Source organism: Saccharospirillum sp. (genome assembly GCF_040881935.1).
Taxonomy (GTDB): Bacteria; Pseudomonadota; Gammaproteobacteria; order Pseudomonadales; family Natronospirillaceae; genus Saccharospirillum.
This window is the reverse complement of record NZ_JBBECH010000052.1, coordinates 1-57,671: the sequence shown is the minus strand read 5'-3', so window position 1 is coordinate 57,671 and position 57,671 is coordinate 1. Positions and strand designations below refer to the sequence as shown.

At 55.3% G+C, this 57,671-nt stretch carries 56 protein-coding genes and 1 pseudogene (1 of these 57 running past the window's edge); 23 read left to right on the top strand and 34 right to left on the bottom strand.

Annotated elements, in window-relative coordinates; genetic code table 11:
* Positions 1-597, top strand: partial view of an MBL fold metallo-hydrolase RNA specificity domain-containing protein gene (locus WEB54_RS08910; protein ID WP_368055164.1) — the final stretch only. Its footprint begins 807 nt before the window's first position; 597 of the gene's 1,404 nt are visible here — the last part of the coding sequence; its start codon lies off the left edge, out of view; its stop codon occupies positions 595-597.
* Positions 598-809: 212 nt separating this feature from the next.
* Here WEB54_RS08910 and WEB54_RS08905 read toward each other — a convergent pair whose 3' ends face one another.
* From WEB54_RS08905 to WEB54_RS08880, 6 genes are all read right to left on the bottom strand, one after another.
* Positions 810-1,439, bottom strand: coding sequence for a dihydrofolate reductase family protein (locus WEB54_RS08905; protein ID WP_368055162.1), 630 nt, complete (start codon positions 1,437-1,439; stop codon positions 810-812).
* A 150-nt stretch (positions 1,440-1,589) separates the two neighbouring features.
* On the bottom strand, positions 1,590-3,434 hold the full coding sequence (locus WEB54_RS08900; protein WP_368055160.1) for a cation:proton antiporter: 1,845 nt from the start codon (positions 3,432-3,434) through the stop codon (positions 1,590-1,592).
* Between the two features lie 172 nt (positions 3,435-3,606).
* Positions 3,607-4,410, bottom strand: coding sequence for a phosphotransferase family protein (locus tag WEB54_RS08895; protein ID WP_368055159.1), 804 nt, complete (start codon positions 4,408-4,410; stop codon positions 3,607-3,609).
* Positions 4,411-4,748: 338 nt separating this feature from the next.
* A complete protein-coding gene (locus WEB54_RS08890; protein ID WP_368055157.1) occupies positions 4,749-5,150 on the bottom strand; it encodes an SRPBCC family protein in 402 nt (133 codons plus the stop codon).
* Between the two features lie 120 nt (positions 5,151-5,270).
* Positions 5,271-5,687 (bottom strand): ankyrin repeat domain-containing protein, encoded by a 417-nt coding sequence (locus tag WEB54_RS08885; RefSeq protein ID WP_368055156.1) that lies wholly within the window; start codon positions 5,685-5,687, stop codon positions 5,271-5,273.
* Between the two features lie 273 nt (positions 5,688-5,960).
* Entirely contained in the window at positions 5,961-6,365 is a 405-nt protein-coding gene (locus WEB54_RS08880; protein ID WP_368055155.1) for an SgcJ/EcaC family oxidoreductase, read from the bottom strand.
* A gap of 189 nt (positions 6,366-6,554) precedes the next feature.
* Here WEB54_RS08880 and WEB54_RS08875 point away from each other — a divergent pair.
* Positions 6,555-6,767 (top strand): annotated as a pseudogene (locus WEB54_RS08875) (transposase); the annotation flags it as partial.
* Between the two features lie 484 nt (positions 6,768-7,251).
* Here the strand turns inward: WEB54_RS08875 and WEB54_RS08870 are convergent.
* From WEB54_RS08870 to WEB54_RS08850, 5 genes are all read right to left on the bottom strand, one after another.
* Complete coding sequence (locus WEB54_RS08870) at positions 7,252-7,539, bottom strand: helix-turn-helix domain-containing protein (protein WP_368055153.1); 288 nt, start codon at positions 7,537-7,539, stop codon at positions 7,252-7,254.
* Entirely contained in the window at positions 7,532-7,843 is a 312-nt protein-coding gene (locus WEB54_RS08865) for a transcriptional regulator (RefSeq protein ID WP_368055192.1), read from the bottom strand. The genes WEB54_RS08870 and WEB54_RS08865 overlap by 8 nt, the downstream gene beginning before the upstream one ends.
* 812 nt (positions 7,844-8,655) lie before the next feature.
* Complete coding sequence (locus WEB54_RS08860; protein WP_368055151.1) at positions 8,656-9,339, bottom strand: hypothetical protein; 684 nt, start codon at positions 9,337-9,339, stop codon at positions 8,656-8,658.
* A 59-nt stretch (positions 9,340-9,398) separates the two neighbouring features.
* Entirely contained in the window at positions 9,399-9,788 is a 390-nt protein-coding gene (locus tag WEB54_RS08855) for a hypothetical protein (RefSeq protein WP_368055149.1), read from the bottom strand.
* Between the two features lie 1,007 nt (positions 9,789-10,795).
* The gene (locus WEB54_RS08850; RefSeq protein WP_368055148.1) at positions 10,796-12,118 is read right to left on the bottom strand and encodes an NAD(P)/FAD-dependent oxidoreductase; all 1,323 of its coding nucleotides are present in this window, start codon (positions 12,116-12,118) and stop codon (positions 10,796-10,798) included.
* A 395-nt stretch (positions 12,119-12,513) separates the two neighbouring features.
* Here WEB54_RS08850 and WEB54_RS08845 point away from each other — a divergent pair, with 395 nt between their 5' ends.
* The 4 genes from WEB54_RS08845 (at position 12,514) to WEB54_RS08830 (ending at position 14,350) form a co-directional block, all read left to right on the top strand.
* On the top strand, positions 12,514-13,062 hold the full coding sequence (locus WEB54_RS08845; RefSeq protein WP_368055020.1) for a cupin domain-containing protein: 549 nt from the start codon (positions 12,514-12,516) through the stop codon (positions 13,060-13,062).
* A gap of 83 nt (positions 13,063-13,145) precedes the next feature.
* A complete protein-coding gene (locus WEB54_RS08840) occupies positions 13,146-13,709 on the top strand; it encodes a tetratricopeptide repeat protein (RefSeq protein WP_368055146.1) in 564 nt (187 codons plus the stop codon).
* A 125-nt stretch (positions 13,710-13,834) separates the two neighbouring features.
* Positions 13,835-14,071: a DUF2789 family protein gene (locus tag WEB54_RS08835; protein ID WP_368055016.1), complete on the top strand. Its 237-nt coding sequence runs from the start codon at positions 13,835-13,837 to the stop codon at positions 14,069-14,071.
* A 21-nt stretch (positions 14,072-14,092) separates the two neighbouring features.
* Positions 14,093-14,350 carry a GNAT family N-acetyltransferase gene (locus tag WEB54_RS08830; RefSeq protein ID WP_368055145.1) on the top strand — a complete coding sequence of 86 codons (258 nt, stop codon included), beginning with the start codon at positions 14,093-14,095 and terminating at the stop codon, positions 14,348-14,350.
* Between the two features lie 24 nt (positions 14,351-14,374).
* Here the strand turns inward: WEB54_RS08830 and WEB54_RS08825 are convergent, their stop codons facing one another.
* The 3 genes from WEB54_RS08825 to WEB54_RS08815 form a co-directional block, all read right to left on the bottom strand.
* Positions 14,375-15,094 carry a spermidine synthase gene (locus tag WEB54_RS08825; RefSeq protein ID WP_368055143.1) on the bottom strand — a complete coding sequence of 240 codons (720 nt, stop codon included), beginning with the start codon at positions 15,092-15,094 and terminating at the stop codon, positions 14,375-14,377.
* A gap of 66 nt (positions 15,095-15,160) precedes the next feature.
* On the bottom strand, positions 15,161-16,135 hold the full coding sequence (locus tag WEB54_RS08820; RefSeq protein ID WP_368055010.1) for a 2Fe-2S iron-sulfur cluster-binding protein: 975 nt from the start codon (positions 16,133-16,135) through the stop codon (positions 15,161-15,163).
* A gap of 22 nt (positions 16,136-16,157) precedes the next feature.
* Positions 16,158-17,210 carry a Rieske 2Fe-2S domain-containing protein gene (locus WEB54_RS08815; RefSeq protein WP_368055008.1) on the bottom strand — a complete coding sequence of 351 codons (1,053 nt, stop codon included), beginning with the start codon at positions 17,208-17,210 and terminating at the stop codon, positions 16,158-16,160.
* Positions 17,211-17,451: 241 nt separating this feature from the next.
* Here WEB54_RS08815 and WEB54_RS08810 point away from each other — a divergent pair, with 241 nt between their 5' ends.
* Complete coding sequence (locus tag WEB54_RS08810; protein ID WP_368055006.1) at positions 17,452-18,141, top strand: GntR family transcriptional regulator; 690 nt, start codon at positions 17,452-17,454, stop codon at positions 18,139-18,141.
* 45 nt (positions 18,142-18,186) lie between these two features.
* Here WEB54_RS08810 and WEB54_RS08805 read toward each other — a convergent pair whose 3' ends face one another.
* Complete coding sequence (locus tag WEB54_RS08805) at positions 18,187-19,059, bottom strand: LysR family transcriptional regulator (RefSeq protein ID WP_368055140.1); 873 nt, start codon at positions 19,057-19,059, stop codon at positions 18,187-18,189.
* A 281-nt stretch (positions 19,060-19,340) separates the two neighbouring features.
* Here WEB54_RS08805 and WEB54_RS08800 point away from each other — a divergent pair, with 281 nt between their 5' ends.
* The 3 genes from WEB54_RS08800 to WEB54_RS08790 all read left to right on the top strand — a co-directional run bounded on the left by WEB54_RS08800 (position 19,341) and on the right by WEB54_RS08790 (position 22,687).
* The gene (locus WEB54_RS08800) at positions 19,341-20,516 is read left to right on the top strand and encodes an acyl-CoA dehydrogenase (RefSeq protein WP_368055138.1); all 1,176 of its coding nucleotides are present in this window, start codon (positions 19,341-19,343) and stop codon (positions 20,514-20,516) included.
* On the top strand, positions 20,516-21,736 hold the full coding sequence (locus WEB54_RS08795) for a CaiB/BaiF CoA transferase family protein (RefSeq protein WP_368055136.1): 1,221 nt from the start codon (positions 20,516-20,518) through the stop codon (positions 21,734-21,736). Before WEB54_RS08800 ends, WEB54_RS08795 begins: the two co-directional genes overlap by 1 nt.
* A gap of 93 nt (positions 21,737-21,829) precedes the next feature.
* A complete protein-coding gene (locus WEB54_RS08790; RefSeq protein ID WP_368054998.1) occupies positions 21,830-22,687 on the top strand; it encodes an amino acid ABC transporter substrate-binding protein in 858 nt (285 codons plus the stop codon).
* Here WEB54_RS08790 and nadC read toward each other — a convergent pair.
* Positions 22,684-23,538, bottom strand: a complete 855-nt coding sequence (gene nadC, locus WEB54_RS08785) for a carboxylating nicotinate-nucleotide diphosphorylase (protein WP_368055134.1) — start codon at positions 23,536-23,538, stop codon at positions 22,684-22,686. The genes WEB54_RS08790 and nadC overlap by 4 nt on opposite strands.
* Before the next feature lie 159 nt (positions 23,539-23,697).
* Positions 23,698-23,892 (bottom strand): RSP_7527 family protein, encoded by a 195-nt coding sequence (locus WEB54_RS08780; protein ID WP_368054994.1) that lies wholly within the window; start codon positions 23,890-23,892, stop codon positions 23,698-23,700.
* Between the two features lie 325 nt (positions 23,893-24,217).
* Between WEB54_RS08780 and WEB54_RS08775 the strand changes: the two genes are divergently transcribed.
* The 4 genes from WEB54_RS08775 (at position 24,218) to WEB54_RS08760 (ending at position 27,144) form a co-directional block, all read left to right on the top strand.
* Positions 24,218-24,409 carry an RSP_7527 family protein gene (locus WEB54_RS08775; RefSeq protein WP_368054992.1) on the top strand — a complete coding sequence of 64 codons (192 nt, stop codon included), beginning with the start codon at positions 24,218-24,220 and terminating at the stop codon, positions 24,407-24,409.
* Between the two features lie 294 nt (positions 24,410-24,703).
* Positions 24,704-25,372, top strand: a complete 669-nt coding sequence (locus WEB54_RS08770; protein WP_368054990.1) for a dienelactone hydrolase family protein — start codon at positions 24,704-24,706, stop codon at positions 25,370-25,372.
* 245 nt (positions 25,373-25,617) lie between these two features.
* On the top strand, positions 25,618-26,814 hold the full coding sequence (locus WEB54_RS08765; protein WP_368054988.1) for a CynX/NimT family MFS transporter: 1,197 nt from the start codon (positions 25,618-25,620) through the stop codon (positions 26,812-26,814).
* Positions 26,815-26,883: 69 nt separating this feature from the next.
* Positions 26,884-27,144 (top strand): DUF3081 family protein, encoded by a 261-nt coding sequence (locus WEB54_RS08760; RefSeq protein WP_368054986.1) that lies wholly within the window; start codon positions 26,884-26,886, stop codon positions 27,142-27,144.
* 10 nt (positions 27,145-27,154) lie between these two features.
* On the opposite strand, the gene WEB54_RS08755 is transcribed toward WEB54_RS08760, so the two are convergent.
* Entirely contained in the window at positions 27,155-28,057 is a 903-nt protein-coding gene (locus WEB54_RS08755) for a helix-turn-helix domain-containing protein (protein WP_368054984.1), read from the bottom strand.
* A 330-nt stretch (positions 28,058-28,387) separates the two neighbouring features.
* Between WEB54_RS08755 and WEB54_RS08750 the strand changes: the two genes are divergently transcribed.
* The 5 genes from WEB54_RS08750 to WEB54_RS08730 all read left to right on the top strand — a co-directional run bounded on the left by WEB54_RS08750 (position 28,388) and on the right by WEB54_RS08730 (position 33,832).
* Complete coding sequence (locus WEB54_RS08750; RefSeq protein ID WP_368054982.1) at positions 28,388-29,356, top strand: phytanoyl-CoA dioxygenase family protein; 969 nt, start codon at positions 28,388-28,390, stop codon at positions 29,354-29,356.
* 94 nt (positions 29,357-29,450) lie between these two features.
* Positions 29,451-30,755: a homogentisate 1,2-dioxygenase gene (gene hmgA, locus WEB54_RS08745; RefSeq protein ID WP_368055131.1), complete on the top strand. Its 1,305-nt coding sequence runs from the start codon at positions 29,451-29,453 to the stop codon at positions 30,753-30,755.
* A 54-nt stretch (positions 30,756-30,809) separates the two neighbouring features.
* The gene (locus tag WEB54_RS08740) at positions 30,810-31,826 is read left to right on the top strand and encodes a fumarylacetoacetate hydrolase family protein (RefSeq protein WP_368054978.1); all 1,017 of its coding nucleotides are present in this window, start codon (positions 30,810-30,812) and stop codon (positions 31,824-31,826) included.
* Positions 31,827-31,870: 44 nt separating this feature from the next.
* Complete coding sequence (gene maiA, locus WEB54_RS08735) at positions 31,871-32,515, top strand: maleylacetoacetate isomerase (protein WP_368054976.1); 645 nt, start codon at positions 31,871-31,873, stop codon at positions 32,513-32,515.
* Positions 32,516-32,608: 93 nt separating this feature from the next.
* Entirely contained in the window at positions 32,609-33,832 is a 1,224-nt protein-coding gene (locus tag WEB54_RS08730; protein WP_368054974.1) for a phosphoribosyltransferase family protein, read from the top strand.
* A 104-nt stretch (positions 33,833-33,936) separates the two neighbouring features.
* Here the strand turns inward: WEB54_RS08730 and WEB54_RS08725 are convergent, their stop codons facing one another.
* Complete coding sequence (locus WEB54_RS08725) at positions 33,937-35,283, bottom strand: NAD(P)/FAD-dependent oxidoreductase (protein WP_368055129.1); 1,347 nt, start codon at positions 35,281-35,283, stop codon at positions 33,937-33,939.
* Positions 35,284-35,631: 348 nt separating this feature from the next.
* Between WEB54_RS08725 and WEB54_RS08720 the strand changes: the two genes are divergently transcribed.
* The 4 genes from WEB54_RS08720 to WEB54_RS08705 all read left to right on the top strand — a co-directional run bounded on the left by WEB54_RS08720 (position 35,632) and on the right by WEB54_RS08705 (position 39,217).
* Complete coding sequence (locus WEB54_RS08720) at positions 35,632-36,600, top strand: 2Fe-2S iron-sulfur cluster-binding protein (RefSeq protein ID WP_368055128.1); 969 nt, start codon at positions 35,632-35,634, stop codon at positions 36,598-36,600.
* Entirely contained in the window at positions 36,597-37,799 is a 1,203-nt protein-coding gene (locus tag WEB54_RS08715; RefSeq protein WP_368055126.1) for a Gfo/Idh/MocA family protein, read from the top strand. Before WEB54_RS08720 ends, WEB54_RS08715 begins: the two co-directional genes overlap by 4 nt.
* A gap of 22 nt (positions 37,800-37,821) precedes the next feature.
* Positions 37,822-38,334 (top strand): MarR family winged helix-turn-helix transcriptional regulator, encoded by a 513-nt coding sequence (locus tag WEB54_RS08710; RefSeq protein WP_368055125.1) that lies wholly within the window; start codon positions 37,822-37,824, stop codon positions 38,332-38,334.
* 133 nt (positions 38,335-38,467) lie between these two features.
* Entirely contained in the window at positions 38,468-39,217 is a 750-nt protein-coding gene (locus WEB54_RS08705) for a class II aldolase/adducin family protein (protein ID WP_368055123.1), read from the top strand.
* A gap of 78 nt (positions 39,218-39,295) precedes the next feature.
* Here WEB54_RS08705 and WEB54_RS08700 read toward each other — a convergent pair whose 3' ends face one another.
* The 15 genes from WEB54_RS08700 to WEB54_RS08630 form a co-directional block, all read right to left on the bottom strand.
* A complete protein-coding gene (locus tag WEB54_RS08700; protein WP_368055122.1) occupies positions 39,296-40,189 on the bottom strand; it encodes a DMT family transporter in 894 nt (297 codons plus the stop codon).
* Between the two features lie 73 nt (positions 40,190-40,262).
* Positions 40,263-42,173: a TRAP transporter permease gene (locus WEB54_RS08695; RefSeq protein ID WP_368055120.1), complete on the bottom strand. Its 1,911-nt coding sequence runs from the start codon at positions 42,171-42,173 to the stop codon at positions 40,263-40,265.
* Between the two features lie 116 nt (positions 42,174-42,289).
* The gene (locus WEB54_RS08690) at positions 42,290-43,285 is read right to left on the bottom strand and encodes a TAXI family TRAP transporter solute-binding subunit (protein ID WP_368055118.1); all 996 of its coding nucleotides are present in this window, start codon (positions 43,283-43,285) and stop codon (positions 42,290-42,292) included.
* Between the two features lie 178 nt (positions 43,286-43,463).
* Complete coding sequence (locus WEB54_RS08685; protein ID WP_368055116.1) at positions 43,464-44,456, bottom strand: ABC transporter substrate-binding protein; 993 nt, start codon at positions 44,454-44,456, stop codon at positions 43,464-43,466.
* 22 nt (positions 44,457-44,478) lie between these two features.
* Positions 44,479-45,786: a Rieske 2Fe-2S domain-containing protein gene (locus tag WEB54_RS08680; RefSeq protein WP_368055114.1), complete on the bottom strand. Its 1,308-nt coding sequence runs from the start codon at positions 45,784-45,786 to the stop codon at positions 44,479-44,481.
* 450 nt (positions 45,787-46,236) lie between these two features.
* Positions 46,237-47,799 (bottom strand): sulfatase, encoded by a 1,563-nt coding sequence (locus WEB54_RS08675; RefSeq protein WP_368055112.1) that lies wholly within the window; start codon positions 47,797-47,799, stop codon positions 46,237-46,239.
* Positions 47,796-49,778 (bottom strand): TRAP transporter permease, encoded by a 1,983-nt coding sequence (locus WEB54_RS08670; RefSeq protein WP_368055110.1) that lies wholly within the window; start codon positions 49,776-49,778, stop codon positions 47,796-47,798. The genes WEB54_RS08675 and WEB54_RS08670 overlap by 4 nt, the downstream gene beginning before the upstream one ends.
* Before the next feature lie 90 nt (positions 49,779-49,868).
* Entirely contained in the window at positions 49,869-50,900 is a 1,032-nt protein-coding gene (locus WEB54_RS08665) for a TAXI family TRAP transporter solute-binding subunit (RefSeq protein WP_368055109.1), read from the bottom strand.
* 156 nt (positions 50,901-51,056) lie between these two features.
* Entirely contained in the window at positions 51,057-52,253 is a 1,197-nt protein-coding gene (locus WEB54_RS08660) for a LysR substrate-binding domain-containing protein (protein ID WP_368055107.1), read from the bottom strand.
* 19 nt (positions 52,254-52,272) lie between these two features.
* Positions 52,273-52,737: a MarR family winged helix-turn-helix transcriptional regulator gene (locus tag WEB54_RS08655; protein WP_368055105.1), complete on the bottom strand. Its 465-nt coding sequence runs from the start codon at positions 52,735-52,737 to the stop codon at positions 52,273-52,275.
* A 96-nt stretch (positions 52,738-52,833) separates the two neighbouring features.
* On the bottom strand, positions 52,834-53,481 hold the full coding sequence (gene maiA, locus WEB54_RS08650) for a maleylacetoacetate isomerase (protein ID WP_368055103.1): 648 nt from the start codon (positions 53,479-53,481) through the stop codon (positions 52,834-52,836).
* Entirely contained in the window at positions 53,478-54,185 is a 708-nt protein-coding gene (locus WEB54_RS08645; RefSeq protein WP_368055101.1) for a fumarylacetoacetate hydrolase family protein, read from the bottom strand. The genes maiA (WEB54_RS08650) and WEB54_RS08645 overlap by 4 nt, the downstream gene beginning before the upstream one ends.
* A 230-nt stretch (positions 54,186-54,415) precedes the next feature.
* Positions 54,416-55,462, bottom strand: a complete 1,047-nt coding sequence (gene gtdA, locus WEB54_RS08640) for a gentisate 1,2-dioxygenase (RefSeq protein WP_368055099.1) — start codon at positions 55,460-55,462, stop codon at positions 54,416-54,418.
* Between the two features lie 249 nt (positions 55,463-55,711).
* A complete protein-coding gene (locus WEB54_RS08635) occupies positions 55,712-56,653 on the bottom strand; it encodes a LysR substrate-binding domain-containing protein (protein WP_368055098.1) in 942 nt (313 codons plus the stop codon).
* 73 nt (positions 56,654-56,726) lie between these two features.
* Positions 56,727-57,671: FAD-dependent monooxygenase (locus WEB54_RS08630; RefSeq protein ID WP_368055097.1), on the bottom strand; the 945-nt coding region annotated here is incomplete at its 5' end.

Sequence of the window (57,671 nt, the reverse complement as noted above, 5' to 3'; positions counted from 1 at the left end):
ACGCTGGATGGCTGGCAAATATATCTGGACACACCCATGGGTCACAAAGTCACTCAAGTCTATGACCATTGGCTTCACACCCTCGATTGCGACGGCGTCGACGAACTGTGCGATACAGACACAACCTTCCTCAAAGACTTTCTGCCCAGGCTATCGGTTACCTCCACTACAGACGAATCGATGGCGATCAACCGGATTAAAAGCGGTGCGCTAATCATCGCTGGCAGTGGTATGTGTACCGGTGGCCGAATACGTCACCACTTTAAAAACAGAATATGGGACCGCAAAACAACCGTTATTTTCTGTGGTTATCAGGCCCAGGGAACACTGGGTCGGCTGCTGGTGGACGGCCTGAAAACCATTAAAATGTTTGGCGATGAATTTGTGGTCAATGCCCGCATAGAAACAATCGGCGGCTTTTCGGCACACGCCGGACAACAGGAATTGCTAGATTGGGCCGCCGGTTTCACCAGCAAGCCTGACTTCTATTTAGTGCACGGTGAACCCAAAGCTCAGGATACTTTGGCAAGCAAGCTTTGGGAGGAACACGGCATTAAAGCAACCATTCCAAAGCAAGGCCAGACGGTGGTTTTCTGACAGCCTGATAGGCTGGTTAGGGAGTGCTTTTACTTTACCCTCTCACTTTTTTGAACCGGAGCACCGGCCCTGCCTTTGGTGTGGCAAGAATCCAGTCTTCTGTGATGCATCTTGAGATGCTGCCGACATCATTGGAGACCATAGCCCGATAAAACCGGCCTTCGAGCTCAGCGAGGAACTGTAGTATGTCTGTCGTGATCATAGGGGTACTATTACTGACGGACATAGCGCAAGTGTGTGGCATCCGGGCCATCAAGAACCGTGTCAATGCGAAACTTTGGCCCGGGCTCGCTTAGATTCTCGAAGAGACGCCGGCCACCACTGAACAGCACGGGGGCCAGGGCAATTTCCAGCTCGTCCATAGCATCCAGACTCAGGTATTGCTGAATCACATCTGCGCCACCTGAGATGCGTATGTCACGCTTATCCGCCGCCTCCCGAGCCAGCGCCAGCGCGCGCTCCGGACCTTCATTGATGAAGTAAAACGTCGTTCCGCCAGGGCGCACCCATGGGTCTCGTTTCTCGTGGGTAAGAACGTATACCGGCGTGTGAAACGGAGCTTCCTCTGGCCAACTAACTTCGCCCTGGTCGAACATACGCTTACCCATGATGTTGGCGCCGGTGCGCTCAAAAGTGTACCGAACCATGTCGTTGACTTGACCAGTCTCGCCCCCCGGGCCGAATTTAAGCTTCTCGCGCATGTACTGTTGATTGAGAAGCCAGGTCATTAGCGCTCCCCACTTCTCGCCCCAATTCTTATGCCCGGGATCTTCCATGGTCATCCCTTCGGGGGCCATGTAGCCATCGAGACTAAGCCCAATGTTAACGAATACGTTGCTCATGTTGATCTACTCTGCCTGCTGCTTCGATTCTACATACCGGCCGAAATTGTCCGAAATGGACTGTCCGCCTGTGAACACTCTATAGTCGGGCGGAGACCGGGAGATTCGACATCAGTGTAGGTTACTGCCTGGCAACAAGGTAATAGCCTGTTATTCACTGAACTCATCAGGCTTGGATGGCATCTCACCGGGCTGTTGGTGCAGTATCTCGTCAGCTTCGGTATTCAAAGAGGTTGCCGGATGATCCGGTGCCTTAAGTGGCTCTGGCTGCAAGTTGCTGTGCAAAAAGTCGACACCCGCGTCAACGCCCTGCAAACGCTGCAGCTCCAGGCGCTTGAGGTCGCGCTGGCGTACATCGTGCTCTGTTCGTCTGGCCTGCTCATGGGGCACGCCCAGCGCTTCGAGCATGCCTCTCCCGGCGGTAATGGCTGACTCAAAGGTTTCGCGCACCTGATGGTCGACGCCTGCTTTCATCAACGCCAATGCATGCCCGCGATCATAAGCCCTGGCATGTAGCTGAACCTCTGGGAAAGCACTTCGAATCATGGTTACCGCAGCGAGTGCTTCTGTGGGGTCATCGATACACACCATAATCAGTTTCGCCTGTTCGGCACCGGCGGCCCGAAGCATATCGAGATTCAGGCCATGCCCGTAATAGACTTTAAAACCAAACCGCGCCGCCGCACGAATGCGCTCGGGCCGGAAATCGATAAGGGTTGTTTCAATATCTTCGGCCAGCAGCAACTGTGAGGCAATTTGCCCAAACCGGCCGAACCCGATCACCAGCGCTGAACCCCGGGCATTGCCGAAGTCCTCTTCGGGTGTTTCTTCCCGCTGATCCAGAGTTTTAATCCAGCGCTCTGCCAATACCGCCAGAGGAGGCGACGCCACCATCGACAACGCCGCCAGGGCAATCAGAATATTCGTCGTCTGTGCATCGATCAGACCCTGCCCGGCCACCAGCGGCACCAGAACAAAGGCAAACTCACCGGCCGCAGACAGCAACAGCCCAAAACGCAGGGACTCGGGCCAGGATGAACCCGAAAAATGAGCCACCAGCGTTGCCACGGTAACCTTGATGACCAGGTAAGCCACCAGCAAGGTCACAACCAGAAGTATGTTGTTCCAGACATCGGCCAGGTTGATCAGCATGCCAATGCTCATAAAAAACAGAGCCAGCAACAACCCACGAAAAGGTTCGACGTCCGCTCGCAGCTGGTGGCGATAGGATGATCCGGCCAGCATGACACCGGCCAAAAAGGCCCCCAGGGCCATTGAAAGACCGGCGTAGCTTGCCGCCAGGGATGCGAAGATCACAACCAGCAAGGCGGCTGCGGTCATCACCTCGCGCGCGCCTCCTGTCGCCAGCCACCTGAAAACATGATCAAGCACATAACGACCAACTAGAATAATGCCACCGACGACACCGATCGCCAGCAGGGTATCCCCTATAGCTGACCCGGTTCGGCTTACTGTGCCGGTACCGACTAAAAACAGGGGGATCAACGCCAGTATGGGCACGGTCAGCATGTCTTGCGTGAGCAACACGGCGAAGCTCTTTTGACCGTACGGGCGAGACATATCCCCCCGTTCATCCAGCAGTTGTAAGGCAATGGCCGTACCCGACAACGCGAAGGCAAACCCCACGATAATGACCGCGGCGATCGACAGCCCAAATAACCAGGCCACGAAGCCCAATACCAGCGCCGTGAGCCAAACCTGTCCATTCCCTACAAAAAGAATATCGCGTTTCATCGCAACCAGTCGGGACAACCGGGTATCCAGACCGATCACAAACAGCAATAACACCACGCCGAGTTGAGCGACGTCCATCACCGATTCAGCATCTCTGAATACGCGAAGCCCGTAAGGACCAATCAGAATTCCGGCGAACAGGTAACCGACAGCAGTACCGAAACCAAGCCGTTTAAACAGGGTGGGAGCAAGAACTGCAGCGACAAGAAAGGCGATGCCTTCAAAAACAAGGTTGTTCACGAATGGCTATTCCGTATAGAAAGATGTGCAAGCATAGTCGCAGAAGCAAGGGAGGTGAATATGAATATAGACACCCGGAATCAAATAGCACGGTATTATATCTATCCCGGAACCAGCATCATTGGTCTGAATGCAATATCAATGACTCTGACTCGAATGGTTCGAGTACAGTTCAACTTTCCACGTATGCCAGATGTTTACTTAACCAGCACCCAAACTGTTGGTTAAACCAGTCCATATACTTGGTAGCCTGCGCATTCTCTCGATCATGAAGAATGTTCACCACTTCAATGACCAGCCAGGCAATGGCTACCAGCACTTGTTGACGAAGTTCCGCTAAATTGAAAGTAGGCGTTTTCCGCTCCCTGAGATAGCGGTCACAATAATGATCAATAACCTCAACCGGTGGCAATCCTGGGATCATCGGTGCAAGGTCCATCGCTGGCGATGCCTTGCCAAATCGCTCCCAGTCAAACAGCACCAGCTCCCCATTTGACCGTCTTCCCCAATTGAACACATTGGTATCGCCGGAAACCGGACCCATGGGCGCAAACAAAGCTTGCTGGCGTTCAAAGTAGGAAGGGATAGCACGTGTAATAATATATTGTTGATTAGCTGTGAAACGGGCGATAGCTCGTTCAGTGTCCTCGGCTGACCAATTGAATTGAAACAGCTGTGAGTCATCCAATTGAATTTCAGCTTCATGCAGATTCGACAGGCACTTCATAAAATCTGAGCTACTGGTTTCATCTTTATCGACAGCGTTGGGTATGTATTCAATCCACAATTCATAATCCGACGGTGAGGCCAATAATTCAGGCGCAGAGATAGCGCAAGCTCCAGACTGAGTTAGCACTTCCCGGTAAAAGTACCCTTCTGTTAGATTAACTGGTTCTTTACGGATCGCCGTCATGCCATTGAACTCAGCTATTTCAACCTTAGCCAGCCCCATCATTTTTAGATCGTTGTTGGACATTCATACCCTCTGACTGTGGAACCTAGTATTTTTTCAGAACCTGCTGAGGTAATGGTGCGCCTGAATTTCAAAAAAACCACTCAATTATCCGTAAAAATCCCGGTTCACTTTGATAGATAGCTCATAGTTGAGCACTACCCATTCAAACTGTGGTCGCTTTCTTAGTGAGTCAGTATGATGCATGTCCATTGAGACGCTCGCCTGTATCCGGTTTCTGCAAAAGATACCGTTATTTCCGCTTGTTGGGGCTACCCTCGGCAGAATATGCCAGGCAGCAAGTGGAGATTAAACAATCCTCATTACGTCAGTCTGCTCAGGGCTCGTGATTTTGCCTCCATTCAGGAGCCTCCTTCGAGAAGCTCTTTCAACGCTCGGAGATCTTTGGAAACGGCTTGCGCATCGTCCGCGAATTGATCTTCAGATACCCCAGGCTGCTGCAATAAGGTAAATATTAATTCGCTTCCATTACCGTTCGGAACGACCCGCATAGGGTTATGAACTACTACGCCAGAATCAAGTTCGACATCATGATCCATGACACCAAATTCATTAGCTTCCGCAAACCTGATCCTCGCCTTTCCGAATGGGGCTTCAGCAACCCATGCATCCCCATCTTTTTTAACCTCAGATCTAGCCAAACCTGCTGCCCAGCTCGGCAGATTTTCAGGTTTGGAGGCAAACGCATAAACATCTTTCGGGGTGCGGTTTATGTAGGTGCTGATATGTTTAACAGCATTCATCGTAAAAAATCCTCTTATTCAGCCATGCGCGGGACTCAGGCTTGCTGATTGCGTGAACCCAGATTTTACCTACGCTAACTCTGCCGGAGCTATCAATAACGGAGATGCTGACTGGCCTTGTCAAGCATGACCATCATCTGCGAATACTCGCTCTAATCCGCCTTTGATAGTGTTAGCCATGTCCGACGGGCTGCGACCATGCATGTTTTTACGTGTAGCATTTGCTCCAGATTTTAGTAATGCCACCACACATGAAAAGTTGCCTTTGGCGTTCATCGTGGCTGTCCATAGCGGCCCATTTCCATGGGAATCTAAAAGATTCGGGTCGGCATTATTCGCAAGCGCTACCTCTACGGCGTCAATGTTGCAGGCCTGTGCGTAGAAATGAAGGGGACACCAGCCATTGTCATCCTGACGGTTTATATCAGTGCCTGAATCAATCATCAGTTGAATGACATTGGCATCTTTAGCGTAATGAATCTCTGACCGTCCATATTCATCGACTCCCTGCCTTTTCTCAGGAACTTCACTTACCATTCCACCCCCTATAAGCTTAACGCCAGCCAGCATGCGCGACTGCGGAATGAAGGAATGATGGCGAAGCCGCAATGTAGTAGACGTCGCCGTGACTGTGATTGTTACCCCAAAAAATACTGGTCTTGAAAGCTGAAATTAGCAGACCGATTCCGCCAATAATAAATATTTCGAGACCGACGTAAAAAATCGCGTCACTCACTCTGTATTCCTTTTTAGTTCTAACGGCGCGAGCTTGCGAGCGTCCGTCCGTAGGGAGCGAATTTGATGATCTTGTTAAGTGGCATCTCCAGATTCCTGTACTGGGACCAGAAGATTTGCATCCCGGTACAATAGCCAGCGACCGTTTTTTTTTGTAAGCACAGTGAGAGTATTACCTGCCCGGATCATTTGAGGCGTTCCTTCGGATTTTACTTTGACGGTTAAATGACTCAGCATGAACGCCCATTCGCCCGCAACGGTGATCTCGAGTACTTCACTCTCACCATCTATTTCCATTGATCCGGTCTCCTGAGCATTTGTAGCTGACGCGAATGCTCCTTTCCCAAAAGGAGGTTGGCCAGCAACAATAAAAGTAGCATCGTCTGCCATCAAACTGAGTACTGTGTCAGAATCACCTTCTTTCGTTGCCTTCATCCACTTCGCAACAAGCTCACAAATTTCATCTTTATCACTTTGCATAAAATACCTCCTTGCCACTTAACGCCGCCAGCACACGCGGCTTTGCAGTGGTGAACTTGCACCACTTTCACCGACACTGTGCCTGGCCTTGTCAGCATAAGTTGGACACCCATCACAACACTTGACCCAGCACATACCATCCAGTAGTTTATACAGCAATTCAAATACGAGCCGTCAGGGTTAGACACTATGCCACGTTCAAGGAAATCACAAATCGCCCTGGAGGCCACTCCTTACTACCACTGCACCTCCCGATGCGTGCGCCGAGCCTTCTTGTGTGGCCGTGACGAGCATTCCGGCAATGACTACGAACATCGGCGCGGCTGGATTGAAAACCGGATAATCGAGCTGGCCAAGGTATATGCACTCGATGTTTGTGCCTATGCCATCATGTCAAACCATTACCAATGAAGAAGTTGGCCGGCAAGCCAACGCGGAAACATCACACATATCCTTTCGCCGATTCTCGAACGCCTTAATATCGATTCCGAGCACTGGGTCTATAACACTCAGCACTTTGAAAGCCAGTTTAAAGGGTTGGTCGGCACTGCAATCTCGATTAAAGCAAAGTGTCAGCAGTTCCGGTTACCGTCGAACTCTTGGATTATCATTGGCTACGCAACTGACTTAGCCAAACCTTCCCGCAATATTCGATTCACAGGGTCGCCTGAGACAGTGGCGTGCCTGAATTTCGAAATGATCACTCAATTATTCGTAAAAATCCCGATCCACTTTAATAGGTAGCGCCTTGTTGAGTACTACCCATTCAAAATGTGATTGCTTTCTTAGTGAGTCAGTAAGATGTATGTCTATGGAGGTCGTGACACTATTGGTCGGGCATCCGGTGCATTGCCTGATTATAGCGCCTGACTGCAATCCACTTTAGTCAGTGAAGCTCATTAAAAACTTCCGGGTGTTGTTCTGCAATGCGCAAAAGTGCGACCGCTGGTCCCTGTGGCTCCCTACGCCCCTGCTCCCAATCCTGAAGGGTTCGCACGCTCACCCCCATAAGACCGGCAAACGCTGATTGTGACATATTCAATTTCAGCCTGATTATTTTGGGCGGTGATGGCTCTGAAAGCTCATGTGTTCGCAGAGCCAATTTGCCTTTCTTGAACTGCTTTATTTCGTTGATACCGTCAAGAATCTCTGCCCCAAGGTTTCTGTCACCCATTTTTGATTGCCTCCGCTATCTGCCTGAGCGTATGGCCAGGAATACTGGCGCGCTCTGATTTACTGTACAGCGTGAGCATCCATATCTCATGGTCAGATTTTTTCCAGTAGTAAATTGCTCTGATACCACCGCTCTTTCCCGAATCCGCTGATGCCCATCGAACTTTTCGAACACCGCCCGAGCCCGTGATCAAATCACCAACATCCGGCTTCTGCAAAAGATAGGTTTGAAGCCCACGGTATTCCTCATCCGTGAGGTAGTTAGGTAATAGCTTGGTAAACGATGAAGTTTCGATGAATAGCATTGCCAAAACATACGGCATAGCCGTATAAAAATCAAGTATGAAATAGTGATTTGTAACGCCCGCCCTGACAGTCTGCCTGACCTGTGTTGACCTGAACCCTATCTGGGCCTGCATGGCCGAAACACCGGAAGCTAAGAGTACACCTCGGCCAAGCAGCGAATCGATACCGCCAAAGAAGACCCGGAAGCCACCGAACCCAAACAGCCAACACCGTTATTTCCATTTGTTGGCTACCCCCAGCAAGATATGCCAGAAGGCTTGCCCTTTCGGCTGCAAGACTACCTGAAACTGCTTGACTGGACCGGCGGTCGACAAATTCGTAGCGATAAACGCGGTAGCATCAGAAAGGCTCTTCCACCCATTCTCGAGCGCCTTAATATCGATGCTGAGCATTGGATCTATAACACTCAGCACTTTGAAAGCCAGTTTAAAGGGTTGGTCGGCACTGCAATCTCGATTAAAGCAAAGTGTCAGCAGTTCCGGTTACCGTCGAACTCTTGGATTATCATTGGCTACGCAACTGACTTAGCCAAACCTTCCCGCAATATTCGATTCACAGGGTCGCCTGAGACAGTGGCGTGCCTGAATTTCGAAATGATCACTCAATTATTCGTAAAAATCCCGATCCACTTTAATAGGTAGCGCCTTGTTGAGTACGACCCCTTCAAAATGTGGTTGCTTTCTTAGTGAGTCAGTAAGATGCATGTCCATGGAGGCCCTCCATGGAGGCCCCTGGTATGAGCGGTTTATTTGTTACAGCACACTAGATTTGACTCCATCGCTCACTCCTAACGCCAAAAGCAGCGGCGTATTTATGTGTCCGACTGCCTTTTTTTGTTACATAAGAAGGGCAATTTTTGGGTAATAATTTTGTAGCTCTTCAAGGGCTCTTCGAAACATGGGGCTGTAATTCTTTCAAGACGAGTACTATATTCCGCTAAACGCTGTCTAATCTCGTCATCTTCTCCATAGGTATCCCAAAAAATGCCTTCATGCCGCTGCATTGCATCCAGATGACGCTGGAACTGCTCTTCATCCATTCTGACTCGCCCTTGCTGAGGCCAGTAGCGGGTACCTAAGGCGTTCGCCGAAGCGAAGATAGAATTAACCGTCCTGCCAATGTCATGGAAAAGAGATTCTGTCTCAGAACCGAAAACAGCCATAAAACGATACTTTAGGGTGTTTAGTCGAACAAAGACTTCTTTTTTCTGTTCGTATCGCTCAAAAACAATATATGCGCGGTCTAATAGCTTACTGTGCTCGGGATTTTCATGCTCGCCACGCTGCCTTGTACGTCCCTCGTTTGAGCTTGCAAATGGGTTTCTTATAAACGCGACTGCATCACTCAATTCGAAAAAACTTGCGAGCATATCTTCTGCCAGCTCAATCTTCCGTTTTCCAATAAATTCTCTTTTCCATGCGCCAACCCCGGAGATGATAGCCCAGCAGGCCGCAATGACTGCTACTGCTTCTCCAATTGTCGCGAGTTCAATCACTCTTCTTACCCTCGTGTATGTAACGCCAAATTCAGCGGTTTATTCGCTGCAATGCATTGTTAAGCATTTAGTACTCGATTGGCTACTACAACTAGCAGAATCAATCCAGTTGTAAGCGAAACAGTGCCTGCCAGCCCAATGAACCAGCCAATACGATTAGTGATTCTTGTACTTGAATAGTACTTGGCTGAGTTAAGCCGCGAATAAGCTTGAAGAAGCAAGTGTGCCTTTAACAAGACAAACAACGTAATCGAGGCTAACAATGAATACCATGAATAGAATGCGAGGCAACTGACAGAAGGAATTACATCAGAGAAACTAGAGCCTTTCACATTGAAAAGTGCCGTAGAAGACAGTGTAATTGCGCCACCAGCTAGCAAAAACACAGAATTCGAAAGCGTATCGACTCGTGCTCTTACCTCTTTCCATTCTTCTGAATTATTTTCCAAACAACCTCCTTAGTATATTGGGCTGCCTACCGCCTGCCATCACGGGAGAGAAAAGTAGAGAAGTTGTGATTTCGGCTTCTGGTACTTCGCCTAGTATGAGTATACAGCCGTGCTCTTTACGAGCCGTTTTGATTGCGGTCTTGACGGAATCCTTCCGAGATCCAAAAGTAGACCCAAACTAGGAAATATAGCGCCACCCAACTGATAAAGGCTAGCAACCCGTAGCCCATGATCACGAGGGGCATCTCGCTGAGATTCGGAAAGCGCCCCCTTTGTGCGACCTCCACAAAAAAGCCAATTAGCACAAGAGTAGGTGCCAGTGCCGTGACGGCGTACCCGAGGCGGAGTGCTCCTTCGCTTTTCGTACGCAAACGCATTTCCAATTCACCTCACCATTTGAAGGAGTTTTCGATTAACAGTTTCTTCATCTTCGCCTCCGCCCCTTATTCCAGCAGATGTCATATAAAACCTACCACACTCATTCGCTAAGGCCCAGTGATATAGGGATTGACGCCCAATTCCCGGAGATCATTCGCGTATCACATCAAAACCGAAAAAACAGTCGCTACAGACGACGCTTCCCGGAATATGCGTCAGGCCTCAGCATTTGATTGTGACGACATTCAAGCATGCACGGTTTGGTACGACGCCCTCTGGTATCGGCACAATTCATGGCAGTGTGTTAGATCACTATGAATTGGCCATTTAGACTGGATCAGAGAGATCAATGATACGGTGATTCACGTATCCTTTGAGCTATACAAATTGCTGGCGCCAGAATCGATTAGACTCGCTACCGCCCGGCCGGTTACGGGGCACACCAAGGGGAAGTAGGTTGTGGTTTCACCTTGGCACTCTGTGATTGGGTTGGCAAGTATTTATTTTGTGGGGGTGTAATTTGCGCCCCCTGAGTAGTTTTCGGTGGTTGGTTTTGCTTCCTGTCGCGCAGGGGACTGCGCTCCTACGGAGTGGTCGTGTTTGGGTCTATGGTTAACATTACTACCCCGTTAAATCACATCCCTTAGCCGGTGGTATAGCATACCCAGCGCTAGTATCGGTGAGCGGAATTTGGGGCCGCCCGGGAAGGTGATGTGTTTTACCTTTTCGAAGATATCGAGGCGTTTGCTTTCCTGGTGGATGCTTTCGGCAATCAGTCGGCCTGATAGGTGGGTTACGTTCAGGCCGTGGCCTGAATAGGCCTGGGCATAGTAGACGTTGGGTTGCAGGCGGCCGATTTGGGGGAAGCGGTTGGCGCCGATGCCGATCATGCCGCCCCACTGGTAGTCGATGCGCAGGTGTTTCAGGTAGGGGAATACTTTGTTCATGTGGGGTTTCAGGGCGGCTTCTATCGAGGCCGGGTCGCGGCCTGAATAGTTGCACAGGCCACCGAACAGCAGGCGGCGGTCGGCGCTTAGGCGGTAGTAGTCGAGTGCTACATTCAGGTCACATACTGCCATGTCTTGCGGGAGTACCTGTTTGGCCTGGGCTTCGGTGAGTGGTTCGGTGGCCATTACGTAGCTGCCGGCGGGCAGGACTTTGCCCGCCAGGGTATCGTTCAGGCCTGCCACATAGGCATTGCCGCACAGCACCAGGCGATCGGCGCGCACTTCGCCCTGGGCGGTGCGCACGCGCACGCGGTCGCCGTATTGCACTTCGGTTACCAGGCTGTTTTCAAATATCTGCACGCCCAATTCGGCTGCGGCAGCGGCCTCACCGGTGATCAGGTTCAGCGGGTGCAGGTGGCCTGCGCCATAATCGACAAGGCCACCAATGTAACGGTCGGACCCAACCACTTCGTGCATGCGGTCTTTGCCGATGCGTTCGAACTTGTGGGCGTAGCCGGTGGCTTTCAGGTCTTCGTAATCGGCATCCAGGTCTTTGAGGTGGCGCGGGCGCAGGGCCAGGTCGCAATAGCCCCATTTCAGGTCACACTGGATGTTAAAACGGGCGACCCGCTGGCGGATGATATCGACCGATTCATAGCCCATCTGGGTAACGGCATCGATGCCTTCCTGCCCCAGCGCCTTGCGAAACGGGTCGAGCCCATGGCCAACGCCACGAATCAGTTGCCCGCCATTGCGGCCACTGGCGCCCCAGCCAATCCGGCGACCCTCTAATAGCACCACCTTATAGCCCCGGTCCGCCAGTTCCAGCGCGGTATTAACGCCACTGAAGCCACCGCCCACAACACACACATCGGCCTCTACCGCTTCGGTTAGGCTCGGGTAGTTACGCTGGGTGTCCTCATTGGCCGTGGCGACATAATAGGATGCCGGATAGTCGTCGGTGTGGGTTTGGGGATTCAGGTAATTACTGCGAGTGGCGTGCATAAAGGAATGGCCGTCAATTATAATCGTCGAATGTTCGGTATTTTTGACACAATCTGACCGATTTTACAACTCCCGTTTGGGACTTTGCACCCAATTGAGTGTTAGGTGCCGGGTGTGCCTTTCCGGGGTAGTCCGCAACATGGATGTTGCGGTCTAGGCCCCATGGACGGGTTCACGCCGACCCCGGCAAGGCATACCCGGCGCCTGACACGGGCACATGGCACTGTAACTCAAGCAAACTCTGACTTCGGGGTGACTAATTAGCCCGCGAAATAGACATACCGTTCAGTTGCCAGTATTTGCTACACTCTGTAAAAAATAATGAATGCCCGGCGTGACGTACCCTGTCATGCGGCTATCGACCAAAATATGCTCGTTACCGGAGGAAGCAACCCTTGGATGTGGGTGAACGACTTAAAGTCATACGCAAACAAAAAGGTCTGTCGCAGCGTGAACTGGCAAAACGCGCCGGTGTCACCAACAGCACCATTTCGATGATCGAAAAAAACAGCGTTAGCCCCAGCGTTGGCTCACTGAAAAAGGTGCTGCAGGGCATTCCCATGTCATTGGTCGAGTTTTTCGCGGAAGACACAGAAACTGATGCCAGCCAGCCCGTGATATACAGCCCCGATGAGTTTATGGACCTCTCAGTCAATGAGGTTAGCATGAAGCTGGTGGGTAAAGCCTACGGTCGCCGCGCCCTGGCTTTTATGATTGAGACCTATGAACCCGGCTCCGATACCGGAACCGACCTTTATGTGCATGAAGGCGAAGAAGCCGGGCTGGTCGTCAGCGGTCGCTTTGAACTGACCGTGGGTACCGAGGTGTACGAACTAAAAACCGGCGATGCCTATTATTTTGACTCTACCCGGCCACACCGCTTTCGAAACCCGTTCAGCGAACCCTGTCAGATCGTGTCGGCCACTACGCCTGCCAATTTCTGAGGCTCCAGCCATCTGCGCTTTTCATAATGGTCTATTCTGTTCCAGGTAGCGAATACATAGCTACATCCGGATGGAGACCTACTATGAACTGCGTCCGACACATCCACTGGACTTGGCTGATGGCTGCGGTTCTATGGATCACGACCGGTGTTAACGCCGACCAGAACGATGAACGGCTAGACCCTCTCTTTGACGGGCTACAGTCTTCACCTGGCGTGAACGTATCGTCGGTGATTGAACAGCAAATTTGGGTTTTGTGGAGCCGGGGCCCAAACGATGAATCCACCCGCATGTTGCGCCGGGGCGTTCGTGCCATGCAACTCGGCGACCTGGATTCAGCGCTGGGCGTATTCGACCGGCTGATCGACGAGGAACCGGAATTTGCCGAGGCCTGGAACAAACGGGCCACGCTGCATTACCTGCGCGGCGACCTCGGCCAGTCGATGGCAGATATCGAACAGACACTGACCCTCGAACCCCGACATTTTGGCGCCCTGGCCGGGCTCGGTTCCATTTTCGCACGCCTGCAACAGCCCGCTGCGGCCATCAAGGCTTACGAGCAGGTGCTGGACATCTACCCTCAATCGACCCACAGCCAGCGCAACCTGGAACAGTTGCGAGAAGAAATCGACGGCCGGGCTATCTGAGCGACCGTTCATAAGAATTGACGATTCTGTCTGGCTCGAACCGGATTATTGGGTGCGTCCATGGTAGTGTCATCTGAAGCAGCTATGCTTAAAGTTCATGCTAAGCGCACGTGGGGGGACATCGTATGCTGACACCCTTACCGGATATGACCACGCTGTTCGACCAACTGGGGCTCGACAGCAGCCAGGACGCCATTGATGCGTTCTTCAGCCACCACCACCTGGGCCAGGGTGAAGACGTCTCCGAAGCCGACTTTCTGAGTTTCGAACAACGTCTGACGCTGACCCGTATGCGTGATGATGACGCTGAATGGGCCGAGTTGGTTGATACCATGGAATCCCTGCTGCACAAGAATTCATAACCCGTTTTGCAGGAGCACACTATGCCTGATGTTCAGCATCAGCCCGTACACCATCGTTTTATTATCGAGCTGGATGGTGAGACGTCATCACTGACGTATCACCATCCGCAGGGTTCCAACCAGGTCGATTTTGACCACACCTTCGTGCCACCCGCCTTGCGTCAGCACGGCCTGGCGCGCCAACTGGTCGATGTCGGCCTCGCCTGGGCGCGCAATCAGGGCTATGAGATCCATGCTTCCTGCAGCTATGTAGACGCGGTCATAAAACGTGGCGGCTAAGCGTTAGGCAGGCACCAGCATTGCCTATTTAACAGCGACATAGACCGTAGCGGTTGCTTCGTTATTCTGGAAGGGGTTATAAAATCGAATGATATGCGACTCTACCCGACTAAAAACCGTTTCCAGCACAGCCATAAAATCTGGCGCAGGTGGTTCATTCGACCAGAGTGCAAATACCCCTTCCGGTCGCAGCTGTTGGGCCATGGTGGCGAGGGTACCTGGCTGATAAAAGGAAGCATTCGAGGCGTTAAGCAAAAAGCTTGGAGAATGGTCGATGTCGAGCAGAATAGCATCGAAGACGCGTCCTGGCTGATCCGGATCAAAGCCAGTTGGCTCACCCTTGGCCAGGTCGAAAAAGCTGCCCTGAACATACCGGTTGCGAGGGTCAGCATTCAGAATAGCGCCCAGTGGCACGTCCTCAGCCTGATGCCATTCGATGACCGGCTCCAGTAACTCCACCACCAGCATTGACCGCACTTTCTCATGTTTGAGCGCCGCGACGGCGGTATAGCCCAGACCCAGGCCGCCGACCACTACATCAGCCGGTCGATCATCCAGTGCTGCTAACCCAAGATCAGACAATGCCTCTTCCGCTTTTACGAACAAGCTGGACATCAGAAACTCTTCGCCGAGTTTAACCTCGTAGATGTCGTCGTCAGTGAGGCCAGGAATACGCCGGCGGCGCAGGGTAATCTGGCCGATGGGGGTTGGGCGGGTGTCGATTTGTTCAAACAGGGGGCGCATGCAGGTGCCTCGTTATTGCCGAGGCACCATGCTAACAGAAGTAGAGGCTTAAGGTCGCTTGCGAGCTTACAGGTCCAACACCAGCAAGGGTGTTTTGGAACGGGAGCAGCACACTGTCATCTGGTCATTCGCGGCGTGTTCATCGTCATCCAGATAGCGGTCACGATGCTCGGGCGTGCCTTCCAGCACTTTGGTCAGGCAGGTGCCGCAAATGCCCTGTTCGCAGGACGTCAGCAAGTCGATGTCGTTGTCGATCAGCACGTTGGCGATGGTCTCGTCGGCCGGGATATCAAACTCTTCACCAGTGCTGGCGAGCCGGACTTTGAAGCTGCCATCAGCAGAGGTATCGATGTCTTCGGCGACAAAATACTCGGTGTGCAGATGATCGACAGACCAGCCTGCGTCTTTAAAAGTTTTTAGAGCGGCATCGGTAAAACGTTCCGGGCCACACACATAGAGGTGGGTGTCCGGGTCAACATTCTTGGCGAGTGCCGCCATATCGATGCGACCGGTATCCGGTTCATCGCTCAGATAGAAATGGCAACGATCACTGAACGGGCCGTCTTCCAGTTCATCTAAAAACGCCATGCACCCACGTGACTTGGCAGCGTAGTGAAACTCGAACTCCTTACCATCGCGATCGAGTTGTTGAGCCATGGAATAGATCGGCGTGATGCCAATACCACCGGCCAGCAGCAATGACTTTTTAGCGGCCGGGCGCAATTCAAAATGGTTACGCGGAGAACTAACTTGCAGCAAATCTCCTTCATTGAGGGCGTCATGCACCGCCGTAGAACCGCCACGAGATTCCGGTTCGCGCAGCACGCCCAACTGATACCTTTGATTGTCCCAAGGGGCGTTGCTCAGCGAATACTGACGAATGGTATCCGGTGCAACCTGCACATCGATGTGGCTGCCTGCAGTAAATGCAGGCAATTCACGACCGTGCGGGTCGACCAGTTCCAGGCGCACAATGCCATCGGCTTCGGCGACTTTTTTGTTGATCTTGACGATCATCGACAGGGTGGTTTTTTTACTCATGCCAACTCCGGAACCTGATGAATTAAGACGCCGAAGCTTCCTGCTTGAGGATCTTGTCGAGCATGCGGCGCGCCAGTATACCACCACCGTCGATGTTCAGTTTCAGCAACTGACGGTCGGGGTTATCGATCAGGTTTTGTTGCTGGGCTTCCAGCATTTCCAGATCTTCCGAGAAAATCTGGCCCTGACCTTCGCGAATCTTATCGGTCAGCTCCTGATCGTGCGGCTTGAAGTTACGTGCCATGCCCCAGTAATACCAGATTGAAGTTTCCGTTTCCGGGGTGATGAAATCGACCACAACGCTGGACGCTTTCTGGTCGGCGGGCGCATCGAAGCCGCCCTTGTTGGCGATAGCAACACCGACGTTGATCATGATGTGGCTTGGCGGCGTGAACCGGCTGATCTGCCAGCGGTCTACATCGGCCGTTGGTTCAAGGTCGTTGAACTTAAGGGCATTCTGCCAGAACGGCGGTGCCTTGATGCTCTCCATGGTGCGCTTGGTCACCACGGTATCGCCGTCTTTGAACGAATCGGGTGCTTCGTCTTCAATTTCAGGCTGACCGATGCTGGACGCATGCACATAGGTTTCATGCGTCAGGTCCATCAGGTTATCGACCATCAATTTGTAATTACAGTTGATGTGATACAAGCCACCACCGTAAGCCCACTCCGGGTCATCGAAGAAATCGAATTTCGGGATCAGGTCGGTATCGGCTTTTTCGGCTTCGCCTGGCCATACCCAAATAAAACCATAACGTTCTTCAACCGGGTAAGCAGTAATGCCCGGGAAGGCGTTAACGCGTTGGCCGGGCATCGATTTACAGTTGCCGTCACAGTTCATTACCATGCCGTGGTAACCGCAGACCAGATCGCCTTCGTCATTTACATGACCCAACGAAAGGGGCGCGCCTCGATGCGGGCAGAAGTCAGCCAGGGCCACAATTTTTTCATTCTGGGTACGATAGAACACCATACGCTGACCACAGATTTGACGGCCCTGTGGCTTGTTGGTCACTTCATCGGACGAAAAGGCTACATACCAGGTGTTGGTCGGCCAGGAGGCTTGCACGGTCATGGCGGTTCTCCACTGCATCGGGTCGGTTGGTTGTATTCGGTCGACTCACTTTTTATTATCCGTCGACGTCAGTTATGGATCCAAAAATAGGTTCCAGACCTCCATTTGTCAATTAAAATATCCTTTTTGGATCCACTAAAGTCGATTTATGGATCCAAAATACCAGTAGAAAGCTTGCGCAATGCAGACATTGAGCTGAGAATAGACGCAACGACTCTCTTACTGGATCCCGTTTTTCATCATGACCCAGATCAGCCACACCGCCATTACCGCTCTGCGCAAACACATACGCGATGGACGCTACCAACCCGGCGAAAAGCTGCGAGAAGTACAGGTTGCAGACCTGCTGGGCGTCTCACGCACACCGGTCAGACTCGCCTTTCGCACCCTGGAGCAGGAAGGCCTGCTGGAACGCACCGGTAAGCAGGGCTATGTGGTTCGCGAAGTATCGGCCGACGACGTACTGTGCGGGGTCGAAATCCGGGGAGTGCTGGAAGGCCTGGCAGCTCGTCGGCTGGCCGAGAAGGGCCTTTCCGGTGAACTGAAGGCTCAACTGGAACGCTGCGTTCAGGAAGGTGATGCGCTGATCAACCGGCCTGAGCTAAGCCAGGGAGACATCGAACGCTGGGGTGAGATCAACGCCCGCTTTCACGCCCTGATCGTCAATAACGCCGGCAGCCGTGCCATCAGTGATGCCATCACCCGCAACAACCACCTGCCCTTTGCCTCATCGGATTCGATCACCATCGACACCGACCACCTCGCCCAGGAGCAACGCAAACTCCAGGTGGCGCAACTGCAGCACCAATTGGTGGTACAGGCTCTGTTAATGGGTGAAAGCACCCGGGCAGAAATGCTGATGCGCGAACACGCCTACATCGGCCTGCGCTACGGCCCGCTGTTCGGTGTGCCGGAAGGGATGGATTTTTAGCGTCGAGCAACGAGCTGTTAGCTGATAACTCATAGCTCGCAGCTCTTACTTCTCAAAAAAACCCAGAAACGCCTGGCTCGCCTTCGACAAATAATGGTTCTTCTTCCAACCCCAGGCCAGCTCCAAGGGAATCGGCGGATCGAAGGGCCGGGTGCAGAGCAGCGGCTCATTCTCAACAATCATCGACAAACAGGTCGCCAGCCCCATCTCGTTTTTGACCAGATTCATCAGCAAATTGACCAGATTGGTTTCAAACTGAACATTCAGACTGAGCCCCTGTGCCCGGGCACGTTGTTCAACCGAGTCGCGTAAGTGATAACCACTGCGGAACATTACCGTCGGCTGCTGGCAGAACGCCTCGATCGTGATCGACTCGCGCTCCGCCAAATGATGGTGCTTTGGCATGCAGGCAACCACCTGCTCGGACAATTGCGAGGCATAGCGAATCTGATCGTGCGGTTTTTCCGAGCGAATCAGCGCCAGATCGAGCTCGCCATTGATCACCATCTGCTCCAGCGTATCGGTACCGGCTTCATACAGGCGAATGCGAATGCCCGGGTAGGCTTTCTTGAAGGCAAACAGATAGGCGGGTAAATAGTAGGTCGATAGCATCGCCGAAGCCCCCAGCTTCACCTCACCCTGCTCCAACCCCTGCAGTTCGGTCAATTCCCGGGTGGCATCAGTCAGCCCTTCCAGAATACGGCGGACGTGAGTGAGCAATACCTCACCGTCGGACGTTAGCGTCATGCGCCGGTCAGCCCGGTTGATCAGTTTTAGCCCAGTTTCTTCCTCCAATTTTTTTATCGCTATACTCAACGCTGGCTGAGCAATGCCTAACCGCCTAGCTGACCGGGAAAAACTGCCGGTGATGGCGATGTCATTGAAGTACCGCAACCGGCTGATGCTGTCTAATCGCATAAATTTACCCCAAGCTCACGTCTATATTTTAAATATATAGAATATATAAAAACAATATAATATGGATATCCGAAAACTTCAGCTATCTTTAGGCCCACTCACTAACCAGAATTCGGTGCAAGCAACCAGCCGAGTGCCAGCTGCCGGGTGTAGCTATCCGGGGTAGTCCGCAGCAGGGATGCTGCGGCCTAGGCTCCATGGAAGGATTCACGCCGACCCCGGATAGCTACACCCGGTGGCTGACACGACCCAAACCACCGAACAAAACAAGAGGCACCACCATGGCTACCGCACATTTTGACTGGAAAGACCCCTTCGCACTGACTGCTCAACTGAATGACGACGAGCGCATGATTCTCGATACCGCCCACGCCTACAGTCAGGACAAACTGGCCAGCCGCGTGCAAATGGCCAACCGTAACGAAAGCTTCGACCCAGCCATCATGTTGGAACTGGGCGAGCTGGGCATGCTCGGGGTGACGCTGCCGGAAGAATACGGCTGCGTAAACGCCAGCCATGTGGCCTATGGCCTGATTGCCCGCGAGGTCGAACGTGTCGACAGCGGCTACCGCTCTGCCATGAGTGTGCAGTCTTCTCTGGTCATGCACCCAATTTACGCCTATGGCAGCGAAGAGCAGCGCAAGAAATACCTGCCCAAACTGGCCACCGGCGAACTGATCGGCTGCTTCGGCCTGACCGAACCGGATGCCGGTTCAGACCCCGGCAGCATGCAAAGCAAAGCGGTTAAAGCCGACAATGGCTACATTCTCAACGGCGCCAAGATGTGGATCACCAACTCACCGATCGCCGATGTATTCGTGGTATGGGCCAAGCTCGACGGCGAGATTCGCGGCTTTGTTCTAGAGCGCGACATGAAAGGCCTGAGCGCCCCCAAAATTGAAGGCAAATTCAGCCTGCGCGCTTCAATCACCGGCGAAATCGTGATGGAAGACGTTTTTGTACCTGAAGCCAACATCCTGCCCAACGTTAAAGGCCTCAAAGGCCCCTTCGGTTGCCTGAACAAAGCCCGCTACGGCATCGCCTGGGGCGCCATGGGTGCCGCCGAAGCCTGCTGGCTGGCGGCACACAGCTACGTGATGGAGCGGGTTCAGTTCAACCGGCCACTGGCGGCTAACCAGTTGATCCAGAAAAAACTGGCCGACATGCAAACCGAGATCAGCCTCGGCTTGCAAGGCTGCTTGCGTATGGGTCAGTTGATGGACAACGATGCCTGCCCGGTCGAGCTAATATCACTGATGAAACGCAATAACGCCGGCAAGGCACTCGACATCGCCCGCGTTGCCCGCGACATGCACGGCGGCAACGGCATCAGCGATGAATACGGTGTGATTCGCCATGTCATGAACCTCGAAGCGGTCAACACCTACGAGGGCACGCACGACATTCACGCCCTGATTCTGGGCCGTGCCCAAACCGGCATTCAGGCGTTCGGCTAATGAGCGACGACGCCATTCAAGGCGCCCTGAGCGGCATTCGGGTCATCGACCTGAGCCGCATTCTGGCTGGCCCCTGGGCCACCCAGATGCTGGCCGACTTCGGCGCTGAAGTGATTAAAGTAGAACGGCCCGGCCAGGGAGACGACACCCGTGGCTGGGGCCCGCCATTCTTCGGCGACGATGAACACAAAGTCGCCGCTTACTTTCACAGCGCCAACCGGGGCAAACAGTCCATCGCCATCGACTTCACCCGGCCCGAAGGCCAGCAACTGGTGCACGACCTGGTGCGCGAAGCGGACGTGCTGGTTGAGAACTACAAGGTCGATGGCCTGAAAAAATACCGGCTGGATTACGACAGCCTAAAGGCAATTAACCCGCGCCTGGTGTATTGCTCGATCACCGGGTTCGGCCAGACCGGCCCCTACAAACACCGCGCTGGCTACGACTTCATGATTCAGGGCATGGGCGGGCTGATGAGCGTGACCGGTGAGCCGGATGGCACGCCAATGAAAGTCGGTGTTGCCCTCACCGACATTCTGACCGGGCTTTACGCCGCCAATGCTGTGCAGGCCGCCCTGCACTATCGGGCCCGAACCGGCCTTGGCCAGCACATTGATCTGGCCCTGCTCGATGTTCAGGTGGCGACCATGGCCAACCAGGCCATGAATTACCTGGCTACCGGTAATTCCCCCGGCCGTCTGGGCAATGCGCACCCCAACATTGTGCCCTACCAGGCCTTTGCCACGACCGATGGCTACCTGATTCTCGCCGTCGGCAACGACGGACAATTCCAGCGGTTCTGTGAGGTCGCAGGTCGGCCTGATCTGTCGGCCGACGAGCGCTTCGCCACCAACCAGGCCCGGGTTGCTCATCGCGAGCAGTTATTGCCAGTGATCATTGAACGGATGAAGACGCAAACCCGGGACTGGTGGCTCGACAAGCTGGAAGCGGTATCGGTACCCTGCGGCCCGATCAATTCACTGGAACAGGTCTTCGCCGACCCCCAGGTTCAAGCGCGTGAACTGAAGCGCGAACTGAACCAGCCTGAACTCGGCAAGGTGCCGTCGGTAGCCAACCCGATCCGCTTCAGTGAATCGACCATCCACTACGAAAGAGCTGCTCCCTCACTCGGTTCAGATACCGATCACGTGCTGACCGGACTGCTCGATTGCGATGCTTCACGCCTGGCGTTTCTGCGCAAACAAGGCATTGTCGGTTAACTGCACACCATCCAAGAGCATCGGCTCGCTCCGTTGACAAGCCCGGCCGGTCGACTAGGCTGACAACGGGTAAATCGATGCTTGGTGGCCGTAATGTTACAAAGGCTGGTGGTAATATGGGTTCTGGCGAGCGTGGTCTGCGTCCGCGCCGAGCTCAGTGTGGTTTACCCGGCCAGTGAATCCGAGATAGACACCCGATTCGACGACCTAATCACTATATTGCGTACCGCACTCGAAAAAACCGAGCCTGACTTTGGCCCCTTTCAGATGCGGCCCGCCTCGGCGCCGATGACCTCCATGCGCTACTCAAACGAATTGCTGGCCGGGCGCACCCCCAACCTGATCTGGACATCCACCTCGGTTGAACGGGAATCCCTGTTCCGCCCCATTCAAATTCCACTGCGTAAAGGGTTGCTCTCGTACCGCATTGCGCTGACTCGCGCTGAGAATCAGGCCAGGATCGACCAGGTTCAAACAGTAAGCGACCTGTCACAGCTCTCTCTGGCGCAGGGTATTGGCTGGGGAGACAACCTGGTATTCGAGGCCAATGGCCTGAGTGTCACCACCAGTGAATACGAAAGCCTGTTTAGAATGATCGACGCGGGTCGAATTGATATTTTTCCGCGAGGCATTGGTGAGGTGTTTGAAGAGTGGGAAATTCGCCGCCACGAGCTGCCCAATCTCATCATCGAACCCAACCTGCTGCTCTACTACCCCTGGCCTTACTACTTCTTTGTCCATCCAGACAACGAAGCACTGGCTGTACGGTTGCAAACCGGCCTGAACCGAATGATAGAAGACGGCAGTTTCGACGAGATTTTCTGGCGGTTCAATGCTGATGCCATAGACCGCGCCCGGCTGGATGAGCGGCGCATTATTGAGCTAACCAATCCTATGCTACCGCCAGGCACGCCCCTGAACGACGAACGGCTCTGGTATCGACCTTCCTAATGATCGACTGATAACCGCATCGACAGGTCAATGGCGGTCACATCTTTGGTCAGGGTACCCATCGAAATGTAATCCACTCCGGTTTCGGCAATGCCGCGCAATGTCCTGGCGTTAACGTTGCCTGAAGCTTCCAGCTTGGCTCTTCCTTTGGCGGTTGCCACAGCGGTGCGGGTGTCTTCCAGGCTGAAGTTATCGAGCATGATCACATCGGCTCCGGCGGCCAGGGCTTGCTCCAACTCATCCAGGTTCTCGGTTTCCACCTCTACCATTTTGCCCGGTGCCAGCTTGTGAGCAGCGGTTACCGTAGCAGCGATACCACCGCAGGCCGTGATGTGGTTTTCCTTGATCAGGAAAGCATCGTACAAACCCATGCGATGACTCTGGCCACCGCCGCAGGTCACCGCGTATTTTTGCGCCAGGCGCAAACCGGGCAGAGTTTTCCGGGTGTCGAGCAGGTTTACGCCGGTGCCTTCAAGCATTGCCACAAAGTGAGCAGCCCGGGTTGCCGTTGCCGACAGTAGTTGCAGAAAATTAAGCGCTGCCCGCTCACCAGTCAGCAGTGACCGGGCCTTGCCTTTAATCTCGACCAGGGTGTCGTCGGGCGCGACCCGGTCGCCATCCTGAACATGCCAGACCAGTGTCACCCCGGGGTCCAACTGATGAAATACCTCATTAACCCAGTCGACACCGCAGATCACCGCAGGCTCACGGGTTATTACCCGTGCATCGGCCTCGCTGTGTTCAGCAATCAGAGCAGCATTGATGTCACCGTCAGCGACGTCTTCGGCAAGCGCAGCCGTTACATTGGCCACAATGGCCCGGCGCAGATCATTCGGGTCGATCGGGTACATAACACCTCGGGTCAGTAATGTATAAAACAGGAAAGGCTAAAACGGAACAGATTATAGAGGGTTGTGCGGCAGGATGTCATGCGTGGTACAAAAACGAAAACGCACGGCCCACATGGGGCGCGTGCTAAAAGTTTTCAACGATAAAGTGAAATTGGGCGATCAGGCGCTGTGTGTACGAGAAGGAGCGCTGAACCAGGAGGCAACGGCTTCTTTGGCGGCAGCCAGCCCGCGCAGAACGCCTTCGCGCAGGTATTCGTTGCGCATTTTCATGGCTTCGGCTTCGTAGAAAGCCACATCCAGGTTGCCCCAGGAATCGGTTACTGCTTTAAATTCGGTTTCGTTTGAGTGTGCCATGTTTGCCTCCAGACAATGTCATGTGCTTGATCGGTTAGGCGCTGCGGCCTTCAATGAGACATATAATAGGGAGGCAAGCGGTCGGTCACAAACGATGGGTTTTCATGCCACAGGTGAATTAGATTCATGCATTAGCAAGGGTCATATTCGAACAGCTAGGCGATCTTAATCCAAACCCGCATGAAATACTTTTTCTAATTCATGGGCTGAAATTTGATCGTTTGTGACTAAGCGGTCAACTTATTATCATGCGCAGCAATTGAAGAGGGCACCCAAAAACAGGTTTCCCTCCCACGCATACAGGCTTCAAGCCGAGGAGTATTTGATGACCAACCAGACTGCGGAAACCACCATCGTGACAGACCGTTTTGGCAATGTTGACGTTGCCTACTATGAGCGCGAAGCGATGAGATTGCGCAACGAATACCTGCGCACCCAGGCGGGCGACTTTTTCATATCGTTGCGTCGTGGCATTCACAACCTCTTTGGTTCAAGTGCCACCCCGAGCAACGCCTGAGCACCCGAATTTCATGACGGCGTGGTGACCTGACAAACACCACGCTGGCGCAAGCTCTCCTCTTTGTCGTTGTTGTGTTGTTATTTTGCACGGGCCGAGCGATCGTCCCGTGCTTTTTTTTGCCTGCCATTTCATCCGCTATGCACCAGATAAGCTCAGCTATTACCGGGCATCGGAGAGTGCCTGGTTGATGGGTATATGCCCCGGGAACGCTAAGTTGCAACCCTGAGTCTGCCCAGTGTTCATAAAGCTGGCTACACTGATAGCCACCCGAACAGCACAAGGATATTTATCATGTCGCACTTTCAGGAGCTGACCGCCAGTGACCAGCATCACTTTAGGGCTTACGTCGTCGAGCCCAAACATACCCCGCGAAGCGTCGTCATCGTCTTGCAGGAAATCTTTGGTGTGAACCCTCACATACGCTCGGTCTGCGACCGGCTGGCTGAGGCCGGTTTCATCGCCGCAGCCCCGGCGCTGTTCGACCGGTTACAACCCGGTTATGAAGCGGGCTATGCACCCGAAGACGTGGTTCGCGGTCGTGAGTTGCTCGCCAACTTCAGTGTTGATGCAGCATTGCTGGATATCACCGCGACTATCGACCATTTCAAAACCCGCGGGACAGTCTCAGTTATTGGTTTTTGCCTGGGCGGCTCGCTGGCTTACAAGATCGCAACCCGCAATACCGACCTCGCCTGTGCGGTCAGTTACTACGGCGGTCGGATTCCGGAATTTGCCGATGAATCCCCCCTGTGTCCAACCATCCTGCACTTTGGAGAACAAGACGCGAGTATCCCGATGGAGAACGTCGACACAGTACGTAGCAAGCAGCCCAAGCTCCCGGTCTATACCTACGCTGCTGGCCATGGTTTCAACTGCGATATACGCGATTCCTATGAACCGGTTTCGGCAAAGGTTGCCTGGGAACGCACCATGGCACTGATCACCGAGGTGTCATCTTAGCCTGTGGTGTCGCCAGCCAGCCAGGCCCTCCCCTTTACGGAAAATACACTCCGTATCGTGCAGTTAATACCGGTTCATTTTCTCGCGCTCCTCGGGCGAGACAAACTCCAGCGTCAGTACTACAAGCCTAGTGCCTGAGCCCACCCTGGGCCAGCTTAGACCCGGATGTTATGGTTGTCTGCCGGGTCCGAGCTGATAAAGTACCGGCTTTGTTATTGTCCTCATGGTTCAGGCTTCCTGTTGTTATGCTGCATTCACGCTTTCCATCCGAGCTGGTTGTTATCATCGCCGGTGTTACCGCGGCCCTGCATCTGGGAAAATTACCGCCGGCGATTACAGCTCTTGAAGCATCGCTTGGCATCACATTGCTGCAAGCGGGCTTTATGTTGTCGCTGGTGCAACTGGCGGGCATGACGGTGGGTTTACTGGTTGGGATGGCATCCGATACGGTTGGTTTACGGCGCAGTATACTGGCCGGGCTGGCCATTCTGGCGCTGGCCAGCTTGCTTGGTGGCGAGGCGACATCGGTATCGGCGTTACTCGCTTTGCGTGCCGTCGAGGGGCTGGGTTTTCTGCTGGTGGTTTTGCCTGCTCCGGGCTTAATTCGACGCCAGGTTCCAGTCGAAAAGCTCAGTCAGCGACTCGGATTGTGGGGCTGTTATATGGGCTTTGGCACCAGCCTGGCCCTGTTGACGGCACCCTGGGTGATTGAGGCCGCTGGCTGGCAAGGCTGGTGGCGTGTACTGGCTTTGATCACAATGATCATGCTGGCTTGGGTGTGGTTCGCCGTGCCCGCCGACCAAACGGCTCAATCCAAGCCAGCCAACGCGGCTTCCCGCTCCGCCCCCTGGTGGCAACGCCCGGCCAATACGCTGGCCGCGCCCGGTCCCTGGCTGATTGCCATTATCTTTGCGATGTATTCCAGCCAATGGCTCTCGGTGATTGGGTTTCTGCCGTCCATCTATCGCCAGGCCGGTTTCAGCGTCTTGCTGATCGGCCCGCTAACGGCGCTGGTGGCCCTGATCAACGTAGTGGGCAATCTCGCTTCCGGCTATTTGTTGCATCGTGGCATTCAGGCACGGCATTTGTTGTACACCGGCTTTGGTGTGATGAGCCTCGGCACCCTGCTCGCCTTTTCCAGCCTGACCGACACTGCGCCGCTGGTGCGCTACCTAGCGGTATTGCTGTTTTCCATGGTCGGCGGTGTTATTCCCGGCGTGCTGTTCTCACTCGCCGTGCGGCTGGCTCCCAGTGAAGACACCGTGTCCACGACCGTTGGTTGGATGCAGCAGTGGTCTTCACTCGGTCAGTTCGCTGGCCCGCCCCTGGTCGCGCTGGTCGCCAGCCGCAGCGGTGGTTGGGAATGGACCTGGGTGGTCACCGGCGGTTTGTCACTGGTTGCTGCGATGGTGATCAGCCGCTTGCCCAGGTTCTCAGGTTGAAGATGTGATTGGGAAGACCGGGTTGGCTGCACTAGACTAGACGCGAATGCATCACTTAAAGACACACCTATGTCTGAAAAAATCGAGGCTGGCAACGCACTGCGTGCCTTCCAGACCGTGATCGACAATGGAACAAAAACCGACGAGGGCTATGAACTTGATGGACTGGTCGCCAATACGGGTGTCGATGGATACACCGTTACGCTCAGTGACGGTGCAGTCACCTTAACTCTGATGTTTCACCAATCCTTTTCGGTCGACAGCCCCAACGCCCGGGCCACTGAAAACTTTATCAAACGGCTTGATGCCCTGCTGGATAAATACCAGTAGCTACTCTCAACTAGTATTCCATCGAGCCCGCAAGCAATGAGGGCGCTCCCACGACCACCGCCTGCTGAAATTTCCGGCGAAACTGGCGCGGTGTTACGCCTTTGTATTGCCTGAACAGCCGATTGAAATTGGACAAGTTGGCGAAACCGCTCTGTTCAGCCACCAGACTGACCGGGCGTTCGGTCCGAATCAGGTCGGCGCAGGCATGGCCGAGGCGAATGTGTGTCAGGTACTGGTGCAAGCTCTGATTCATCTGTCGGCGAAACACCCGGTTCAGCGTACTGACGCTCATATGATGCTCTCGCGCCAGTGCGGGCACCCGCAGCGGCTCGCGAAAATCGCGATGCAAGCTATCCAGTATCGGGCTCAATTCCCGCTGCGCGGGTTCGGCCAGCGTCTCGCCATGAAACCGAGCCGACGCCAGCGTACGCGGGGCTTCTTCCTGAAGGGCGGTAAGAATATCGAGCAGCAACGTCAGACGACGAGCCGCACTGGCACCGGGTAATTGCTCAAACAAAGGCTCCAGCGCCTTAGCGAGATCATGCGACCAGGCAAGCCCTCGTCGCGATCGGTCCAGCCAGGTGGCGAGCGACGCGAATTCCGGAAATTGCCGGGCCAGGCCATCGACCCAGGCCTGGCGAAACCAGAGCACATAGACCCTGTGAGAGCCAGTTTGCGCGGGTTTCTGGCTGGCCCAGCTGTGTGGCAAGTTGGGGCCAAGCAACACCAGGTCACCGCTTTGGTAGGCTTCGATGTGATCACCAATATAACGCTCACCCTGGCTGTTCACCGTCAGCGTCAGCTCGTACTCCGGGTGGTAATGCCATTCAAACGGCAATTCATCGAGCTCGCGCAGAAAGAACCGCCAGGAGGCATCGTCCGGGTGTTGAATACGTTCGAATTGGGCTTTCATTGACGGGTACCCTTTTATTTCTCAAGTTTCGGAGTTCGCACAGTGTGAGCGGCGGATGCCGGTGGTGCCTCTGCGGGGGAGTCCGCAACACGGATGTTGCGGTCTAGGCTCCATGGACGGATTCACGCCGACCCCGCAGAGGTACTACCGGTAGCCGAAGCGGACGATGACCACCCGAATAACCCTGAACTCCGAAACTTGAGTTATTACGCTATCGATTCGATATTGCCACTGATATTGAGCAAATAGTATCGGTTTTTGCCCCAAAGTCATCGCCTGGCGGTTTTCTTCGGCGTTAGGCTGTTGTCATGGATTCACAGGAGAAACCCCATGACCTCAATAAAAAACCGTTATGGCTTTGGCGATCAGCAACCCGGCAACAACAGCGTTGGCAGCCAGGAGCATCCACCGCTGGCCAGTATCGTTAAACAACAACCACTGCGCGTTCTCAGCGAGGCCGACTGGGCCCACTGGCAGCGTTATGGCTATGTCGTGATTCACCAGGCCATTACGCCGGAACAAGTCGCTGCGACCGCCAACTTTCTCTGGGAATTTCAGGAAATGTCGCCCGATGATCCGGACAGCTGGTATGCACCACAACGCCGGGACCATGCGATGGTCGAATTGAACAACAGTGGCATGGTGGAGGCCTACAACCACCCACTGCTGTGGGCGAACCGGCAGACGCCTCGGGTATACGATGCTTTTGTCGATATCTGGGACCGTGAAGACCTTTGGGTCACCATCGACCGGGCCAATCTGAACCCGCCTAACCGTTCTGGCCGGGCCTTTTCGGGTTTCATTCACTGGGATGCCAACACCACGCTCGACCCGTTACCGGTCAACGTTCAGGGGGTACTGGCGCTGAGTGACACCACGCCAGAAACCGGTGGTTTCCAGTGTGTACCCCAGCTATTCGAACACTTTGATGACTGGCGACGCCAGGCCCCAGCCGACCGGGACCCGTTCTCGCCCGGGCAGGATTGCGGCTACCCAACCGAATTTGTGCCGATGAAAGCCGGCGATCTGCTGATCTTCAACAGCCTGCTCGCTCACGGTATTCGCCCGAATCAGTCAGATACCGTACGCCTGGCGCAATACATCGCCATGGTGCCAGCCGAGGAAGACAACACAGAGGTACGGGACTGGCGCATAAATTCCTGGCGCGACCGTCTTCCCCCTCAGGGTTATGCGTTCCCCGGCGATCCACGTGGCTGGGAGCAGACACGTTACCCCAGAGCGGAGCTGTCGGACCTTGGGCGAAAATTGTTGGGGCTGGAATCCTGGCAGTCATCGTAGCGACACCCTGGCAATTAGTTGCAAATGAAACCAACCAGAGCTACCCTTGGCTTGCATAGTTTCATTTGCAACCATAATATCTGAGGGTCTGGGCATGACGGCTTCACACGACTACCAAAGCGGCTTTCGCAACCAGTTCTCAACCGAGGCACTGCCGGGCGCGCTGCCTTTGGGTCAGAACTCGCCTCAACGCTGCCCCTACGGCTTATACGCCGAGCAGTTTTCGGGGTCGGCCTTTACCGCACCGCGACACCAGAACCTGCGCAGTTGGTTGTACCGGATTCGGCCGTCCGTGCTGCAATCGGCCTATCAGCCTCGACCTGATCAGAACGTTGAGACCGGCCCACTGGCCAGGGCCGCCGACCCGAACCAAATGCGCTGGGATCCGTTACCGATCCCGTCTGAACCCACCGATTTTATCGACGGTCTGTTCACCGTGGCGGTCAATGGCGACGCTGGTACCCAAACCGGGTGCGGTGTTCACCTCTATGCCGCTAACACTGATATGACCCACCGGTTTTACTATAATGCCGATGGTGAGCTGTTGATTGTGCCGCAACTGGGCACGATGGTTCTGCGCACGGAGATGGGCGTACTGGAAGTCGCCAGCGGCGAGATCGCAGTGATACCCCGTGGCATTAAATTCCAGGTTCGCCTGGGTGAAGGGTGCGACGCGATACGCGGTTACCTGTGCGAAAACTACGGCAGCCCGTTGGAGTTACCCGGCCTCGGGCCCATTGGCGCCAATGGGCTGGCCAACCCCAGGGATTTTTTGGCCCCGATCGCCGCCTATGAAGACCTGACTGGCGAGTTTGAGCTCGTCGCCAAATTCTCGGGTCGTTTCTGGGTCGCCGACCTTGGCCATTCACCACTCGATGTCGTTGCCTGGCATGGCAATGTCGCGCCCTACAAATACGACCTGGCGCGGTTTAACACCGTTAACACCGTCAGTTTCGACCACCCGGACCCGTCAATCTTTACCGTGCTGACCTCCGCTTCCGACACCCCGGGTATGGCCAACATCGATTTTGTCATCTTCCCGCCGCGCTGGATGGTCGCCGAGAAAACCTTTCGCCCGCCCTATTTCCACCGCAATTTGATGAGCGAATTCATGGGCCTTATCCACGGCGAATACGACGCCAAAGCCGAAGGCTTTGTGCCCGGTGGTGCCAGTCTGCACAACTGCATGTCGCCGCACGGGCCAGATGCCGACACCTTTGCCAAAGCCAGTGGAGCCGAATTAACGCCCCAGTACCAGGGCAACACCCTGGCATTTATGTTTGAGAGCCGCTACGTTTTTCAAGCTACCGAAGCGGCCCTGAATACCGAACACCGTCAGCGGGATTACGTGAACGCCTGGTCGACTCTGACCGCTCATTTCGACCCCAGTCAACGCTGACAGAAAATCACTTTCAGGCAGTCCACGCTTAACGACTTACAGGATTAAACCATTATGAAACTTGCCACTCTTAACACGGGCCGCGACGGCACCCTGATTCTGGTCTCACGGGACCTAACCCAGGCCGCACCGGCCACCGACATCGCCAGCACCCTGCAACAGGCCATCGAGAACTGGGCAACGGTTGCACCAAAGCTGGAAGAACGCTACGCCGCTTTGAACGCAGGCACCGCCAAAGACGCCTTCGCACTGGATATAAGCGCCCTGCATTCACCATTGCCGCGCACCTACCACTGGGCCGATGGCTCCGCCTACCTGAACCACGTCAAACTGGTGCGCCAGGCGCGCAATGCCGAGATGCCGGAAACATTCTGGACTGACCCGCTGATGTACCAGGGTGGTGGCGATTGCTTTTTATCACCCACCGAAGACATCGAAGCCGTCAGTGAAGAGCACGGCATTGATTTCGAAGGCGAAATTGCGGTAATCACCGACGACGTGCCGATGGCCGTAACGCCCGAGCAAGCCGCCAGCCACATCAAACTGGTGATGCTGGTCAACGATGTTAGCCTGCGTGCGCTGATTCCCGGTGAACTGGCCAAGGGCTTTGGTTTCTTTCAGGCCAAACCCGCTTCCAGTTTTTCCCCGATCTGCGTCACCCCGGACGAGCTCGGCGACGCCTGGAAAGACGGCCGTTTACATCGTCCATTAACCGTGCACCTCAATGGCGAAAAGTTTGGCGAGCCCGACGCCGGACCGGATATGATCTTTGGCTTTCCTGAGCTTATCGCCCATGCGGCAAAAACCCGCTACCTGGGCGCAGGTGCCGTTATTGGCTCCGGCACCGTCTCCAACCCGGATGCCAGTGGCGGGCCGGGTAAACCGATTGCCGACGGAGGCGTTGGCTACAGCTGCCTGGCCGAGTTACGCATGGTCGAGACCATTCTGCACGGCGCGGCGAAAACGCCCTTTATGCGCTTTGGTGATCGGGTACGCATCGAAATGTTCGACCCGAACGGTGACAGCATTTTCGGAGCGATCGACCAGCAGGTTAAGCAACACCAGCCCTGAAACGATGGGCTACACTGCTCTGACTACCATAAAAGGCGTTTTCCATGCTCACATTGCACAGTTACTTTCGATCGTCAGCGGCCTTCCGGGTGCGCATCGCCCTGAACCTGAAAGGGTTGGATTATGATCAGATCCCAGTCAACCTGCTCAAAGGCGAACATCGGCTCGACGCTCATCGTAGCCGTAACCCCCAAGGTTTGGTGCCGGTACTGGAAACCGACAGCGGAAACGCACTGTCCCAATCGATGGCGATCTGCGAATACCTGGAGGAGCGCTACCCGGAACCGCCCCTAATGCCGGAAAGCCTGGAAGCCCGCGCCCGGGTTCGTTCATTGGCGATGCTGGTCGCCTGTGAAATGCACCCGCTGAACAACCTGTCGGTACTGGCATACCTGACCAATGAACTTGGGGTCGATGAAGCCACCAAACTCGCCTGGTACCAGCATTGGGTCGCAAAAGGCTTTACCGCCCTGGAAGCGCGCCTGGCCCACGAACCGGAAACCGGCAGCTTCAGCCATGGCGACACACCCACCCTGGCTGATGTGTTCCTGGTACCGCAAATGTTCAACGCGGAACGGTTCAAATGCGACGTAACCCCCTACCCCACCCTGGTGCGCATTGCCACCCACTGCAGAAACCTGCCAGAATTTAAAAATGCGGCGCCGGCTCAGCAACCGGACGCCGTTTGATACCTACCAATCCTGTATTGCCCCTATCGAAATCCTGCCTCCCATATTAAACTGGCGGCCCTCTGCCCAGCCGCCTAAAAAACAGGACTCGTCATGACTTTTTCGACTGAACAGTCAAGAAATGTCGTTGTTGTCAGCAACGTCGCCGATAACCCCTTCGCCATCGACATTGCCTACGCCGTCGGACAACTGGAAGACATCGCTGACAAAATCAGCATGAAACAGTTTATGAACTCCGAATTCTGCCCCCGGTTTATTTCCGATGAACACGATATGGACAACATCGGTCATACCCTGGATGGCAAGATTGTGGTCATCGTCAGCACCAGCAGTCACCTGAAGAGCCGCCAGGAACTGGCCATGGCTAATTTGATCATCGCCCGGGCCGCTAAAGAAAACGGCGCCAAAAAAGTGGTATTGGTCGAACCAGATTTGTTTTACAGCGCACAAGACAGAGGCCCACGAAAAGACTTGGGTGAAACCCATTTCGAACGCGACGTTAAAGACATTAAAAAATTCGACGGTCAGCCCTTTACCGCCAAACTTTACGCCCAACTGTTAAAACTCTCGGGGGTCGATTCAGTTCTCACCGTACACAACCATTCCAGTTCAGTTCAGAAAATTTTCTCCAGCGTGTTCGAAGGCGATTTTCACAACCTGATTCCCTATGAAATCTACGCGCACTATTTATTGAATTCCGACATCCTGAATTATGGCGACAACGGTGAAGGCCTGGTGTTGTGCGCACCGGACAAGGGCGCGCGTGATTTCGTAAAACAAATGTTCGATACGCTGGGGCTGAGCAAAGCCAAGTTCATCATGCTCGATAAAGAACGCACCAACGAACGCAAAGTTGAAATAACCTTGCACAAGGAAAGCGAACATACTTTTGATGGCCTGGAAGATGCCAGCGTGATCCTGTTCGATGACATGGTACGCACCGGCTCCACGGTGGTTAAGTCCTGCCAGTTCCTGAAACAGATCAATCCGAAACGACTGGTATTCGCCGTCACCCATTTTTACGCCAGTGACGAAGGGCGTGAGCGTATGGCCCACCCGGCCATCGATGAGATTCTGACATTGAACACCCTGCCCACCATTTTGAACCGCGATGAACAGGGCCGGTTACGCAAGAAACTGGTGGTGCTAAAAATTGAAAAATGGCTGGCGCAGGAACTGTGCTCCTTGCTCGGATTTCCGCAAACAGATGAAGTAAATCCCTACAAAATCGACATGTCTTCAAAGAACCCGCGCTTCAAACGTAAGATCTGGTACAGTGATGAATTAAAAGACTTACACCAGCGATCACATTCATAAAAAACAACGCACCAGCATAGACAAGCTTGCTCTGATAAATGCAGAGCAAGCTTGTCGTTAAGTGCCGAACAATACTGCTTCAACCCTTTCTTGTTCGTTCGCCGCTAAAACGCCAGCCCCGGCTTCAACACCTGCCCTCGCTTAAACCGCTCAAATGAAAACGGCGTTAAATCGTGGCCAATAGCTCGCTCCATCACCAAATCCGCCACCACACGGCCAATGGCCGGGCCGATGCCAAAACCATGACCGCTGAGACCGGTAGCGATGATCAGCCCCGGTAGATCAGATACCCGGTCAATCACCGGAATTTCATCGGGCAGTGTGTCAATCATGCCGGCCCAGGCCTGGCGGATGGTGGGTCGGCCCAGTTGTGGCCAGACTTCTGCAAAACGATCCAGAGCTGCATTCAGGGTAGCCATGTTGGGCTGAGGGTTCAGTACTCTTATGCGCTCAAAAGGCGTTTGTTCATCGGCGGGCCAGCGGCGTGGGGTGCGCCAGGCATCGGGAAACCCGCTGGGCGCGGCCAGGCGTAACCGGGTGGTTTTCAGGCCCGACTTCACCTGCTCCCTGAAGGCTGCAAAATGCCGGAAGGCGTCCGGCCCCAGGTAAAAGTCGTGAGAGAAGCCGTGTGCGATCGTGTAGCCGCCATCCGCTCGCGGTCTGAACGCTAGCGAGGGATCCGCCGCACCTCCGGGGAAACCGGCAGGCATCGGGTTCGTCGCCATGGCCGATGCCAGCACGCTCAATTGCGGCAACACCACCCCCTGAGACCGTGCAAACAGTGACGACCAGGCTCCGCCCGCCAAGACGACCTGATTGCAGCGAACCCGGCCCAACTCGGTCCATACTCCGGCTACCTTGCCACCAGACATATCCAGAGCGCGCACCGCACAGTGTTCGCGCAATAATGCCCCTGCGCGTTTTGCCAGCCGAGCCAGAGCGGGCACTGCCAGCCAGGGTTCGGCCCGGGCATCGCTGGGCGTGTATAAGCCGCCCAACCAGCTGGCACGGGCACCGGGCAGATGTTCGGCCAGCTTGTGCGCGCTGAGCACCCGGCTATCCACCCCGGCCTGCCTGGCAAAAGGCAGCCACCGCTCATAGGTTTCAAGCTCAGCCTGATCGGAGGCCATGTACAGAATACCGGTGGTTTTGAAGCCAATATCTTCTCCGACTTCGTCTGCCAGTTGGTGCCACAGCCGGTTGGCTTCCGCCATGATCGGCAGTTCGGCCGGGTGGCGACCCTGCTGGCGGATCCAGCCCCAGTTGCGGGAGGATTGTTCACCGGCAATGCGCCCTTTCTCGCACAGCACGACGTGCTGGCCCTGCTTCGCCAGAAAATAGGCGCTCATCACTCCGGCGATACCACCTCCAATAATCAGCGTATCGCAGGCCTCGGGCAGCGCGTCCTGATGTTCCAGGTTGGAAAGGTCAGTAAATGGAAATACAGACATGAACAGGCCACCTTTGCCTTAAACAATGAAACAATTATTTTTTTAAACGCTTGTAGCCAGTTTGACAGACACTTAACCATTCACTCAACTCTCATGCACCACCGCCAGTCGTATCGACAAGTCGATCGCGGTTACGTCTTTGGTTAACGTTCCCATAGAAATGAGGTTGACAAGGACTACCGCCATTGCGCTGCGAAGTGCGCCTTGTGGCAGAACCAGACGGAATGACATACCACGGCCGACACCTGAAACAGATCATCGCTGCGGATTCGGGCTTGCAATGATCTCTTATTTTGGTAACACTGCCAATAATCTTAGATATATAAGTTTATTTGGAGGTTGCACCCCATGGCCCATCTGCCCCTCGACCTAGCGGTTACCCTGTCAGCCAAGACGCCCATGGCCGACGGCATTGTTCAGTTTGAGTTTACCGCCCAGAATGACGCCGAGCTGCCTGAGGCCGAAGCGGGTGCTCACATCCGGATTCAGGTGCCCAGTGGCGAGGAACGGCAATATTCCCTGTGCCAGGGGCCCGACACAACCGACCGTTATGTCATCGTGGTCAAATATGAAGCCGAGGGCAAAGGCGGCTCGCGCAGCCTGATCGATGACAGCCAGATCGGAGACCATTTTATGATCTCCGCCCCGATCAACGACTTTCCGCTCACCGGCAACCCCAGCCGCTATGTATTCATCGCCGGTGGCATCGGCATTACCCCTCTGTATTCAATGATTCAGACCCTGATACAAACCAGCACCAAACCCTGGAAGCTCTATTACCTGAGTCGTCACGCCGGGCAAACGGCGTTTCTGGAAGCGCTCAGTGGCCCCGAATTTCGTGGCAAAGTCATCATTCACCACAGCGAGGGTGATGCCGACAATCGTTATGACCTGTGGCCCGTCCTGGAGCAGCCCAAGGGAGCCTATCTGTACTGTTGTGGCCCCCGCGCTCTGATGGAAGAGGTCCGCGACATGTCCGGGCACTGGTCGCCCAGCAGTGTGCACTTTGAAGACTTTGGCGCCAGCGACGCCGCTCACCAGCCCGATGATCAACCGTTCGAGGTGCAGATTCAGGGGCAGGAAGACGTCATCACCGTCGGCACCGACCAAACCTTGCTTGAAGCACTGGCCGACCACGGCGTCGAGGTACCTTCTTCCTGCGAAAGCGGCACTTGCGGCACCTGCCGTTGTGACCTGCTGGACGGCGAAGGCGATCACCGTGACCTGGTGTTGAGCGAACAGGAACAGGAACGCTACATCATGCCCTGCGTCTCCCGGGCCAGCAGTCCGCGTCTGGTCATCGGACTGCCTGAATGAGTGCCGTCGCCCCCCTGCGCGTTGGCATTGCGGGTCTCGGCCGAGGCTTTATGTTGCTACTGCCAACCCTGGCCGCTCACCCGAACATCCGCCTGGTCGCCGCGACCGACCCCAGAGACGATGCCCGGGCCCGGTTTGAGGCCGATTTTCAGGGCCAGACTTACACCTCCTTTGAAGCCATGTGCCAAGCCCCGGACGTAGAAGCCGTTTATATCGCCTCGCCTCATGCCCTGCACCGGGAACAGGTGGAATGCGCCGCACGCTGGGGCAAGCATGTTCTGGTGGAAAAGCCGATGGCATTGTCACTGGCTGACTGCCAGGCGATGATCGACGCCATGCAAGCCGCCGGGCGATGGTTGCTGGTCGGGCACAGCCACAGCTTCGATACACCCTATCTGCGCACCGCAGAGCTGATTCGCTCTGGCGAAGTCGGGGCTGTGCGCATGATCCAGGCGATGAACTTCACCGATTTTCTGTATCGCCCGCGTCGTCCTGAAGAGCTCGACACTGCCCAGGGCGGGGGTGTCGTCTACAGCCAGGCGGCGCATCAGGTCGACATTGTGCGCCTGCTCGGTGGCGGCGAGGTCACCCGGGTGATGGCACAAACCGGACAATGGGACCCGCAACGGCCCACCGAAGGCGCCTACAGCGCTCTGCTGACTTTCGCCAATGGTGCTTTTGCCTCCCTGACCTACAGTGGCTATGCCCACTACGACAGCGATGCCCTGCTGGACTGGCGCGGCGAGCTGGGCCAGCACCGTTCGGCCGGAGATTATGGCAAAGCCCGCAAGGCGCTGGCGGACATTGAATCACCGGAAGCCGAAGCGGCACTTAAAAATCAACGCGCCTATGGCACCACACTGGGCCTGGCTGACACCTCTCTGCAGGGCATAGGCCACAATCATTTTGGCTTTGTTCTGGCTTGCTGTGATGCGGCCGACCTTAAACCCGGCCCGAAAGGCATTGAAGTTTATGGTCACACCTCGCACCGTACTTTACCCTTAACTGAACCCGATATTCCGAGGCGCGAAGTGCTCGATGAATGGGTGGCCGCTGTGCGTCACGACCAGGCACCGATTCATTCGGGAGCCTGGGGACTGGCCACCATGGAGGTCTGTTTCGCCCTGCTGGAGTCAGCGCGAACCGGACAGGCGGTCGACCTGAAACATCAGTGTCCCGTTGCGCCGCAGAAGGGATAACTCACCGATAAGGAAGTACGAGATGGCACCAAACAATAACCGGGAAACCCAGAGCGTATTGCAACACTGGCATCGCGATGTGCCCAATGACCGCATGGCGCATATGGTGCGCGACGCCAGCCGTTTGTTGGCCAAAAGCCTTCAGGGCCGCCTGGCAGACCATGATGTGAGCTTCGGACACTGGTCATTTTTGCGAATTCTATGGGTGACCGAAGGTCTCACTCAGCGTGAACTCAGCGAAGAGGCCGGTGTTATGGAGCCGACCACGTTCACCGCCTTGAAAGCGATGGAAGCCAAACAGTTAATTGAACGACGTCATCTCAACGGCAACCGGCGCAAACTGCATATTTTTCTGACCGACAAGGGCCGGGCTCTCAAAGATGTTTTGACGCCATTGGCCGAAGACGTCAACCGGGTCGCTCTGGCCGGTGTGTCCGAGGAGGATCGCACCACCACGCGCAATACGTTGCTGGCGATGATCGACAATCTTGCCATTGATAATGCGGCCGAAAGTAAGATCGACAGCAATGACTAAGCCGTGGTGCCACACCCGTTTAACCGATCGCCCACAACCGGGCCGATCAACTGAACCTTAACCCCAGCGTTTCGAGCCTTGCGGGCATTTCCCAAATAGACTCCGGACGCCCACAGCCACGAGGCCAACAACAATGAAACACCACTCAGCGTCTGTGCTGCAACTGCTCGATGATTTGGTTGATGCCAACCTGATCCTGTTCAACGAGGGTGTCGTCGACGCCTTCGGTCACGTCAGTGTGCGCCACCCGGATAAACCAGATCACTATTTTCTCGCTCGCAACATGGCCCCCGGACTGGTTAAGCGCGAAGACATCATTGAATTTGATCTGGACGGTGAAGTCGTCGATGGCGATACCCGGAAAGTCTATCTGGAGCGCTATATTCACGGAGAAATATTCCGCGCCCGGCCGGATATTATGGCCGTTGTACACAGTCATTCGCCCTCTGTCGTGCCCTTCAGCGCGGTAAAGTCCAACCCGCTGCGCCCTTTATGTCACATGAGTGGTTTCATCGGACGCGAAGCGCCCATCTTTGAAATTCGCGATGTCGCCGGCGATGCCACCGATTTGCTGATCACCAACCCCAAACTCGGTGCGGCTCTGTCTTCAACACTGGCCAACAACACCGTCGTGCTGATGCGTGGGCATGGTTCAACCGTGGTCGCTCCCACACTGAAACAAGCTGTGTACCGCGCCATTTATGTGGAAGTGAATGCCCGGCTTCAGGCGGAAGCAAGCCGCCTCGGCCCGATCGAATTTCTCAGCGAAGGGGAAATGGAAACCACGCAGAAAACCATTGAAGGCCAGGTGGAACGGCCCTGGCAGTTATGGCGGATGCGTGCCCGCCATGCCCAACAGCAATGGCTGGACAGCGGACTGTAACGGGTAAACTCGACGCGATTCAAACTCAGCACTGGCCGCCAGGGAAGTGCTGACCCGTTGCAAGACTTAACGTTGATATCAGAATGCCGTCATCAGGCTGACGCCAAGGACGGTGACCAGCGTACCGGTTAACACGGTCCGGCTGAACAGCTCTCCCTCTCGAGACAGCACCCAGGTTGCCAGCAATACAAACAGAGGAGTCGTCGCGGCTAAAGGCGCAACGACGATCAATTCGCCGTGCTGCAACGCCAGATAGAAAAACACGGGCCCCAGACTCGACAACACACCGGCTGCCGCCAAATACCCCAGTTCGAACGCACTGCAGCGAATGCGCTGCCACTGCCAGCGCAATGTCACAAACAGCGTCACTACTACCCAGGAGGCCGAGGTTGTCACCGCACTGGCGGTAACCGCATCGGTACCGAGGTCGATACCCACCTTGCGAAACACCACCGAAATCCCGTATGCCAGCGATGCGGCAACCGGAAACCAGAGATAGCGTCGCTGCTGGTCACCCAACACTGAAGTAAGCGCCGTTGCCGAAGTTCCCTGGGAGCCAACCGCCAGAGACCCCACCAATACCAGGACACCGCCCACCAGCTTGGTCAGCGTGACCGGTTCGCTAAGAATCAGCACCGCGATTAACACCGTCACCAATGGGTGCGTCAGGGTGATGGGCGTAGTGATATTAGCGCCTAACCTGGCCATCCCAATAAACTGGAACAACCGGCCAAGCAAGGGAGCAAACAACCCCGCCAGCGCAAAATAGCGCCAGTCCCACCAGCGTGAAAATTCAACCGGTTGAACCACCAGACTCCAGCTCCACAAAATAACCACATTGAACGAGAGTGTGATCCACAGAGTGGCGACCGTGGTGACGGTGCGTCGCCCCAGTTTGACCAGAATAAAGGTGCCAGCAAACATCATCGCCGACAATAAAGACCAGAGCACGGCCATCAGACTGTCCGCCATTTCGTCATCCACAAAAAACGGCAGGGTAGAGATTCACTCTCCCCTGCCCTGACAAAGCTGGATGCCTGCAAGGCTAGTGCGAAAACTTAAGGCGGGTTCGCAGATGAGGGGTCATCATCGTTGACCCCAGGGCAAGCACAATAGCGGCAGCAATGGCGATCACGCTTGGGAAAATAAACAGCAAACCGGCTATCCCAAAGCCCAAACGAGCCGGCGTATTGAGCCGTTCTTTCCAATACCCCTCGACACCGATGCTGAGCAAAATCACCCCGACCACCGCTGTGCTGCATGAGATAATGATGTTACTGAGACTGCCATTCAGCAGCAGACCATCACCGTAAACAAACGCAAACGGCACAACAAAGGCCGTGATCGCCAGCCGCACAGCGCCGACGGCGATCTCCAGCGGCTTGGCATCGGCAATGGCTGCTGCCGCAAAGGCGGCCACAGCAACCGGCGGTGTCATCGCGGACAATACCGCAAAATACAGGATGAACATATTGGTCTGCAGTACGCCGATCCCGAGTGCCAGCATGGTCGGGCCGACCAGCACCGCCGACAGAATAAACGCCGAGGGTGTCGGCATACCCATGCCCAGAATAATGGCGAGAATGGCAGAAATAGCCAACACCAGAAAGGTACTGTCTCCGGCCAAAACGAACACCAGCTCGGCGAATTTACCGCCCAGGCCCGTCATCGAAATACCGCCGATGACCAGGCCCGCCGCTGCACAGGCAGCCACAACCGACACCATGCGCAAGGTTGACTCACCCAATGCCAGCCAGATGGAAACCAGACCCATACGCGTCGACGGTCGTACCGCCGCCACCAGCAAAACGACCGCAGTAGCGACCGCCGCCACATAGGTTGGGGAATAGCCCATCACCAGCGCCGTCGATAATGCCAGCAACGGCACAATAAACAGACCGCCATTTTTCAGCGTTGCTTTCAGCTTGGGCGTCTCGTCATCACTGAGGCCCTTGAGCCCCATTTTCTGTGACCGCAAATGCACCTGAGTGTAAACACAGAGGTAGTACAGCAAAGCCGGAACGACGCCAGCAATCACGATGTCGCGATAACTGATGCCGGTGTATTCGGCCATAATAAAGGCTGCAGACCCCATCACGGGCGGTAACAGGCTGCCACCGGTTGAGGCCGCTACTTCAACACTGCCAGACAACGCCTTGCTATAGCCCAGACGTTGCATAATGGGAATAGTGATCGAGCCTGTGGTCACAACATCCGACGTCGGGCTACCCGACATGGTGCCGTACAAGCCCGATGAAATAACGGCGATCTTTGCCGGCCCGCCTGCCTTTTTACCAGCGATGGCGGAAGCAAAGCTATAGAAAAACTCAGCACCACCGGCGCGCGACAAAAAGGTGCCAAACATAACAAACAGAAAGGCATAGGTCGCCGCTACGCGTAACGGCACGCCAAACAGTCCGTCTGTGGTGAACATCATGATGTCGAGAAAGTGGTTATAACTGACTTGCCGAAAGCCAAAGCCAGCGGGCAAGTTATACCCAAAAAGATTGTAGGCTACAAATATCGAAACGACGCTGGTGAGACCAAGCCCGACGGTGCGTCGTGTCGCTTCGATGGTCAGCACCAACAGTACAGAAGCCATCACCAGATCCATCGTCTCCAACGGAAATAGTAAGGTGATGCGTTCTGTAATACGTTCGCTTTCCGTCGCAAAATACACCCCGACCACCAAACTGGCCGCCGTGAATATCCAATCCAGAACACTGGGTCTGTCCTGACGCGCAGCGGGACCTGCGGTGTACATTAAAAATAGCAGCGCCAGAATGGCAGACAGGAACACCACCGTCATCACATACAGATCGATATACACAATGGTGGTTGTATAAATTACGCCGATGGCGATCAGCGCGGCACAACTCTGCACTCCGGTTTTCAGCGCTCCGGAGAGAACGCGTCGGGTTCCCGTCTCAATCAGCGCACTCAGGAGTTGACTCATAGTCCAATACCCTCTTTATGGGTCCAAAAACGTTAAAACAGAACGATCAGCAGAAAGCCTTTATAAAAAGCATTTTAATATGTCAGGCGGGACCCCTGAGAGCCCCGCAAGAAAACTCAGCGTAAGCCGGCTTCTTCAAGGTAACGCAAGGCACCCTCATGGAAAGGTACAACGTCGATCGACGCCATCACTTCCTGAGTCAGGGCCCGCATCGCCGGATGCACACTGGCAATCAACTGATGGTTTTCGAACAACGCCTTGGTCAGGTTATAGGCTGTCTGCTCATCCATATCAGAGCGCACGGCCAGAGCAGCACCCAGAGATACCGTGGGAGCAGCGGCGGGTGACCATTCGTAAGACCCTTCGGGGATCACAAAGGCGATAGTACCGCTGGCGTCATTGACCGTTTCAATCGTCTCATCGCCCACCGGCAGCAAAGTCAGGTCAACACTGTTTCCGGCCTGCATGATGGAGCTGTGACGCACAAAGAGACTGTTCAGAATCATGTCGGCACGACGGTCCTGGATCAGGCTCATCTGCTCATCGGAGGCGGCGTAGATCAACTGACCGCCCCAGCTCTCAATGTCTTCTTCGGTGACACCAATGGCTGCCAGCATTTCTTCAGCGACACTGGAAGCAATGTTTCCGCGGCGGTTAATGGCCACAGTAATGGGCGGCTTGACCCGGGCGATATCTTCAAAGGATTCAATACCGTATTCCTCGGCAAAGCTATCCCGCATCAGCGGCTGCATCGGTGCCCAGGTGTACATGTAGGCCAACACCCTGATGCTGTCGACGGGCTCGCGGAAAGGCGCGCCACCATTTTTGGCCAGCAGCAATTCAGCGTCGTGAATCAGCGCCATATCGGCCTGATCGCGCTGCAGCAGAGCCACGTTGGCAATACCACCGCCCGATGTCTGGTAGGTAATGGTTGAACCGGGATAGGCCTCGCGCACACCGGCATCAATACCGGCACCGAGTAAGGTCCAGAGACCACCGGGTGACGCACCGGCTACGTTCATGGTGTAGGGCTCAGCGTGCGCCGGGGCGACGCTTAGCAAGGCACCGGCGGTCGCCAGTACGGCAATAGACTGCTGGATAAATTTTTTCATATCGGACCTCTTGTTCTTGTAAATGGTTCTGTTGGTGTTAATTAACGAAGCTGATTCGTGTTGCTTATTTTTAGTTGTGATTACGTATCAACCCTCGGTCCGCATGACCGGACTTAAGGCTTCCGCACCGGGTGTCTGAAGCCGTACTGGTCGGTGCCATCCAGCACGGCCAGAACGCTCAAATCTTAAAACTCTCCATACTGGCGGGATGAAACATCTCTTCCGGCTTAACCAGCCGGCTTGACAAGCCTTCGGCATGATGTTGCGCCAGAAAGCGCGCCAGGGTCTCACGGTTGGCATCGAAACCGTAAGACCAGAAATCCTCACCCATTAACTGACGGGCCGCGCGCAGTTGATCTTCAACAAACGGCAGGGTCACCTTGGTAGCCGATGTATCCGTCAGGTGTGTCATGGCTTTCTGCTTGGACGCTTCAAATGCCTTGAATACCGAGAACGGTAACCAGGGGTGAGCTTCTACCAGAGTCTTGCGAATGCCCAGAAGGTGCATGATCGGAAACAGTCCCGTGCGCTGGTACCAGGCTTTGGCTTCGGCCATCGGGTCGGCAAAGAGGTAACCAACATTTGGATTACCCTGAGTAAAGCAGCTTGGTGCACGCGGGCCGATCACGGCGTCGATATCGCCGTTGGCCAGCATATTGGAAATGGTCTCGCCCGCCGGCGCATTGACCACCTCGACGCCATCAGTCAGATTCAAGTTGATCTTTTCAACCCGTCCGGCTTCTTCATAACCGCCCCGAACCCAGGTCATTTCATTTGGCTTAACGCCATAATCTTCTTCCAGAAACAACCGCACCCAAACGTTAGCCGTCAGCTGATACTCCGGCACACCGATGCGCTTGCCGCGCAGATCTGCGGGGGTGTTAATGCCCCGATCGGTGCGGATGTAAATCGAGGTGTGACGAAACGCCCGCGAGGGGAAGACCGGCACGCCGATGTAAGGGCTGTCGCCATTGGCGGTTTTAACCGTATAGCTGCTCATCGACAATTCGGTGATGTCAAAATCAGCGTGACGGAACGCCCTGAAGAAAATCTCCTCCGGGTCGTGCAACATAAACACCGGGTCAACGCCATCGATTTGCACATCACCATCAATAAGTGGCCGCATCCGATCGTAATTTCCGACAGCAACCGATAACTTCAATTTACTCATAGCTTCATTCTCGCTCGGTTATTCAGGCGTTCGTAGCTTCAGTTTCAGCCAGTTCGGATTCCCCGGGAGCACGGCCTATGGCTCGCCATTCGGTGCCCTTGGGAACAATACCCTCGAATGACTTCAATTTACTGTAAGCCACGCGGGGTTCATCGGTCCCGATCACCGGACCACCCTCGACCACTGACTTGGCCGCTCGCACCATCTGACGACGGAATTCCACGATCGCCAGATCACTGGCACCCAACCGGTCTTCCGAACGGTCGGCAATCGGCCCCATGGTTTCCCACATCGCCACATCCTGATTCGGGATACCCCGAATGCCGGTAAAACTTTCGCCGGTCTTCATGATGATCCGGTCCTGCCCGTAATTTTTCTCGTAGTTATTAAAGCGGTTGAACGATTCATCCACGTCGATGCCAACTTGCAAGGCCAGGAACTTGCGCCAGCTTTCTGTATCGGGCGTGGTTTCCGGGTTACCCCAGGCAATAAAATGAAAAGCCGTATGGGTATCATCGATCGGCACATGAACGATAGCGATGTTGTACCGGTTGTTGGGCGGAATCTGTACCGTGTGTGGTGCAATAAACAGCGTGGTTCGCACGTAATCGTGCGTCTTGGCATCCTTGATCGGCCGGCGGATGGCGGCATAGCGGAAACCAAAGGGCGTTGTCTCTATCTGCAACCGGGGCGCCCGGTCTGTTGACGGGCGATACCAGAGCGATTCATCGGCTTCGGCGTTGGTTTTGCGGGCCGGAACCATATCGGTCGAATGCAGCGTCGACGAGTGCGCCGAATCAATGGCCCCCTCCAGAATCTGCGCCCAGTTACAGTTAATGATGGCCTTGCCGATTGAGATCTTGGTGTTTGACTCCGGCTGAAACACAGGCGGCTCAAAGGCGGGAACCTCAGACTGATCGCCCATATACACCCAGATAAAACCGGCGGCTTCATGCGTTTTGTAAGCCTTGACCTTAACTTTGTCTGCCAGTTTCGATTCTGCGGGCTCCGACGGCATTTCCACGACATTGCCGTCCACATCAATCTTCCAACCGTGATAAAGGCAGCGCAGACCACATTCTTCGTTGCGCCCCAGAGCCATCGATGCTTTGCGATGCGGGCACTTTTCGTCAACCACGCCTACTCGGCCATCGCTGTCACGAAAGGCCACCAGATTCTCACCCAGCAACCGTACCCGAATAGGCTTGCCATCGATTTCGGGGACTTGTTCCGACAGGCAGGCTGGCATCCAGTGGCTGCGCATGATCTTGCCCATAGGGGCGTCGCCTTCGATGCGACACAGCAGTTCATTGTCTTCGTGGGATAGCATTGGCCCCTTACCTCTATGTCTTGTTGTCAGGGTTTTTCGATACCTTGATCTGAATCAAGAAAATAAAATTAGATATCTAATATTATTGAAAGTTGAGCCAATTCGTCCTTCTTGTCAAGGCGAAATGACAAGCGATCCACCGTAAAAGCGGTTTAACTCTGTTAGAGGGAGGGTGTTCTATGGAAGATGAAATAGATACTTTTAGAGAATATTAGAAGATATTAGGCGATATTTTTCGACAATTGAAACGGAGCAACTGGCCTCCAACGGCCATTGAGCGAGAGCGTCAACATTTATAGTCCGCCAGGTGGATGCTGCGTTTCAAGGGCCGTGATGAGCTGACACTCATTAAGTGAACGGATTCAAGTGCCTGAGAGTACAAGCCACTGCGCTGCCACTTCTTCCGGTGCACGGCGTAGACGGCTAACCCTATGGTCAGGGCCAGAACCGTCAGGCTATACGTTTCGGCCAGGGGCTTTGCTCGGTGGCGGCGAGCATCGACTGCACCAGACGCTCGGTCAGTCGGTTACGGATGCCGGCATGCCCGGGTGAACCCCAGAGATTGTTCGATTCATCCGGATCTTGATTGAGGTCATACAGCTCCCCGAAATCCTGCCCCTGAAACAAGGTCAGACGATACCCTTCTCGTAGTAGGGTTCTCGAATGGGCCGGGTGTTCAAAACCCCAGACAGCAATGTTGTCCTCATGTTCAATCAACAGCTCTTTTCGGGTCCAGTCAGCTCCTTGTAGCATTGGCAAAAGGCTGGTGCCCTGAATGCCGTGGTAAGGCGTTATACCAGCGCGCTCGAGAATGCTTGGGGCCAGGTCGATAGCACTGGTCAGCGCGTTTGACCTGCCCGCCAAAGGCTCTGCCGGATCAGACCAGATCATCGGCACTCGAGTGATGCCACGCATAGGCGCAGGGCCTTTGAGCAAGAGATTGTAGTCGCCCAGGTAATCGCCATGATCACTGGTGAAAATCACCACGGTATTATCGTCGAGCCCGTTGGCTTTCAGTCGCGCCAGCATCTGCCCCACCGCGTCGTCAATCATGGTAATCATGCCGCAGGTTAACGCCATGGCTTCGCGCACTTCACGATCAGTCGCCATAAACCCCTTTTCTGTGCTGGCCTGGCGCTGACCACCGGCAAGAGCTTGTTGCAGATGGGTCAGGTAAGGCGGCGGATTCTTGTGGCTCGCAACAGGCCGGGACAGAAAAAAGTCATCCGGGTCATAAAGATCCCAGTAGGCACCGGGCGGACAAAACGGGTGATGCGGATCCGGAAAGGACACGAACGCAAAAAAAGGCTGCTCCTGATCTTTCTGAGTGTCAATAAATTCACAGGCACGCTGCTCAACATAGCGGGTCGGGTGCAACCTTTCCGGAAGGGCCGTACGATAAGCCTGAGGGCAGCTGTAACTGTGCGGCAATTGATTGGCAGGCCCCTGTAACCGGCCCGGGTCGTCAAGCTGCTGCCTCAACCAGAGATCATAGTGACCACCGCACTGGTCGCCATGCCTGGACACAAGATCGGCGTGCTCAAAGCCATAATACGGCAAGGTAATGTGGTAGTCCTGCTCGCCTTCCCAGCGCTGTGGCTCTTCCTGTTGCCAGTCTTCTTCCAGGGGTTTCCAGGCATCCGGGATCGTAGCCTGTGCCGCCGGGTTGGATTGTGGAATATCCCTGCCGGTAAAAGGCTGCAAATGAGATTTGCCAATCAGAGTGGTGTGATAGCCCTCTGCACGCAACGCATCAACAAAGGTGACGTTGTGCTCTGGCAAATGCAGACCGTTCTTGCGTAACCCATGCACCGAAGGGTAACGACCAGTCATGATGGAAGCTCGGTTCGGCATGCACACCGGGCTAGCCGTGTGGAATTCATCAAAGGCAACACCGCGGGCGGCCAACGCATCAATGTTAGGCGTTTTCAGCACCGGGTGACCATAGCACCCGAGGAAATCAGCTCGCTGCTGGTCGGTAATGATGAACAGAAAATTTGGTTTTTGACTCATGCCAGCGCTTCCTTTTTTACAGGCGTCAGGTAATGCGAAACGATCAATGCCAGACCCAGCGCAAAGGCGGGCCAATGCAACCATGGCCAGGTCACCAGCATGGCCACTGCCAACGCAAGCCTTATTGCGGAATTCAGCCTCGATAAGGCGCGTTTATCGAAACCGGCCAGGGCGGTGGTGATTAGCACGATGGTCAGCACCAGTCGCAGCAGAATGGACAGAAGATCGATGATCCGGTCGCTACCACCGGCCTCAGCGACCAGTAGCAGCTCGGGATAAAACGCGAACGCAAACGGCAGAATAAAGATCACCAAGCCTATGCGCGTTGCCTCGACCGAGGTTTTCAAAGGGGAGGCTTTGCTGATGGAGGCAGCTGCAAAAGCGGCCACGGCAATGGGCGGTGTAATGGCAGAGGCCACACCAAAATAGAACACGAACATGTGGGCCACTAACGGTTCCAGGCCCAGACGCAGCATCGCTGGCCCCATGATCAGAATGATCGTCAGGTAGGCTGGCAGGGTGGGCATACCCATGCCCAGTACCAGCGCAGCAAACATGGCCAGCAGCAATGACATGAACAGGCTGCCACTGGCCGATGCGCTGATCAGTTGCGCAAACTTGATCGGTAAACCCGTCGAAGACAACACCGCCACCACGATACCGACGATGGCTACGGCAATGAGCAGGGTGGCAAAACTGTTGCCACCACGACCCAACGCCAATACCAGTTGCCAGGGTGCTTTCCGGATCGCCGGGTTTAACACCAAACTGAGTGGCACCAGACTGGCGAGTGCCATAATACCGGACCCGGCCGGAGAGAAACCGACCAGCAGCGAGACAACGACAACGGTTAGTGGCACGACCACCATGATCAGGTTGATCCAGTCCTGGCGGGTTGGCATCAGTGCCGGATCCAGTTCGCTCACCTCTGGCTCGGCTTCAATGCCAAGACGGCGCGCTTCAAAAATAACGGCAATAAACAGGGAGCCGTAATACAGCAGCGCAGGAACCGCGGCCGCGACAATAATCGTTAAATAAGAAATGCCGGTAAAATCGGCCATCACCAGCGCGGCCGCGCCCATAATAGGCGGCATGATCTGCCCGCCACTGGAGGCCGTTGCTTCTATGCCACCGGAGAACGCAGGCGAGAACCCGCGCTGACGAATCATCGGGATAGTGATCACTCCAGTGCCCACCACATTAGCGACGGCACTGCCGGATACCGAGCCAAACAAACCCGACGACAAAATCGCCGCGTGCGCTGGCCCTCCGCGGGCATATCGAAAGGCGTGCAGGGAAATGCGAATCATCGAGCCGCCAGCACCGGTGCCTTCCAGCAGAGCCCCCAACAAAATAAACGGCAAAATGGTATTGATCACAATGCCCAGCAATGACCCCAGCACACCATTGGAACTGTTGTACCACAGCGATTCCGCGGTGCCTTCGACCCAGTCGACCGGTACCATATTGAACAAACCAGGCCAGTATTGACCGGTGTAGAAATACAACAGCGCCGTTCCGGCGACCAGGGTCAGTGCCAACCCCCAGACGCGATAACAGATCGCCAGTAATAATCCGACGCCGATCAATGCAACCCAGGCATGCCGGGGATCAAAGAAAAACAGACCTGTTTTCAGCTGCATCATCGTTTGATAGTAATCAGCCAGGGTATACAACAGGGCTCCGACCAGCGCCGCATCCAGCACTGCTACCAATACACGGAGGGCAGGTGACCGTACGGGACGGTTCCAGGCCAGGCCTGATCTCGCCACCGCAGCGCAGGCCGCCAGGCCCAGCATGACCGGGTGCATGAATTCGTAGCCGAAGGGTCCGACTCTGGGCAGACCGGGAATGGCTGGCATGCTGTTGAGCAGGCCCAATGTCGCTATGGCAAGACCAATAGCCAGACACAGAATATCGCGCATGCCGGGCCTGCAATTCTTATCAGTCGCGATAGAGTCAGTTGCTGATGTGTTCATAGCATCACCTGGTGGGATTACGGGGGCCTAATGCCCCCGGTATCAGGTTCAATGGTGAAGTTCGAAATCTACTGTCGATTAACCGCGGAGTCAGGGAACAAGGCGCGCAGGGACGTTAATACCTGTTTCCTGATAGTAGCGATAGGCACCTGGATGCAGGGGCACGTTCACACCGGTAAACGCTGACTCGATCGTCAGATTGGTGAAAATTGGCCCTGACGCTCTGATTTCGTCAATGTTGTCCCACAGCGTGCTCGTCAGTGCATAGGCCGTATCGTCATCCATATCCTGATGAACCACCGACATCATGGTAAACGCCAGCATGGCGATGTCACCGTCGGGGTTGGAAACATTGGGATAGGTCGTGTTATCGATGGACAGCTCCATCATGCCTTCGGTATTCATCAACCCTTGCCAGACATCCCCGTCACGGGCTGACTGCGCAATGCCGAGAAAACGAATGGGCTTGACCAGGGAGTACTGTTCAATGGATGAAGATCCAATCTGTGAGCCACTAACCAGCACATCAACCTGCCCGTCAGAAAACGCCTGACCGGACGCCCCCCAGCCCATGGTTATGCCGTTATAACCGTTGCCGGGCGTCATGCCGGTGTTCGCTTCGATCACCCGTTCAATAGCCGAGCTTGCCGCACTGGATGCAGGCCCGATGTAGACGTTTTTACCTGCCAGGTCATCCCAGTCTTCAATCCCGCTGTCGGCCCAGGTAAAGACGTGATAGGCCCCGTGCACATAGCCAAACAGCGACCGTAAATTGCCGGCGGCGGCACTTGCCTGGTCACCCATGCTGGCATACATGCGGCTGCCTTCACTCATGTAGCCGGTCAGCTCGGTCGGGATCATGGACAGATCTATGCGCCCGGCGCCCACTTTGACACCCGCCATCGCCAGGTTTTGACCGGTGCTGAGCTGCATCTGGATACCATGATCGCGTTCGGAGTAGGTGCTCATCAGTGTCGCCAACTGGGAATTGAACGTTGCCGGGTTACCACTTTCGGCCCGCAGGGTTTCCGCCTGGGCTGTCGCGATGCTGGCAATGGTCAGAACCAATCCCAGGGTAATTGCAGTAAGAGGTGTGTACTTTGCGAACGGTGTTGCAAACATAGCCTTCTCCGGTGATCTGATTGTTATTCTGGATTAGCGACCCCTGCCTATGAAGGATCGCCCGACTGGACAATCAGTGTCGGTCGAGAAACCCTGCCTGGCCAATGCGGAAACAGGGCTAAGGTATGCGTTTCTTCTATAGCGTACGATTAGTAATCACTGCGCTAAGCGGTCGAGTGCCTGCATCATGGCCTGAAAACCGGGCGTCGGCGTGCTGTCATCCCGATAGCTGTAACCGATGGGTCGTGGCGGGCCATCCAGTATCACCGGTAATCTGACCAGGCGTCCTTCCAGCGTTTCATAGTGCGCTTGATAGGGTGACATGAGTGCGATGCGGTCGCTGCTTAGCAGCAGGGCCCGAATAACGCTCAAATGCCCTACCTCGATATGAGGCGTGGGTGGTGTCAGGCCCGGGGTTGTGAATTGCTGGTTAAAACTCAGCCGGGCGGGCGTTCCTTTTGGCGGTGCGATCCACGGCCAGTCGAGCAGGTCTTTCAATGTTACCGCTTCACGTAAAGCCAGTGGATGACCCGGCCGGGCAAAGGCAAACAGCCGGTCGTAAAATAACAGGGTTTGCACCAGGTCTGGCTCATCCCGGTTCGGATGCAGCACCCCCACCAGAAAATCCACATCAGCATTGTGTAGCATGTCGACCAGTGTATCGTAACTCCCTTCGTGCACAGTGATATTAAGACCGGGAAATTCCTTCAAAACGGCATCGATAACTTTCGGAACCAGATAAGCACTGGTCAGCGGCAACGCACCGATGACCACCCGGCCCGATGTCTGACCCCGCCAGTGGGCAATATCATCCTGCATCAGGGTCAGTTCACGTTGCATGACTTTGTAGTGACGCAACAGGGTCATGCCGCACAGGGTGATAACCATGCCCCGGCGTGTTCTTAGAAATAAGGGGGTATTCAGACGATCTTCCAGTGCACGCAAGGTAGCGCTTATGGTGGGCTGTCGCAGCCCTAACTGGTGAGCGGCGGCTCGCTCGGTATGATGCTCGTAAATAGCCTTCATGACCGCCAACTGTCGTTCGTTGATGCGCTGTACCAGCCGGTCAAAACGCCCGACCGGTTGCAACTGGCCCAGCGTTTCCTCGGCGCGCCTGAACTGCTCGAGCGCACGGCGACACCGGTGCACCACTCGCCTACCCAAATCAGTGCAGACCATTCCGGCATAGTGTCGCTCAAATACCTCGACACCAAGCTGCTGCTCTACATCCTGAATGGCTCGCGAGACAGCCGACTGAGACAGGTTAAGTTCCTCACCGGCACTACTGACACTGCCCTGGCTCGCCACCGACACCAGGGCGCGTAGCCCTCGCAAGCCCGGTACCGTTGTCATCGCTATGCCCACCCCCGGCTCACATCTGCAACCGAACGCGGCTTTGATCGTTGTGAGCGCGCGCTATTTTCCCAAGCAATAGGGCTAAATGCTCGCGCTCCGTTTCAGACAGCGGTGCAACAATGTCGTCCTGAACCTGACGGACTGTTGTTTCGGCTTCTGCCCGCAAGGCCGCTCCAGCCTCCGTCAGTGTCACAATAATCGCGCGGCGATCTTCAGGGTTGCGCACCCGGGTGACGGAGCCCCGCTCTTCCAGTTTGCGCACGACCAGGGCAATGGTATTGCGGTCCATAGCGGTGTAACCGCCCAGGGTAATCTGATCCAGCGGGCCTTTCTCTTCCAGCGCGACCAGCGCCGCGTACTGCAGCTGGGTCAGGCCCAGCGCATCGCAGTGTTTTAAAAACAGGGCCACGCTGATCTGGTGGCATCTGCGCAGCAGATTGCCGGGCATGGCGTTGGCATCGGCCAAAGGCGCGCGTTTCATAAAGGTAGGGTACCGCAAGGCTGTGTCATTCTTTTATAGAAAGCGCCCGGCAGCGTCAAGGCTGTCGGGCGCTGCAGAGCGCTCAGAACCTGTCGGTCATGAGGCGTGTGGATGATTGTCGGGCAGGGCATCGACAAAGGCTGGCAAAGCCAGACAGGCCTGGTAAATGGCCTGTATTGTCGGATAAGGTGCCATATCAACCTCGAAACGGCGGTTGTTGGTCACCTGGGCAAAGAGCGACAGGTCTGCGTACCCCGGCGTATCGCCGTAGCAGAACCGGCCGCGCCGGGCATCCTTCGCCAACATGGTTTCCAGCGGGCCGAAGGCCTCGGCCACCCAGTGCTGAAACCAGGCTTTCACCTGGGCGTCGTCGGCACCCAGCTCAGTGCCAATATAGCCCAGCACCCGCAAATTATTGATCGGGTGGATATCGCAGGCCAGGCTGTAGGCCAGTGACCTTACCCAGGCGCGATCCAGCGGGCTTTTGGGCAGAAAAGCCGGTTCCGGGTAGACCTCCTCCAGGTAATCGATGATCGCCAGCGACTGGGCAATGACCGTTTGCGAGTCCAGCTGAAGCGCTGGCACCAGCCCCTGAGGGTTTAGTGCCAGAAACGCTTCCGAGTGATGTTCGTTCTCGCGCAGCACATAAGACACCTGATCGTAGCTGATGCCTTTCAGGTTCAATGCGGCGCGAACCCGAATCGATGCCGAGCTGCGGAAGAAGTTATGCAGAATGGGTGTCATACACCCTCCCGGGGCGCCACAATCTGAATGCGATGTTCGCCCACGCCTTCGATGCCACCGGTGACGGTGTCGCCGACCGACATCGCACCCACGCCTGCAGGTGTACCGGTGTAGATCAGATCGCCCGGCTGAATGCGCATGGTGTGCGACAGAATGGAGACGATCTCCTCAACATCCCAGATCAGATCAGCGATATCCTGGTCCTGTTTTACTTCGCCATTCACCGCAATCCAGATCCGGCCTTTGGTCGGGTGGCCGATGTCGCTGGCTTTCTGAATAGGGCCAATCACCGCGGAATCATCAAACGCTTTGCCCCAATCCCAGGGGCGACCTTTTTCCCGCGCGTCCAGTTGCAGGTCACGACGCGTCAGGTCGTTGCCGACCGCATAGCCATAAATGTACTCGTGCGCATCTTCAGTTTTTATCTGAAAACCGGCTTTGCCGATGGCGACGACCAGTTCCATTTCATAATGAAAACTTTCGGTCTCTGGCGGGTATGGCACATCGCCACCATCGGGCACGATCGCATCGGCGGGTTTGGTGAAAAAGAACGGAAACTCGCGGCTGGGATCACGACCCATTTCACGGGCATGAGCTTCGTAGTTGCGACCCACACAGAAAATACGGCGAACCGGGAAACGGCTTGATTCACCGGTAATTTCAACGCTGGGGGTTGGCATCGGATTAAATATATAAGCAGTCATTATTAGGTCCTCTTGTCTTGAATTGTGGTATCTGTTCGGTCGTGTATTGAGCTTCTTCTGTTTTAAAAACTGAAGTGCAGAATTTTGCACAAAGCGAGCGGCGGATGCCGTTGGTGCCGCTGCGGGGTAGTCCGCAGCAAGGATGCTGCGGCCTAGGCTCCAGGGATGGATTCACGCCGACCCCGCAGCGGCATCAACGGTAACCGACGCGGGCCGTAGCCACCGCTAGATCAACTGCCCCGGCGCTCGCGCCAGAAACCCAGTTTTTGCTGCACGCCGCGATCTGAAAAACTGAACAGCACCGCATCGCCCTGCGCCTGGTGCACCACCGGTGCCCAGCTTGGCACCACAAAAAGATCTTTGGGTTTCCAGTCGATCACGGTGTCGCCGATTGTCGTCCGGCCATGGCCTTCCACCACACTGAATACCGTGGCGTCGGTGGCCCGGTAACCGTCGGTGGCAAAGCCTTTGGGCAGTAATTGCATGGCCGTTGAGATGGTTGGCATGGCGTCTTCACCGTTCAGCGGGTTCACGTAACGCATCTTCAGGCCATGGCAGGGGTCCCATTCATTGCGCAACCGCATCTGCTCCAGGGCTTCACGGGTGCGGTCATAGGGGTAATTGAAAATCGGCGACGCCAGCCCCTGCTGTTCATAGCCGAAGGGCATCAGGTTACTGCCGTATCGAGCCAGGCTGTCGCCACCGGGAATTGATTCAGGCTGGGATTCGGCGCCATAGCCCTCGGCAAAGGATGCATCGAAGAAAGAGGCCATGGGAATGTCGAGCCCGTCGAGCCAGATCATCGGCCGGTCCGACTCATTGCCGTGGTCGTGCCAGGCCCAGGGCGGCGTAATAACAAAGTCGCCTTGGTGCATCAGGGTACGTTCACCCGCCACGTTGGTGTAGGCGCCATCGCCGTCGACGACAAAGCGCAGGGCTGATTGGCTGTGGCGGTGTGCGGGTGCCACCTCGCCCGGCATGACCAGTTGCAGCCCGGCATAAAGCGAGGTGGTAATGCGGCTCTGGCCACGCAGACCCGGGTTTTCCAGAATCAGTACCCGGCGCTCGGCTTCTTTCGCGGTAATCAGCCCGCCGGCCTCCATCAGCAGATCCCGGGCCTCATTAAAATCCCACTTGAACGGCTGACAGCCACTGCGTGGCGTCGGGGTAATGATGTCGCTGAGGACATTCCACAACGCCGACATGCTGCGGTCATCGAGTTTTTTGTAATAGGCATCACGTTCAGGCGACGTGGCCGGCTTTTCGGTCAATGACATATCAAGTTCCTCGCCAGGAGAGTGAAGTTGGCCCGACCCGGGCACGGCCCATGGCTGAACGGTCAGGCGACTGCGTTTTGCTACTGCCAACTATTTAATCACTATTGTGATAATCATAATAGTGATTATTTCATTACGAACTGTATCACTTCCCGAAAGCTACCTACAGTGAAAGGCCAGAGAGCCTGTTATCCCCCCGTGCCGGGCTTAAGTCGAGCAATCGGGGCCTGCAACGCTGTGTTTCCCTACTCAGCCCGGGCTGTCGGTCAGGGGCCGCAAATCACGCGTTTGTGCCAGCAGGATCGACATCAACTGGCGCATTGCAACCGGCATTTCCTGATCCAGCCGCCGCACCAGGCCGACCGGTTCACGGGTGCTGTCGAGTGGCTCCGCGACCAGTGCCAGCACCCCCGACTCGATCAAGTCCCCCACTACACCGTACGAAATCATCCACAAGCCATCAGACTTCGGCAGGTAGGACCGGCCAAAAGTGTTCGAGACGGTCTCGATCAGCGTGCCTGGCAAAGGGATATTCAACGTCGCGAACGACTGCTCAATGATCGGACGGATCCGGGTATCTTTCGGTGCCAGTAAAAATGGGTAATCTTTAACCGCCCGCATTCGGCTGGCGGTGGGCAACGCCAGAATCGGATGACCAGCCCGGGCCACCAGCACTATGGGCTCGGCATACAGATGAATGAAGTCCAGTTCATGCATCATTTCCGGCACCCCGATCCGGGCAATCGCCAGGTCAATTTTGCCACCGTGTAGCAAGTCGAACAGGTGGCGGTTATAACCGGTCTGGAGCGCAAAATTGACCGGTTGTGTAGCCTGGGCAAAAAACGTATTCATCGCCTGGGGCATAAACCGCGCCGCCACCGTCGGCAAAACCCCGATGCGTAATTCAATGCTGGGGGCATCACTGAGTCCGACTAGCCCTTCATAGCCTTTTTCGAACGACTCCATGCCGGCCGCCGCGTAGTGATAGAACACCTCCCCTCGGGGCGTCAGCGACAGGCCCGACCGGTCACGCACGATCAACTGCATGCCCATGATCGTTTCCAGTTCGGTCAGCGTTTTCGAGACCGCTGCCTGAGTCACGTTAAGCGTTCTGGCCACCTCGGTCAGGTGGTGCGATCGGGCCGCCTCCAGAAAACACTGGATGTGCCGGAATTTCAGTCGTCTATCCACGGGCGAAGCTCACAACAGGGCTGGACCGTCGATAGTGCCATGAAGCCCGGCCCATCAGTAGCCTTGATACGGATCAGACCAGTGGCACCCCAGTCGGATCGTAGGAGAACAGCCAGGCGGTGCGCTCGGCGTTCATGTCCCGCTTGGCAAAGGCCTCGCGTAAGGCCCCGACAGAGTCGAGATGGAACAGATTCCGGTTATCGGAGGACTCATTGACGATTTTTGCGGTGCGCTCCAGCCGATTGCGTTGATAAAGCTGCAACGCCTCGGTCGGGTTGGATTCCTGAACCAGAGCCCGGGCCAACACCGCAGCGTCTTCCACGGCCATGGCCGCGCCTTGCGCCATGTAGGGCAGCGTCGGGTGCGCCGCATCGCCCAGCAGGGTGACGCGCTTCGTACTCCAATTATCGACCGGCATACGGTTGTTCATCGCCCAGCGATAGCATTCATTCCGGTCGGCCGCCTCAATAATGGCGCTAATGGCCGGATGCCAGCCCACAAAGTCAGCCTTCAGCTCTTCCCAGGGGCGTTTGGTGACCCAGGACTCATCGTCCCAGTCGTGCTGTTCCACACAGCCAACCAGGTTCAACAGGGTTCCTTCGCGCATCGGGTAGGTGACCGCGTGCTTGCCGGGTCCAACCCAAATATCGACGCTGGTCTGGCGATATTCTTCCGGTAGACGGTCCATCGGCACGATCACCCGCCAGGAGGCATCGCCGGTGTAATTGATGGGTGTATCGCCCAGCACTTGCTGGCGGATAACCGATTTGATGCCATCGGCACCGATCAGCACATCGCCCCGGGCTGTGCCGCCATCGGCAAAATGCAGGGTGACCTCCTGTTCGTCTTCGGTGAACTCGGAGACCGCCGCGTTCAGTGTGATCGCGTCGGCCTTCAGCTCACGCACCCGCTCGACCAGTACCCGATGCAAATCGGCCCGATGCACGGAAAGGTAAGGCACGCCGTGACGTTCCACGTAGGTGTCGCCGAGCGGGATATTCTGCAGAACATCACCTTC

Excerpts from the sequence above, each read along its gene's own strand:
- WEB54_RS08740 (WP_368054978.1), top strand. The coding sequence starts at position 30,810 with ATGAAACTTGCCACTCTTAACACGGGCCGCGACGGCACCCTGATTCTG.
- WEB54_RS08885 (WP_368055156.1), bottom strand. The coding sequence starts at position 5,687 with ATGGTAAGTGAAGTTCCTGAGAAAAGGCAGGGAGTCGATGAATATGGA.
- WEB54_RS08660 (WP_368055107.1), bottom strand. The coding sequence starts at position 52,253 with ATGACAACGGTACCGGGCTTGCGAGGGCTACGCGCCCTGGTGTCGGTG.
- WEB54_RS08820 (WP_368055010.1), bottom strand. The coding sequence starts at position 16,135 with ATGAGTAAAAAAACCACCCTGTCGATGATCGTCAAGATCAACAAAAAA.
- WEB54_RS08800 (WP_368055138.1), top strand. The coding sequence starts at position 19,341 with ATGGCTACCGCACATTTTGACTGGAAAGACCCCTTCGCACTGACTGCT.
- WEB54_RS08665 (WP_368055109.1), bottom strand. The coding sequence starts at position 50,900 with ATGTTTGCAACACCGTTCGCAAAGTACACACCTCTTACTGCAATTACC.
- WEB54_RS08760 (WP_368054986.1), top strand. The coding sequence starts at position 26,884 with ATGTCTGAAAAAATCGAGGCTGGCAACGCACTGCGTGCCTTCCAGACC.
- WEB54_RS08670 (WP_368055110.1), bottom strand. The coding sequence starts at position 49,778 with ATGAACACATCAGCAACTGACTCTATCGCGACTGATAAGAATTGCAGG.
- maiA (WP_368055103.1), bottom strand. The coding sequence starts at position 53,481 with ATGACACCCATTCTGCATAACTTCTTCCGCAGCTCGGCATCGATTCGG.
- WEB54_RS08890 (WP_368055157.1), bottom strand. The coding sequence starts at position 5,150 with ATGAATGCTGTTAAACATATCAGCACCTACATAAACCGCACCCCGAAA.
- hmgA (WP_368055131.1), top strand. The coding sequence starts at position 29,451 with ATGACGGCTTCACACGACTACCAAAGCGGCTTTCGCAACCAGTTCTCA.
- WEB54_RS08775 (WP_368054992.1), top strand. The coding sequence starts at position 24,218 with ATGACCAACCAGACTGCGGAAACCACCATCGTGACAGACCGTTTTGGC.
- WEB54_RS08865 (WP_368055192.1), bottom strand. The coding sequence starts at position 7,843 with ATGCTATTCATCGAAACTTCATCGTTTACCAAGCTATTACCTAACTAC.
- WEB54_RS08870 (WP_368055153.1), bottom strand. The coding sequence starts at position 7,539 with ATGGGTGACAGAAACCTTGGGGCAGAGATTCTTGACGGTATCAACGAA.
- WEB54_RS08825 (WP_368055143.1), bottom strand. The coding sequence starts at position 15,094 with ATGCGCCCCCTGTTTGAACAAATCGACACCCGCCCAACCCCCATCGGC.
- WEB54_RS08750 (WP_368054982.1), top strand. The coding sequence starts at position 28,388 with ATGACCTCAATAAAAAACCGTTATGGCTTTGGCGATCAGCAACCCGGC.
- WEB54_RS08835 (WP_368055016.1), top strand. The coding sequence starts at position 13,835 with ATGCTGACACCCTTACCGGATATGACCACGCTGTTCGACCAACTGGGG.
- WEB54_RS08700 (WP_368055122.1), bottom strand. The coding sequence starts at position 40,189 with ATGGCGGACAGTCTGATGGCCGTGCTCTGGTCTTTATTGTCGGCGATG.
- WEB54_RS08725 (WP_368055129.1), bottom strand. The coding sequence starts at position 35,283 with ATGTCTGTATTTCCATTTACTGACCTTTCCAACCTGGAACATCAGGAC.
- WEB54_RS08680 (WP_368055114.1), bottom strand. The coding sequence starts at position 45,786 with ATGCTATCCCACGAAGACAATGAACTGCTGTGTCGCATCGAAGGCGAC.
- WEB54_RS08805 (WP_368055140.1), bottom strand. The coding sequence starts at position 19,059 with ATGCGATTAGACAGCATCAGCCGGTTGCGGTACTTCAATGACATCGCC.
- WEB54_RS08830 (WP_368055145.1), top strand. The coding sequence starts at position 14,093 with ATGCCTGATGTTCAGCATCAGCCCGTACACCATCGTTTTATTATCGAG.
- WEB54_RS08765 (WP_368054988.1), top strand. The coding sequence starts at position 25,618 with ATGCTGCATTCACGCTTTCCATCCGAGCTGGTTGTTATCATCGCCGGT.
- WEB54_RS08795 (WP_368055136.1), top strand. The coding sequence starts at position 20,516 with ATGAGCGACGACGCCATTCAAGGCGCCCTGAGCGGCATTCGGGTCATC.
- WEB54_RS08685 (WP_368055116.1), bottom strand. The coding sequence starts at position 44,456 with ATGAGTAAATTGAAGTTATCGGTTGCTGTCGGAAATTACGATCGGATG.
- WEB54_RS08705 (WP_368055123.1), top strand. The coding sequence starts at position 38,468 with ATGAAACACCACTCAGCGTCTGTGCTGCAACTGCTCGATGATTTGGTT.
- WEB54_RS08730 (WP_368054974.1), top strand. The coding sequence starts at position 32,609 with ATGACTTTTTCGACTGAACAGTCAAGAAATGTCGTTGTTGTCAGCAAC.
- WEB54_RS08880 (WP_368055155.1), bottom strand. The coding sequence starts at position 6,365 with ATGCAAAGTGATAAAGATGAAATTTGTGAGCTTGTTGCGAAGTGGATG.
- WEB54_RS08695 (WP_368055120.1), bottom strand. The coding sequence starts at position 42,173 with ATGAGTCAACTCCTGAGTGCGCTGATTGAGACGGGAACCCGACGCGTT.
- WEB54_RS08850 (WP_368055148.1), bottom strand. The coding sequence starts at position 12,118 with ATGCACGCCACTCGCAGTAATTACCTGAATCCCCAAACCCACACCGAC.
- WEB54_RS08645 (WP_368055101.1), bottom strand. The coding sequence starts at position 54,185 with ATGACTGCTTATATATTTAATCCGATGCCAACCCCCAGCGTTGAAATT.
- WEB54_RS08905 (WP_368055162.1), bottom strand. The coding sequence starts at position 1,439 with ATGAGCAACGTATTCGTTAACATTGGGCTTAGTCTCGATGGCTACATG.
- WEB54_RS08755 (WP_368054984.1), bottom strand. The coding sequence starts at position 28,057 with ATGAAAGCCCAATTCGAACGTATTCAACACCCGGACGATGCCTCCTGG.
- WEB54_RS08675 (WP_368055112.1), bottom strand. The coding sequence starts at position 47,799 with ATGAGTCAAAAACCAAATTTTCTGTTCATCATTACCGACCAGCAGCGA.
- WEB54_RS08690 (WP_368055118.1), bottom strand. The coding sequence starts at position 43,285 with ATGAAAAAATTTATCCAGCAGTCTATTGCCGTACTGGCGACCGCCGGT.
- WEB54_RS08715 (WP_368055126.1), top strand. The coding sequence starts at position 36,597 with ATGAGTGCCGTCGCCCCCCTGCGCGTTGGCATTGCGGGTCTCGGCCGA.
- WEB54_RS08770 (WP_368054990.1), top strand. The coding sequence starts at position 24,704 with ATGTCGCACTTTCAGGAGCTGACCGCCAGTGACCAGCATCACTTTAGG.
- WEB54_RS08710 (WP_368055125.1), top strand. The coding sequence starts at position 37,822 with ATGGCACCAAACAATAACCGGGAAACCCAGAGCGTATTGCAACACTGG.
- WEB54_RS08840 (WP_368055146.1), top strand. The coding sequence starts at position 13,146 with ATGAACTGCGTCCGACACATCCACTGGACTTGGCTGATGGCTGCGGTT.
- WEB54_RS08720 (WP_368055128.1), top strand. The coding sequence starts at position 35,632 with ATGGCCCATCTGCCCCTCGACCTAGCGGTTACCCTGTCAGCCAAGACG.
- WEB54_RS08895 (WP_368055159.1), bottom strand. The coding sequence starts at position 4,410 with ATGTCCAACAACGATCTAAAAATGATGGGGCTGGCTAAGGTTGAAATA.
- WEB54_RS08655 (WP_368055105.1), bottom strand. The coding sequence starts at position 52,737 with ATGAAACGCGCGCCTTTGGCCGATGCCAACGCCATGCCCGGCAATCTG.
- WEB54_RS08780 (WP_368054994.1), bottom strand. The coding sequence starts at position 23,892 with ATGGCACACTCAAACGAAACCGAATTTAAAGCAGTAACCGATTCCTGG.
- nadC (WP_368055134.1), bottom strand. The coding sequence starts at position 23,538 with ATGTACCCGATCGACCCGAATGATCTGCGCCGGGCCATTGTGGCCAAT.
- gtdA (WP_368055099.1), bottom strand. The coding sequence starts at position 55,462 with ATGTCATTGACCGAAAAGCCGGCCACGTCGCCTGAACGTGATGCCTAT.
- WEB54_RS08790 (WP_368054998.1), top strand. The coding sequence starts at position 21,830 with ATGTTACAAAGGCTGGTGGTAATATGGGTTCTGGCGAGCGTGGTCTGC.
- WEB54_RS08810 (WP_368055006.1), top strand. The coding sequence starts at position 17,452 with ATGACCCAGATCAGCCACACCGCCATTACCGCTCTGCGCAAACACATA.
- maiA (WP_368054976.1), top strand. The coding sequence starts at position 31,871 with ATGCTCACATTGCACAGTTACTTTCGATCGTCAGCGGCCTTCCGGGTG.
- WEB54_RS08815 (WP_368055008.1), bottom strand. The coding sequence starts at position 17,210 with ATGACCGTGCAAGCCTCCTGGCCGACCAACACCTGGTATGTAGCCTTT.